At 70.5% G+C, this 57671-nt stretch carries 50 protein-coding genes and 1 riboswitch (2 of these 51 cut by a window edge); of the genes, 31 read left to right on the top strand and 19 right to left on the bottom strand.

The window, feature by feature from the left end; genetic code table 11:
- A protein-coding gene (locus tag E9228_RS06185; protein ID WP_166779704.1) for a DNA recombination protein RmuC crosses the window boundary here: on the bottom strand, positions 1-541 show its start. The gene continues 719 nt to the left of window position 1, outside the view; only the first 541 of its 1260 coding nucleotides appear in the window; it begins with the start codon at positions 539-541; its stop codon lies off the left edge, out of view.
- A gap of 173 nt (positions 542-714) precedes the next feature.
- Here E9228_RS06185 and iolC point away from each other — a divergent pair, with 173 nt between their 5' ends.
- From iolC to E9228_RS06130, 11 genes are all read left to right on the top strand, one after another.
- Positions 715-1752 (top strand): 5-dehydro-2-deoxygluconokinase, encoded by a 1038-nt coding sequence (gene iolC, locus E9228_RS06180; RefSeq protein WP_166779703.1) that lies wholly within the window; start codon positions 715-717, stop codon positions 1750-1752.
- Positions 1745-2734, top strand: coding sequence for a class I fructose-bisphosphate aldolase (locus tag E9228_RS06175; RefSeq protein ID WP_166779702.1), 990 nt, complete (start codon positions 1745-1747; stop codon positions 2732-2734). The genes iolC and E9228_RS06175 overlap by 8 nt, the downstream gene beginning before the upstream one ends.
- The gene (locus E9228_RS06170; protein ID WP_166779701.1) at positions 2731-4266 is read left to right on the top strand and encodes a CoA-acylating methylmalonate-semialdehyde dehydrogenase; all 1536 of its coding nucleotides are present in this window, start codon (positions 2731-2733) and stop codon (positions 4264-4266) included. Before E9228_RS06175 ends, E9228_RS06170 begins: the two co-directional genes overlap by 4 nt.
- Before the next feature lie 7 nt (positions 4267-4273).
- Entirely contained in the window at positions 4274-5167 is an 894-nt protein-coding gene (gene iolB, locus E9228_RS06165; protein ID WP_166779700.1) for a 5-deoxy-glucuronate isomerase, read from the top strand.
- A 17-nt stretch (positions 5168-5184) separates the two neighbouring features.
- Positions 5185-7074, top strand: coding sequence for a 3D-(3,5/4)-trihydroxycyclohexane-1,2-dione acylhydrolase (decyclizing) (gene iolD / locus E9228_RS06160; RefSeq protein ID WP_208385678.1), 1890 nt, complete (start codon positions 5185-5187; stop codon positions 7072-7074).
- 33 nt (positions 7075-7107) lie between these two features.
- Positions 7108-8061, top strand: a complete 954-nt coding sequence (locus E9228_RS06155; protein WP_166779698.1) for a sugar phosphate isomerase/epimerase family protein — start codon at positions 7108-7110, stop codon at positions 8059-8061.
- A 43-nt stretch (positions 8062-8104) separates the two neighbouring features.
- Entirely contained in the window at positions 8105-9175 is a 1071-nt protein-coding gene (locus tag E9228_RS06150) for a Gfo/Idh/MocA family protein (protein WP_166779697.1), read from the top strand.
- A gap of 3 nt (positions 9176-9178) precedes the next feature.
- Positions 9179-10048, top strand: coding sequence for a TIM barrel protein (locus E9228_RS06145; protein ID WP_166779696.1), 870 nt, complete (start codon positions 9179-9181; stop codon positions 10046-10048).
- Positions 10045-11157, top strand: coding sequence for a transaldolase family protein (locus tag E9228_RS06140; RefSeq protein ID WP_166779695.1), 1113 nt, complete (start codon positions 10045-10047; stop codon positions 11155-11157). The genes E9228_RS06145 and E9228_RS06140 overlap by 4 nt, the downstream gene beginning before the upstream one ends.
- A gap of 16 nt (positions 11158-11173) precedes the next feature.
- Complete coding sequence (locus E9228_RS06135) at positions 11174-12367, top strand: Gfo/Idh/MocA family protein (protein WP_208385676.1); 1194 nt, start codon at positions 11174-11176, stop codon at positions 12365-12367.
- Positions 12368-12543: 176 nt separating this feature from the next.
- The gene (locus E9228_RS06130) at positions 12544-12951 is read left to right on the top strand and encodes a tautomerase family protein (protein ID WP_166779693.1); all 408 of its coding nucleotides are present in this window, start codon (positions 12544-12546) and stop codon (positions 12949-12951) included.
- A 15-nt stretch (positions 12952-12966) separates the two neighbouring features.
- On the opposite strand, the gene E9228_RS06125 is transcribed toward E9228_RS06130, so the two are convergent.
- Both E9228_RS06125 and E9228_RS06120 read right to left on the bottom strand, forming a co-directional pair.
- Entirely contained in the window at positions 12967-13725 is a 759-nt protein-coding gene (locus tag E9228_RS06125; protein ID WP_166779692.1) for a GntR family transcriptional regulator, read from the bottom strand.
- A gap of 125 nt (positions 13726-13850) precedes the next feature.
- A complete protein-coding gene (locus tag E9228_RS06120; RefSeq protein WP_166779691.1) occupies positions 13851-14513 on the bottom strand; it encodes an exonuclease domain-containing protein in 663 nt (220 codons plus the stop codon).
- A gap of 47 nt (positions 14514-14560) precedes the next feature.
- Here E9228_RS06120 and E9228_RS06115 point away from each other — a divergent pair, with 47 nt between their 5' ends.
- From E9228_RS06115 to E9228_RS06095, 5 genes are all read left to right on the top strand, one after another.
- A complete protein-coding gene (locus E9228_RS06115) occupies positions 14561-15097 on the top strand; it encodes a hypothetical protein (protein WP_166779690.1) in 537 nt (178 codons plus the stop codon).
- Between the two features lie 61 nt (positions 15098-15158).
- Positions 15159-16232, top strand: a complete 1074-nt coding sequence (ychF, locus tag E9228_RS06110) for a redox-regulated ATPase YchF (protein ID WP_166779689.1) — start codon at positions 15159-15161, stop codon at positions 16230-16232.
- A 132-nt stretch (positions 16233-16364) separates the two neighbouring features.
- Positions 16365-21848 carry a DUF6531 domain-containing protein gene (locus tag E9228_RS06105; RefSeq protein ID WP_166779688.1) on the top strand — a complete coding sequence of 1828 codons (5484 nt, stop codon included), beginning with the start codon at positions 16365-16367 and terminating at the stop codon, positions 21846-21848.
- Positions 21845-22159, top strand: a complete 315-nt coding sequence (locus E9228_RS06100; RefSeq protein ID WP_166779687.1) for a hypothetical protein — start codon at positions 21845-21847, stop codon at positions 22157-22159. The genes E9228_RS06105 and E9228_RS06100 overlap by 4 nt, the downstream gene beginning before the upstream one ends.
- A gap of 132 nt (positions 22160-22291) precedes the next feature.
- Complete coding sequence (locus E9228_RS06095; protein ID WP_166779686.1) at positions 22292-22633, top strand: hypothetical protein; 342 nt, start codon at positions 22292-22294, stop codon at positions 22631-22633.
- A gap of 61 nt (positions 22634-22694) precedes the next feature.
- Here the strand turns inward: E9228_RS06095 and E9228_RS06090 are convergent, their stop codons facing one another.
- Entirely contained in the window at positions 22695-22982 is a 288-nt protein-coding gene (locus tag E9228_RS06090; protein ID WP_166779685.1) for a hypothetical protein, read from the bottom strand.
- A gap of 394 nt (positions 22983-23376) precedes the next feature.
- Here E9228_RS06090 and E9228_RS06085 point away from each other — a divergent pair, with 394 nt between their 5' ends.
- Positions 23377-24294, top strand: coding sequence for a cohesin domain-containing protein (locus E9228_RS06085; RefSeq protein WP_208385608.1), 918 nt, complete (start codon positions 23377-23379; stop codon positions 24292-24294).
- A gap of 59 nt (positions 24295-24353) precedes the next feature.
- The gene (locus tag E9228_RS06080) at positions 24354-26195 is read left to right on the top strand and encodes an amidase family protein (protein WP_341849798.1); all 1842 of its coding nucleotides are present in this window, start codon (positions 24354-24356) and stop codon (positions 26193-26195) included.
- Between the two features lie 105 nt (positions 26196-26300).
- On the opposite strand, the gene E9228_RS06075 is transcribed toward E9228_RS06080, so the two are convergent.
- Positions 26301-27077, bottom strand: coding sequence for an isocitrate lyase/PEP mutase family protein (locus E9228_RS06075; protein ID WP_166779683.1), 777 nt, complete (start codon positions 27075-27077; stop codon positions 26301-26303).
- A gap of 190 nt (positions 27078-27267) precedes the next feature.
- Between E9228_RS06075 and E9228_RS06070 the strand changes: the two genes are divergently transcribed.
- Positions 27268-28455 (top strand): MalY/PatB family protein, encoded by a 1188-nt coding sequence (locus tag E9228_RS06070; RefSeq protein WP_252727778.1) that lies wholly within the window; start codon positions 27268-27270, stop codon positions 28453-28455.
- Between the two features lie 53 nt (positions 28456-28508).
- Here E9228_RS06070 and E9228_RS06065 read toward each other — a convergent pair whose 3' ends face one another.
- The 3 genes from E9228_RS06065 to E9228_RS06055 form a co-directional block, all read right to left on the bottom strand.
- Positions 28509-28715, bottom strand: coding sequence for a hypothetical protein (locus tag E9228_RS06065; protein WP_110823655.1), 207 nt, complete (start codon positions 28713-28715; stop codon positions 28509-28511).
- A gap of 44 nt (positions 28716-28759) precedes the next feature.
- Positions 28760-29659: an SDR family oxidoreductase gene (locus E9228_RS06060; RefSeq protein ID WP_166779681.1), complete on the bottom strand. Its 900-nt coding sequence runs from the start codon at positions 29657-29659 to the stop codon at positions 28760-28762.
- Positions 29660-29757: 98 nt separating this feature from the next.
- The gene (locus E9228_RS06055) at positions 29758-30249 is read right to left on the bottom strand and encodes a GNAT family N-acetyltransferase (RefSeq protein ID WP_166779680.1); all 492 of its coding nucleotides are present in this window, start codon (positions 30247-30249) and stop codon (positions 29758-29760) included.
- 85 nt (positions 30250-30334) lie between these two features.
- Here E9228_RS06055 and E9228_RS06050 point away from each other — a divergent pair, with 85 nt between their 5' ends.
- Positions 30335-31219, top strand: coding sequence for a LysR substrate-binding domain-containing protein (locus tag E9228_RS06050; protein WP_166779679.1), 885 nt, complete (start codon positions 30335-30337; stop codon positions 31217-31219).
- 54 nt (positions 31220-31273) lie between these two features.
- On the opposite strand, the gene E9228_RS06045 is transcribed toward E9228_RS06050, so the two are convergent.
- The 4 genes from E9228_RS06045 to E9228_RS06030 all read right to left on the bottom strand — a co-directional run bounded on the left by E9228_RS06045 (position 31274) and on the right by E9228_RS06030 (position 33228).
- Positions 31274-31543, bottom strand: a complete 270-nt coding sequence (locus tag E9228_RS06045) for a hypothetical protein (RefSeq protein WP_166779678.1) — start codon at positions 31541-31543, stop codon at positions 31274-31276.
- Complete coding sequence (locus E9228_RS06040; RefSeq protein WP_111075686.1) at positions 31540-32022, bottom strand: FBP domain-containing protein; 483 nt, start codon at positions 32020-32022, stop codon at positions 31540-31542. The genes E9228_RS06045 and E9228_RS06040 overlap by 4 nt, the downstream gene beginning before the upstream one ends.
- A gap of 80 nt (positions 32023-32102) precedes the next feature.
- Complete coding sequence (locus E9228_RS06035) at positions 32103-32840, bottom strand: M48 family metalloprotease (protein WP_166779677.1); 738 nt, start codon at positions 32838-32840, stop codon at positions 32103-32105.
- Positions 32841-32853: 13 nt separating this feature from the next.
- Entirely contained in the window at positions 32854-33228 is a 375-nt protein-coding gene (locus E9228_RS06030) for a BlaI/MecI/CopY family transcriptional regulator (protein ID WP_166779676.1), read from the bottom strand.
- Positions 33229-33341: 113 nt separating this feature from the next.
- Positions 33342-33449: riboswitch (glycine riboswitch) on the top strand.
- Between the two features lie 176 nt (positions 33450-33625).
- Here E9228_RS06030 and gcvT point away from each other — a divergent pair.
- From gcvT to E9228_RS05995, 7 genes are all read left to right on the top strand, one after another.
- A complete protein-coding gene (gene gcvT / locus E9228_RS06025) occupies positions 33626-34741 on the top strand; it encodes a glycine cleavage system aminomethyltransferase GcvT (RefSeq protein ID WP_166779675.1) in 1116 nt (371 codons plus the stop codon).
- A gap of 5 nt (positions 34742-34746) precedes the next feature.
- Positions 34747-35124: a glycine cleavage system protein GcvH gene (gene gcvH / locus E9228_RS06020; RefSeq protein WP_166779674.1), complete on the top strand. Its 378-nt coding sequence runs from the start codon at positions 34747-34749 to the stop codon at positions 35122-35124.
- Complete coding sequence (gene gcvP / locus E9228_RS06015) at positions 35121-38054, top strand: aminomethyl-transferring glycine dehydrogenase (protein WP_166779673.1); 2934 nt, start codon at positions 35121-35123, stop codon at positions 38052-38054. The genes gcvH and gcvP overlap by 4 nt, the downstream gene beginning before the upstream one ends.
- Positions 38055-38463: 409 nt before the next feature.
- Positions 38464-40092 (top strand): peptide ABC transporter substrate-binding protein, encoded by a 1629-nt coding sequence (locus tag E9228_RS06010; protein ID WP_208385607.1) that lies wholly within the window; start codon positions 38464-38466, stop codon positions 40090-40092.
- A 228-nt stretch (positions 40093-40320) separates the two neighbouring features.
- A complete protein-coding gene (locus tag E9228_RS06005; RefSeq protein WP_110903293.1) occupies positions 40321-41250 on the top strand; it encodes an ABC transporter permease in 930 nt (309 codons plus the stop codon).
- Positions 41240-42190 (top strand): ABC transporter permease, encoded by a 951-nt coding sequence (locus tag E9228_RS06000; protein ID WP_166779671.1) that lies wholly within the window; start codon positions 41240-41242, stop codon positions 42188-42190. Before E9228_RS06005 ends, E9228_RS06000 begins: the two co-directional genes overlap by 11 nt.
- Positions 42187-43929 carry a dipeptide ABC transporter ATP-binding protein gene (locus E9228_RS05995; protein ID WP_166779670.1) on the top strand — a complete coding sequence of 581 codons (1743 nt, stop codon included), beginning with the start codon at positions 42187-42189 and terminating at the stop codon, positions 43927-43929. Before E9228_RS06000 ends, E9228_RS05995 begins: the two co-directional genes overlap by 4 nt.
- Before the next feature lie 177 nt (positions 43930-44106).
- On the opposite strand, the gene E9228_RS05990 is transcribed toward E9228_RS05995, so the two are convergent.
- From E9228_RS05990 to E9228_RS05980, 3 genes are all read right to left on the bottom strand, one after another.
- A complete protein-coding gene (locus E9228_RS05990; protein ID WP_166779669.1) occupies positions 44107-44670 on the bottom strand; it encodes a PH domain-containing protein in 564 nt (187 codons plus the stop codon).
- 179 nt (positions 44671-44849) lie between these two features.
- The gene (locus E9228_RS05985) at positions 44850-45329 is read right to left on the bottom strand and encodes a peroxiredoxin (protein WP_166779668.1); all 480 of its coding nucleotides are present in this window, start codon (positions 45327-45329) and stop codon (positions 44850-44852) included.
- A 143-nt stretch (positions 45330-45472) separates the two neighbouring features.
- Complete coding sequence (locus E9228_RS05980) at positions 45473-47155, bottom strand: ABC transporter family substrate-binding protein (RefSeq protein WP_166779667.1); 1683 nt, start codon at positions 47153-47155, stop codon at positions 45473-45475.
- Between the two features lie 144 nt (positions 47156-47299).
- Between E9228_RS05980 and E9228_RS05975 the strand changes: the two genes are divergently transcribed.
- From E9228_RS05975 to E9228_RS05965, 3 genes are read left to right on the top strand one after another with little or no spacing between them, the layout of a single operon-like run.
- Positions 47300-48283, top strand: a complete 984-nt coding sequence (locus tag E9228_RS05975; protein WP_166779666.1) for an ABC transporter permease — start codon at positions 47300-47302, stop codon at positions 48281-48283.
- Position 48284: 1 nt separating this feature from the next.
- Positions 48285-49295: an ABC transporter permease gene (locus E9228_RS05970; protein WP_166779665.1), complete on the top strand. Its 1011-nt coding sequence runs from the start codon at positions 48285-48287 to the stop codon at positions 49293-49295.
- A 28-nt stretch (positions 49296-49323) separates the two neighbouring features.
- Positions 49324-51561, top strand: coding sequence for a dipeptide ABC transporter ATP-binding protein (locus E9228_RS05965; protein WP_166779664.1), 2238 nt, complete (start codon positions 49324-49326; stop codon positions 51559-51561).
- 66 nt (positions 51562-51627) lie between these two features.
- On the opposite strand, the gene E9228_RS05960 is transcribed toward E9228_RS05965, so the two are convergent.
- The 4 genes from E9228_RS05960 to E9228_RS05945 form a co-directional block, all read right to left on the bottom strand.
- Positions 51628-52215 carry a hypothetical protein gene (locus E9228_RS05960; RefSeq protein WP_166779663.1) on the bottom strand — a complete coding sequence of 196 codons (588 nt, stop codon included), beginning with the start codon at positions 52213-52215 and terminating at the stop codon, positions 51628-51630.
- A 79-nt stretch (positions 52216-52294) separates the two neighbouring features.
- Positions 52295-52972 carry a hypothetical protein gene (locus E9228_RS05955; protein ID WP_166779662.1) on the bottom strand — a complete coding sequence of 226 codons (678 nt, stop codon included), beginning with the start codon at positions 52970-52972 and terminating at the stop codon, positions 52295-52297.
- Positions 52969-54822 (bottom strand): alpha/beta hydrolase, encoded by a 1854-nt coding sequence (locus E9228_RS05950; protein ID WP_166779661.1) that lies wholly within the window; start codon positions 54820-54822, stop codon positions 52969-52971. Before E9228_RS05950 ends, E9228_RS05955 begins: the two co-directional genes overlap by 4 nt.
- Before the next feature lie 98 nt (positions 54823-54920).
- The gene (locus E9228_RS05945; protein ID WP_166779660.1) at positions 54921-55670 is read right to left on the bottom strand and encodes a CPBP family intramembrane glutamic endopeptidase; all 750 of its coding nucleotides are present in this window, start codon (positions 55668-55670) and stop codon (positions 54921-54923) included.
- A 193-nt stretch (positions 55671-55863) separates the two neighbouring features.
- Here E9228_RS05945 and typA point away from each other — a divergent pair, with 193 nt between their 5' ends.
- Positions 55864-57671 carry the 5' portion of a translational GTPase TypA gene (gene typA / locus E9228_RS05940; RefSeq protein ID WP_111075669.1) on the top strand. 115 nt of this gene lie beyond the right edge of the window, so the window shows 1808 of its 1923 coding nt (coding positions 1-1808); its start codon is at positions 55864-55866; its stop codon lies off the right edge, out of view.

Genomic DNA, 57671 nt, shown 5'->3' with positions numbered 1-57671 from the left:
GCAGTCCGGCTGCTTCCACCACGTTGCGGAGCTGTGTCTCACCCCAGACTCCGCGGGTGCTGTTCGACGACAGGGCGCCGGCGAGTGTCTCGGCCGTGGCGCGGAGGCGTTCCTCGGACTCCGCGGCGGACCGGAGCTGCGCCGAGATCGCCCCGTACTGCTCACTGCGGGACCGTTCGAGTTCCGCGATCTTCTCGCGCATCACCTGCAGGGTGTCGGCGACCGGGCTCAGCGCCGTCAGCACCTTCGACTCGTCCTGGGCTCGAGCGGACTCGGCGCCGTGCAGCCGCTGCACCAGGTGCTCGAGTTCGGCCGCCCGGCGTTCGAGGGAGTCCACCTGCCGTCGGTACTGCGTGTCCTGGGCGTCGAGCCGGTCGTCGGCGTCGTTCCGGGACTCCTCGAGCTGGGACCGCATCGCCTCTGCGGTGGCACGAGCGACCGCCGCGTCGACGCCGGCACGGGACTTGGCGAGCGTCCACGCGACGAGTGCACCGACGAGGGCGCCGAGCACGAGGCCGATGACCAGGGCGAGGATCTGCATGACGCGACCCTGGCAGGACCCACCGACACCGTGCCTCCCGTCCGGGCCCGCACCGAGCGGCGTCCGCTCGCCGCGCCGAGCAGGGTCGGAAACCATGTCATGACATTAGGCCAAGCGTCGTGTACAGTCGTGCTCGTCCGACGATGAAGCCGCACGGAAGGTCCTGCTGTCGCATGACGATCGAAGCACCGCACGCCTACGACGTGATCACGATGGGACGCGTCAGCGTCGACATCTACCCCCAGCAGACCGGCCCCCTCGAAGACGTCGAGACGTTCTCGAAGTCCGTCGGCGGCAGCGCCACGAACGTCGCGATCGCAGCGGCACGACACGGTGCCGACACCGCCGTCATCACCCGCACCGGCAACGACCCGTTCGGCCGGTACATCGCCCGGACCCTGCCCGAGTTCGGCGTCGCCAACGACTTCGTCGGCACGGTCGACGGGCTGAACACGCCGGTCGCGTTCTGCGAGGTGTTCCCGCCGGACGACTTCCCGCTCTACTTCTACCGCGCTCCGAAGGCGCCGGACCTGATGATCACGGCGAAGAGCCTGCCGCTGCACGAGATCGAGCGGGCGCGGGTGTTCTGGACCACCGTCACCGGACTCAGCGAAGAACCGAGCCGGACCGCCCACCACGTCGCGTACGCGGCACGGAGCGCGTCCGAGCACAGCACGAAGGTGCACACGGTCCTGGACCTCGACTACCGGTCGATGTTCTGGTCGACACCCGCCGCCGCCACGCGGGAGGTCGCCGTCGCCCTCGAGCACGCCACCGTCGCCGTGGGCAACCGCGAAGAGTGCGAGGTCGCCGTGGGGGAGACCGACCCGGTCCGTGCGGCCGACGCACTGCTGGAGCGCGGGGTCGAGATCGCCATCGTCAAGCAGGGACCGAAGGGCGTCCTGGCGAAGACCCGCGACGAGTTCGTCGAGGTCCGTCCGCACCACGTCGACGTCGTCAACGGCCTCGGTTCCGGCGACGGCTTCGGCGGTGCGCTGACGCACGGGCTGCTGCAGGGCTGGGGGCTCGAGCGCGTCCTGTCGTTCGCGAACGCCGCCGGCGCGATCGTCGCCACCCGGTTCGAGTGCTCGACGGCGATGCCGACGAGCGACGAGATCGACGCCTTCCTGCGGAGCAACCCGACGCAGGGATCGGCGACCGGGCCGGGCACCACCGAGGGAACCGACACCGAGGAGGCTCTCCATGCCTGAGCTGACCAGTTCCGACTTCGACCGCCTGCGTGACACCCGCGCCGGTCACCCCGAGCGGATCGCCTCGGTGCTCGCATCGCGACGGAGGCGCCCCCTCCTCGGCGAGGACGGCAAGCTCTTCATCGTGGCTGCGGACCACCCCGCCCGTGGCGCACTCGCCGTGCGGGACGACCCCGCCGCGATGGCCAACCGCTACGACCTGCTCGAACGGCTGGTCGTCGCCCTCGCTCGGCCCGGTGTCGACGGGGTGCTCGGGACGCCGGACATCCTCGAGGACCTGGCGCTCCTCGGCGCCCTCGACGACAAGGTGGTCGTCGGCTCGATGAACCGTGGTGGACTCCGCGGCGCGACGTTCGAGATGGACGACCGCTACACCGCGTACTCGGCGGGGTCGATCGCGGACTCCGGGTTCGACTTCGCGAAGCTGCTCATCCGCGTGGCCCTGTCCGACGCCGGCACCGCCCCGACGCTCGAGGCCACCGCGAAGGCCGTGACCGAGGCCGCAGCACGCCGTCTGCCGATCATGCTCGAGCCGTTCATGTCGGAGCGCCGCGACGGCAGCGTCGTGAACGACCTGTCCGCCGAGGCCGTGATCACCTCGATGGCGATCGCAGCGGGCCTCGGGGAGTCCAGCGCCTACAGCTGGCTGAAGATCCCGGTCGTCGACGACATGGAACGTGTGATGGCCGCGACGACCCTGCCGACGCTCCTGCTCGGCGGTGACCCGGCGTCCCGTCCGCTCGAGACCTACGCGAAGTGGGCGGACGCCCTCGCGCTGCCGGGTGTCCGGGGCCTCGTCGTCGGCCGGACGCTCCTCTACCCGTCCGACGGCGACGTGGCCGGAGCGGTCGACGTGGCCGCCGGGCTCGTCCACAGCGGGACGCCGACCCCCGATCTGTCCACAGACCCACACGAGGCTGACCGGGGAACCGTCGGCTCCGCGAGCATGAACGAGCCCGTCTCGGAAGGAAGCAACGCATGACCACCACGAGCGCCCCCGCCACCACCGGCGACGCGACCGACGGCGCGACCGTCGGACACTGGATCGACGGCGCCCACGTCCCCTCGACCTCCGGCCGGACCGCGCCCGTGTACGACCCGGCCCGGGGCGTGGTGACCAAGCAGGTCGCGCTCGCCGACGAGCGCGAGGTACAGGCCGCGATCGCGAGCGCCAAGGCGGCCTTCCCCGCGTGGAGCGAGCTCTCCCTGTCCAAGCGGCAGCAGATCATGTTCTCGTTCCGCGAGATCCTGAACCGCGACAAGGCCGAGCTCGCCGAGATCATCACGAGCGAGCACGGCAAGGTCGTCTCCGACGCGCTCGGTGAGATCGCCCGTGGGCAAGAGGTCGTCGAGCTGGCCACGAGCATCCCGCAGCTGCTCAAGGGCGAGTTCTCCGACCAGGTGTCGACCGGCATCGACGTCTACTCGATCCGGCAGCCGCTCGGTGTCGTGGGCATCATCAGCCCCTTCAACTTCCCGGCGATGGTGCCGCTGTGGTTCCTGCCGATCGCCATCGCCGCCGGCAACACCGTCGTGCTGAAGCCGAGTGAGAAGGACCCGTCCGCGGCCATCTGGCTGGCGTCGAAGTTCACCGAGGCGGGACTTCCGGCCGGGGTCTTCACGGTGCTCAACGGCGACAAGGTCGCGGTCGACGGGCTGTTGACGAGCCCGGACGTCGAGTCCATCTCGTTCGTCGGTTCCACCCCGATCGCGCAGTACGTCTACGAGACCGGTACGAAGCACGGCAAGCGCGTGCAGGCCCTCGGCGGCGCCAAGAACCACATGCTCGTGCTGCCGGACGCCGACCTGGACCTCGTCGCGGACAACGCGATCAACGCGGGCTTCGGCTCCGCCGGTGAACGCTGCATGGCGATCTCGGTCGTCGTCGCGGTCGAGCCGGTCGCCGACGAGCTCATCGCGAAGATCGCCGAACGCGCCGCCACGCTGCGCATCGGTGACGGTCGCCGCGGCTGCGACATGGGACCGCTCGTCACTGAGCAGCACCGGGACAAGGTCGCCTCGTACATCGAGGTCGCAGAGCAGGACGGTGCGGTCATCGTGGTGGACGGCCGCACCGTCCGTCCCGACGGCGACGAGAACGGCTTCTGGCTCGGCCCGACGCTGATCGACCGGGTGCCGACGTCGAGCCGCGTCTACACCGAGGAGATCTTCGGTCCGGTGCTGTCCGTGGTGCGCGTCGAGTCCTACGAAGAAGGACTGGCGCTGATCAACGGCGGCGCGTACGGCAACGGCACGGCGATCTTCACGAACGACGGTGGGGCCGCTCGGCGGTTCCAGCGCGACGTCCAGGTCGGCATGATCGGCATCAACGTGCCGATCCCGGTACCCGTGGCTTACTACTCGTTCGGCGGGTGGAAGAACTCGCTGTTCGGCGACCACAAGGCGTACGGCGCCGACGGCGTCAGCTTCTTCACGCGGCAGAAGGCCATCACCTCCCGGTGGCTCGACCCCTCGCACGGTGGCATCAACCTCGGCTTCCCGTCGAACGGCTGACCCGACGATGACCGACAACTGGTTCAACCCGCGGGGCACCCGGCCGGAGGACGGCTGGACCGACGTCATCGACGGCCGCGTGCCGGGGTGGGCGCACACCGGCCTCCGGACCGGCACGCTGACGGACGGCGGGTCGCTCCGCCTCGACGCGGGTGCCGTCGAACGGATCGTCGTGCCGCTCGCCGGCAGCTTCACCGTGACCCACGGCGACGCGGTGCAGCAGCTCGAAGGTCGCACGAGCGTCTTCGAGGGCCCCACCGACGTGCTCTACCTCGGCCCGGGGACCGCCGCGGTGGTCACCGGCACCGGCCGCCTCGCGGTTGCCGAGGCTCCCACCGACGTGGTCAAGCCGACGGTCCACATCCCGCGGCAGGACGTCCCCGTCGAACTCCGTGGTGCCGGGCAGTCGAGCCGTCAGGTCCACAACTTCGGCACGCCGGCCGCACTCGATGCCGCACGGTTGATCGTGTGCGAGGTGATCACGCCCGCGGGCAACTGGTCCTCGTGGCCGGCGCACAAGCACGACACCGAGCGGCCCGGGCAGGAGTCCGAGCTCGAGGAGATCTACTACTACGAGTCCGCCGTCGCCCGCGGTGCCGAGCACGTGGCGCCGGATTGCGCCGACCCGTTCGCGCTGCACCGGACCTCGGCCTCGGACGACCGGCCGATCGACGAGTTCCGGCAGGTCCGCACCGGTGACGTGGCCCTCGTGCCGTACGGCTGGCACGGCCCGGCCGTCGCCGCCCCCGGCTACGACATGTACTACCTCAACGTGATGGCCGGCCCCGGACCGGAACGCGTCTGGAACATCACCGACGACCCCGCCCACGGGTGGGTCCGACAGCTCTGGGAGTCCGAGCCCCTCGACCCCCGCCTTCCCTACCTCAAGGAGGACGTGTGACCACCACGACCCGTCGCATGACCGTCGGCCAGGCGCTCGTCGAGTTCCTGGCCAACCAGTGGACGGTGGACGGCGACGTCCGCGAGCGCACGGTCCCCGGGATCTTCGGCATCTTCGGCCACGGCAACGTCGCCGGGCTCGGCCAGGCGATCAAGCAGCTCCACGTCGAGCAGCCGGGGTTGCTGCCCTACCACCAGGCCCGCAACGAGCAGGCGATGGTGCACGAGGCCGTCGGCTTCGCCCGGATGCACCGCCGACGTGCGACCTTCGCCGCCACGGCGTCGGTCGGACCCGGTGCAGCGAACATGCTCACCGCGGCGGCCCTCGCCACGACCAACCGGCTGCCGGCACTGCTGCTGCCCTCGGACACCTTCGCGACACGCACCACGGACCCGGTCCTGCAGCAGATCGAGATGCCGCACGACACCTCGATCCAGGTGACCGACGCGTTCCGGCCGCTCTCGCGCTTCTTCGACCGCGTGGTCCGTCCGGAGCAGCTGTTCTCGATCGCGCTCCAGGCGATGCGGGTGCTGACCGACCCGGCGGAGACCGGTGCGGTGACGATCGCCCTGCCGGAGGACGTCCAGGCGGAACAGCTCGACGTCCCAGTCGCGTTCCTGCAGCCCCGCGAGTGGCACATCCGGCGCCCGCTGCCGGAGACCGGTCCGCTCGAGCGTGCCGTCACCGCGATCCGACAGGCGAAGCGTCCGGTCGTCGTCGCCGGTGGTGGCGTCCTCTACTCCGGCGCCGAGGACCAGCTCCGCCGCTTCGTCGAGGCCACCGGGATCCCGGTCGGCACGTCCCAAGCCGGCGGCGGCTCCCTGCTCTGGGACCACCCGCAGTACCTCGGGGGCATCGGGGCGACCGGCACGGCTGCGGCCAACGCGGTCGCCGCGCAGGCCGACGTCGTCATCGGGATCGGCACGCGGTACAGCGACTTCACGACAGCCTCCCGCACGGCCTTCCAGGATCCCGACGTCACCTTCGTCAACGTGAACGTGGCGTCCTTCGACGCCTACAAGCACGGCACGCAGCTGCCGGTGATCGCCGACGCGCGGGAGGCCCTCATCGCCCTGACCGCGGCCCTCACCGCCGACGCGTCGTACGCCGTGGACGCCGGCTACGCCGCCGAGGTCCGGGACCGGAAGCGGGAGTGGGACGCCGTCGTCGACGAGGCGTTCACCCCGTCGGGCGCCGACCTGCCGGGTCAGGCCGAGATCATCGGAGCCGTGCAGGCCGCCAGCGATCCGCGCGACGTCGTCATCCAGGCCGCGGGATCCCTGCCGGGTGACCTGCACAAGCTCTGGCGGGTCCGGGACGCACTCGGGTACCACGTCGAGTACGCCTTCTCGTGCATGGGCTACGAGATCGCCGGCGGCATCGGTGTGCGTCGTGGGGCCCCCGACCGCGACGCCATCGTGATGATCGGGGACGGCTCGTACTTGATGCTGCACACCGAGCTCGTGACCGCCGTCGCCGAGGGCATCAAGATCATCGTGGTGCTCATCCAGAACCACGGGTACGCCTCGATCGGCCACCTGTCGGAGACCGTCGGCTCGGAGCGGTACGGCACCAAGTACCGCTACCTGGACGAGACCCGGTCGTTCGAGAACGGCGAACCGCTGCCCGTCGACCTGGCCGCCAACGCCCGGTCGTACGGCGTCGACGTCATCGAGGTGCAGCCCGGGCCGGACAGCATCGCGGACCTCAGCGCGGCGGTCCGCCAGGCGAAGGCGAACGACCACACGACCCTCGTCCACATCAACTCCGACCCGCTGGTCTACGCGCCGGACGGCGACGGCTGGTGGGACGTACCGGTGGCGCAGACCTCCACCCTCCCCAGCACCCAGGCCGCCCGCGCCGAGTACGAGCAGCGGGTCGCCGCGCAGCGTCCGCTGCTCGGCTGAACCCGATCCGACACAGAAAGCGACAGCGACGTCATGACCGACACCGCCACCCCCATCGGCACCCCCGCCACCGACGCGGCGCCCGCCTCGATCCGCATCGGCACCGCGCCCGACTCGTGGGGCGTCTGGTTCCCCGACGACCCGGGGCAGGTCCCGTGGCAGCGCTTCCTCGACGAAGCCTCCGCGGCCGGGTACGAGTGGATCGAACTCGGACCCTACGGGTACCTGCCGACCGACCCGTCGCAACTGTCCGACGAGCTCGAGTCCCGCGGGCTGAAGCTCTCGGCGGGCACCGTGTTCACCGGGTTCCACAAGGGTGACGACCAGTTCCAGCGTGCGTGGGACCAGGCGGTCGCCGTCGCGGGTCTGGCCGCGGCGCTCGGCGCCGAGCACCTGGTGACGATCCCGGACCTCTGGCGTTCCGACGCCACCGAAGAGGTACTGGAGGCCCGGACGCTCAGCGACGAACAGTGGGAGCGACTCGGTAGGGGCCACGACCAGCTCGGCAAGGCGCTGCTCGAGGAGTTCGGTGTCCACCAGCAGTTCCACACCCACGCGGACAGCCACGTCGGGACCTACAAGGAGACCGTGCGGTTCCTCGAGGTCACGGACCCCGAGTACACGAACCTCTGCCTCGACACCGGCCACTTCGCGTACTACGGCGGCGACAACCTGAAGCTGATCGCCGCCCACCCGGACCGCATCGGCTACCTGCACCTCAAGCAGGTCGACACCGACCTGCTGTTCGACGTCCTGAAGAACGACGTGCCGTTCGCGACCGCCGTCTCGCAGGGCATCATGACCGAGCCCCCGTACGGCACGCCCGCCCTGGCGCCGATCATCGAGGCGGTCGCCGCGATCAACCCGGACGTCTTCGGCATCGTCGAGCAGGACATGTACGGCTGCTCGGTCGACGCACCCGGCCCGATCGCCGAGCGCACCTTCCAGCACATCTTCGGCTCCACCTCCGCCGCCCGCGCCTCCTGACGTGCCGCCAACGCACCGTCACCGACCCCAGGGGAAGAACACCATGACCACCACGCAGAACCTCCGCGTCGCCGTCGTCGGCGCCGGCATGATGGGCGCCGACCACGTCCGACGCATCACCGCGAAGATCTCGAACGCCGACGTCGTCGCCGTCGTCGAACCGGACGCCGGCCGCGCCGCCGCCGCAGCCGCACTCGCGCCGGGAGCGATCACCGCCGCTTCGTTCGACGAGGCGCTCGCCGCCACCGAGATCGACGGCGTCATCATCGCGACCCCCGGGTTCCTGCACGAGCCGATCCTGGTGACCGCGCTCGAACGCGGCCTCGCCGTCCTCTGCGAGAAGCCCCTGACGACGAGCGCCGCGGACAGCCTGCGCATCGTGGAGCTCGAGCAGGAGCACGCCAGCCGTCCGACGATCCAGGTCGGGTTCATGCGCCGCTTCGACACCGGGTACCAGGAGCTGAAGGCGCTGCGGGAGTCCGGCGCGAACGGCGCGCTGCTCGCACTGCACCACGCGCACCGGAACCCGACGACGCCGCCGAACTTCAGCGAGTCGATGCTCATCCACGACTCGGTGATCCACGAGATCGACATCATCCCGTTCCTCACGGGCGAAGCGATCACGAGCGTCGAGGTCAAGAAGCCGCGGAAGAACTCCCTGGCACCGGCCGACCTGCCCGAGCCGCAGTTCGTGTTGTTCACCACCGAGTCGGGGACGATGGCGATCGTCGAGATCAACGTGAACGCCCAGTTCGGCTACCAGGTCACCACCGACGCCGTGTTCGAGTCCGGCGTCGCCTACATCGGTCGCGACACCTCGCAGACGATCGTGTCCGCCGGTGTCTCGGGCCAGGGCGTCACGCCGTCCTTCAAGGAGCGGTTCGCGGCGGCCTACGACGAGGAGGTCCAGCGCTGGGTGGACGCCGCCCGCGACGGGGGCATCGACGGCCCGAGCGCCTGGGACGGCTACACGGCGTCCGTCGTCGCCGAGGTCGCGGTCCGTGCGCAGCAGTCCGGCGCGACCGAGCACGTCGAGTACGCGGTGACCAAGCCGGCCTTCTACGACGCGACGGCACCGGCCGACGCGACGGCCGACGCGCTGACCGGGGTGTAGTCCGTGCCGAAGATCGCGCTCGACCCGACCCCGTTCCACCACGACCTGGATCTGCTGGAGTTCCCGCGGAAGGTCGCCGACCTGGGGTACGAGTACCTGCAACTCACCCCGCACCGGGACTTCATCCCGTTCCACCGGCACCCGAAGGCGGACGACGACCTCGTCGACGCGTTCGCGGCTGCCTGTGTCGACGCCGGGGTCCAGGTGGCGTCCGTCCTGCCGGTACTGCGCTGGTCCGGGCCCGACCGTGAGACCCGTGAGACCGCGGTCAAGCAGTGGAAGCGGGTCGTCGAGATCACCAAGCGGCTCGGCGTCGACACCATCAACACCGAGTTCTCCGGGCGTCCCGAGCGTGCCGAGGAGTCGGAAGCGCAGTTCTACTGGGCGATGGAGGAACTCCTGCCGATCATCGAGGACGCGGACCTCCGGGTCCTCATCGACCCACACCCGGACGACTTCGTCGAGGACGGGCTCGAGGCGCTCCGGGTGATCCGCGGGCTCAACTCGAAGAACATCGGGTTCGTCTACGTCGCCTGCCACACCTTCCACTACGGCGGGGACATGGACGCGGTCATCGACGCGGCCGGTGACTCACTGCAGCTGGTCCACGTCGCCGACGCGTACGACCACCGCCGCTCGCACGGACTCCGCTACATCACGAACCCGCCCGGCAACCCGGTGCGCGTGCACCAGCACCTGCCGGTCGGGCAGGGGGACGTCGACTTCGACGCGTTCTGGCGTGCGCTCGACCGCGTCGGGTTCTCGGGCCGGGACGACACCGTCGCCGTCTCGAGCGTCTTCGCCGAGGACGAGAACGCCGACGCGGTGTCGCGGTTCCAGCTCGACCAGATCACGAAGGGACTCCACCGATGACGAGCACACTCGAGAGCCAGCACACGGTCGTGGTCGACGACCGCCCGGTCACCCTGCAGGCGACGGAGCAGACGCCCACCGCGCTGTGGAACGACTCCGCTGACCCGCACGAACTGGCGACCGCGATCTCGGAGTACGGCGCCGTCGGGGCGACCTGCAACCCGGTCATCGCCTACACGTGCATCCAGCAGGACCCCGAGGTGTGGGTGCCGCGCATCCGTCAGCTCGCCGAGGCGCACCCGACCGCGGGGGAGTCCGCACTCGGGTGGATGGCCGTCGAGGAACTCTCCGTCAACGCCGCCGCGCAGCTGCTGCCGGCCTTCGAGGCGTCGGGCGGCAGGAACGGCCGCCTGTCGATGCAGACGGACCCGCGCCTGCACCGCGACCGTGACGCCCTCGTCGAGCAGGCCGTGCGCTTCGCGGGCCTCGCGCCGAACATCATCGTGAAGATCCCCGCGACGAAGACCGGCATCGCCGCCATCGAGGAAGCCGCGTACCGCGGTGTCTCGATCAACGCGACCGTCTCGTTCACGGTGGCGCAGGTCGTCGCCGTCGGAGAGGCCATCGAGCGCGCCCTCGACCGTCGCGCCGCCGACGGTCTGCCCGAGCAGGAGTTCGGACACGTCGTCACGCTGATGGCCGGTCGGCTCGACGACTGGCTCAAGGCCGTCGTCGCCCGCGATCACGTGATGATCGACCCCGGGTACCTGGAGTGGGCGGGGGTCGCCGCGGTGAAGAACGCGTACCGGGTGTTCCAGGAGCGGGGCTTCCGCTCACGGGTCCTCGTCGCGGCCTTCCGCAACGCGCTGCAGTGGTCCGAGTTCCAGGGCGGTGACCTCGTCGTGTCGCCGCCGTTCCAGTGGACGAAGGACATCAACGACAACGCGTTCCCGTTCCGCCCCGACGCGATCGACGACGAGGTCCCGGCGCACATCGTGGACGCCCTCCGCCGGGCGACGCCGGAGTTCGCCCGCGGCCACGACGTCGACGGCATGACCATCGACGAGTTCGACCGCTTCGGTGCCACGGTGAAGACGTTGCGGCAGTTCCTGGACGCCGACGCGAAGCTCGACGCCCTCGTCCGCGACATCATCGTCCCGGCCGAGTAGGACGACGGCGATGGTCATGGACACGATCGGCGTCGGCCTCATCTCGGTGGGGTGGATGGGACGCCTGCACTCCCGCGCGTACCGGGCACTGCCGGACCACTTCCCGGAACTCGGGCTCCGCCCACGTCTGGTGGTCGCAGCCGATCCGGTCCCCGGAGCCCGGGAGCAGGCGACCGAACGGCTCGGCTACGAGCGAGCTGTCGCCGACTGGCACGAGGTCCTGGCGGACCCCGAGGTCGACGTCGTCTCGATCTGCTCCCCGAACTTCCTGCACCGCGAGATGGCGGTCGCCGCAGCCCGGGCCGGCAAACCGTTCTGGATCGAGAAGCCGATGGGCCGGTACGCCAGCGACTCCCGCGACATCCACGACGCCGTCCAGCGCGCAGGCGTCATCACGAGCGTCGGGTTCAACTACCGGCACGCACCCGCGGTCGAACGGGCCCGCGAGCTCATCCGCAGCGGGCGGCTCGGGCGCATCACGAACGTCCGCGGGTCGCTGCTCGCCGACTACTCGTCCGACCCGGCCGCCCCGCTCACCTGGCGGTTCGAACGCGACCGTGCCGGTTCGGGCGTCCTCGGCGACCTCCTGTCGCACGGCCTCGACCTGGCGCAGTACCTCGTCGGCCGGATCGCGAGCGTGACCGCGCTCGCCGAGACGGTCATCACCGAGCGGCCGCGGCCCGGTGCCGGGATCGTCGACCGCAGCGCCGCGGCGACCGGTGACCTGCAGCCCGTCGAGAACGAGGACTACGCCGCCCTGCTCTTCCGCTTCGACGGCGGAGCGGTCGGCACGATGGACTCCAGCCGGGTCATGCACGGCCCGCACGCCGAGTACACGATCGAGGTCTACGGCACCTCGGGCTCGATCCGCTGGGACTTCCAACGGATGAACGAACTGCAGGTCTGCCTCGACGGGCAGGAGGCCGCCGGCTACACGACCGTGTACGTCGCTCCCGGCGACGGTGAGTTCGCCCGGTTCCAACCGGGGGCGGGGACCGCGATGGGCTACGACGACCTCAAGACGATCGAGGCAGCGCAGTTCCTGGCGAGCGTCCGGAGTGGGCGGCAGTTCGCGCCGTCGGTGGCGGACGGGCTCGCCGCGGCATCGATCGTGGAGGCGGCGGAAGCATCACTCGCCGACGGGGCGTGGCACGACGTGCCGCGCGTGGACGGGCCGCTCACGGCGGACGCCCCGACACCGACGATCTGACCGGACGGACCGGACCGAACCACCGGCCACCGACCACGGTCGAGACGGGAGGCGCGTCACCAGCTGGTGACGCGCCTCCCGTCCGTCATCCGGCGACGCACGACGTCCCGACCCACCACGGTCGCCGTCTGGCGCGATAGTATGTCCTGACAAAGTCACCACCAGTAGGAGGCACCATGCCGCTCGTCCGATTCGACCTCGCCACCGGCCGCACCCCCGAGACGGTCCGCGCCATCGCCGACGCCACGCACCGGGCGATCGTCGACGTCTACGGGATCCCGGAGCGCGACCGCTTCCAGATCATCACCGAACACCCGGCGACCCAGATCATCGCGCAGGACGCCGGCCTGGGCTTCGAGCGCACCGAGGGCGTCGTCATGATCCAGGTCTTCACCCAGCGCGGCCGTTCCGACGAGGCGAAGCAGGCGCTCTACGCCGCGATCCACGACGCGCTCGCCGGGGTGGGCGTCGCCTCCGAGGACGTCTTCATCGGGTACGTCGAGAACGGCCCGCAGGACTGGTCGTTCGGCTTCGGCCGCGCCCAGTACCTGACCGGCGAACTCGGCGTCCCCTCCGCCAGCTGATGCGGCTGCCGGGCCCTACTTGTCGACCAGCGTGACCTCGAACGAGTACCGGTCCGGCCGGTAGCAGTGCACGCCGTACTCGACCGCTCGACCCGAGGCGTCGTACGCGGTGCGACTCATCGTCAGCACCGGGTCGCCGTCCTCGATCTCGAGCAGACCGGCTTCGTCGTCGGTCGCCGCGCGGGCACCGATCCGCTGCTTCGCGACCCGCATCGTCACCCCGCGCGACCGCAGCAGCTGGTAGAGCCCGTGCGCGCGGAGGTCCTCGTCGGTGATGTCCGTGAACTCCGGCGGCAGGTAGTTCTCGAGCACCGCCATCGGCACGTCCTCGGCGAACCGGACGCGGAGGACGTGCACCACGGTGGCTCCGACCTCGACCCCGAGTGCCTCGGCCACGGCCTGGGGCGCGGGGACGTCGGTGCGGTCGAGGAGCTTCGTCGTCGGTTGCTGTGACCCCTGGGCCAGGTCGTCGTACAGGCTCGTCAGTTCGACCTTGCGCGTGACCGGCCCGTGCACCACCTGGGTGCCGATGCCACGACGACGGACGAGCAACCCCTTGTCGACGAGGTCCTGGATGGCACGTCGGATCGTCGGGCGGGACAGACCGAGGCGCTCACCGAGGGCGATCTCGTTCTCGAGACGGGCGCCGGGCGGCATCGCGCCGGAGCGGATCGACTCCTCGATGCGCGAGGCGACCTGGTGGTAGAGGGGCATCGGCCCCGACCGGTCCAGGTCCATGAACAGGTCGGACGGCAGCTGGCCATCGTTGGTCATCACGGTCCTTCGCAGGGAGTACGAACCCGGGCACCGGTGCCGGGCAGGTTGTCGTGACAATACCACCGGGCCTGGCGGCGTCCGGGAGCGGCCTGCAGGGATCGCGTCGGCCGCCGGGGACCGCGTCAGTCGGAGAAGACCATCGGACGTCGGGACAGCCGGGGCTGCGCTGCCGCCTTCGGCTTCTCGACGCGGGCACGCACCGGGTTGATCGTCACCCGCGTCACGGCGCCGAGGGCCTCGACCGTCGGTACCCCGTGGAACCCGGCGGCGTGCACGACGATCGCGGCGCAGGCCTCGGCGTCGGCGGCGGCGTCGTGGTGCTGGAAGCCCGAGAACCCGGCAGCCATCGCGGCCATCGGCAGGCGGTACGAGTCGAGCGTGTAGGTCTTGCGGGCGACCTGGAGCGAGCACATCGAGTGGTGCTCGGCGATCTCGATGCCCGTCGCCGCGCATCCGCCGGCGATCACACCCATGTCGAACCGGGCGTTGTGCGCGACGAGCACGTCACCCTCTGCGAACGCCACCAGGTCGGGGTACTGCTGCTCCCACGACTTCGCGTGCGTGACGTCCGACTGGACGATGCCGTGGATGCGGGTGTTCCACTCCAGGAAGTCGTCGTGGCCGGCCGGCGGGCGGATGAACCACGACGCCCGGTCCACGACGCGACCGCCGCGCACCTTGACGAGTCCGACCGAACACGCGCTGGCGGGCGAGTTGTTCGCGGTCTCGAAGTCGATGGCGGTGAAGTTCAGCACGCCGTCGATCGTTGCACGGAGAACCGACATCACCGGAACCGGGCGCGGCGTGGTGCTGTCGCTCCTACCCTGGAGCGATGGACAAGGTCTCGTCGCGCAGCCCGCTCGTCCTGGTCCTCGCGGGTGCCGGGTACGGCCAGCAGGCGCCCTTGCTCTGGTGGACGGACACCCTCGTCCGGCAGGCCGGGTGCGCGGTCGTCGCACCGCGGTGGACGGTCGACCACACCGCCGAGGCTGACCCGGTCCGCTTCGTCGAGCAGGCGCTGACCACGGCACTCGCCGGACGACGGCCGGACCTCGTGGTCGCCAAGTCGTTCGGGTGCGCCGCCCTGCCGTGGGCGCTCGCCGAGGGGGTGCCCGGTGTCTGGTTGACGCCGGTCCTCACCGACGCCGCCGTCCGGGAAGCGCTCGCCGCGGCCGGCGAGGTCCACACCGCGCTGGGCGGTTCGGCCGACCCCGTCTGGCGGCCGGAACTGGTGCGCGGCACGCGGGCGCGCCTCCAGACCGTCGACCGGGCCGACCACCGGCTCGAGGTGCCGGGCGACTGGCGGGCGTCGCAGCGCCTCCAAGCCGACGTCCTGGCCGTCGTCGAGGAGCGCGTCGCGGCCCTCTGACGGTGCCGGACTGGAGGCCCGGGTCGGCCCCGGCGAGCCGCCGCCGGTAGGCTGTCCTCCCGTGGCTCTCACCATCGGAATCGTCGGTCTCCCGAACGTCGGCAAGTCGACCCTGTTCAACGCCCTGACCAAGAACCAGGTGCTCGCGGCCAACTACCCGTTCGCCACCATCGAGCCCAACGTCGGCGTGGTGAACCTGCCCGACCCTCGTCTCGACCAGCTCGCCGAGCTGTTCCACTCCGAGAAGACCGTGCCCGCGCCGGTGTCGTTCGTCGACATCGCCGGCATCGTCAAGGGTGCGAGCGAGGGTGAGGGGCTCGGCAACAAGTTCCTCGCCAACATCCGCGAGGCCGACGCCATCGCGCAGGTCGTCCGCGGGTTCACCGACGACGACGTCGTGCACGTGGCGAACAAGGTGTCCCCGAAGGACGACCTCGAGGTCATCAACACGGAGTTGATCCTCGCCGACCTCGAGACCATCGAGAAGGCGCTGCCCCGCTACGAGAAGATGCTCAAGCTGAAGCAGGCCGAGCCCGCCGTCCTGGAGGCGGCGAACGCCGCGAAGGCCGAGCTCGAGAAGGGCGTCCTGCTCTCGGCGAGCAAGGTCGACCTCGAGCCGATCAAGGAGCTCGGGCTGCTCAGCGCCAAGCCCTTCATCTTCGTGTTCAACGTCGACGAGGCGATCCTGACCGACGAGTCGCGCAAGGCCGAGCTCGCCGCGCTCGTCGCACCGGCGCAGGCCGTGTTCCTCGACGCGCAGGTCGAGTCCGAGCTCATCGACCTCGACCCGGCGGACGCCGCGGAGCTCCTCGAGTCGACCGGTCAGACCGAGTCCGGCCTCGACCAGCTCGCCCGCATCGGGTTCGAGACGCTCGGGCTGCAGACCTACCTGACGGCGGGGCCGAAGGAGTCCCGCGCCTGGACGATCGGCAAGGGCTGGAAGGCCCCGCAGGCCGCCGGTGTGATCCACACGGACTTCGAGAAGGGCTTCATCAAGGCCGAGGTCATCTCGTTCGACGACCTCATCGCCACCGGCTCCATCGCCGAAGCCCGGTCGCAGGGCAAGGCCCGCATCGAGGGCAAGGAGTACGTCATGCAGGACGGCGACGTGGTGGAGTTCCGCTTCAACAACTGAGCGGTTCCTCCGCACGCCGTGGTCCCCGCCGTGGCGCTCACGGTGTTCGATCGGTAGCGTGGACGCGTCGCGCCAGAGGCGCGGTGGGTCGGTCGTTCCGGCCCGGGGTGCACGCACGGGGGAGTGTCGGACATGACCGATTTCGTCGAGATTCCGCTGCTGCCGCAGTCCGATGCGTCGAACGGTGGCAGGTTCACCTACTCGACCGCGTCGGACCTGCGGTCGAAGCTCGAAGCGGAGGCGGACCGCCTCGACGGGCAGGCCGGTTCGCGGGCGTCGTACGTCTCGACCGGCCAGCGGGACTTCGCCGGGCACTTCTCGGAGTTGTTCGCGACGAATGCGACGACGGCGTCGCAGGACGCGTCGAAGCTCGCGCAGGCCCTCCGGACGGTCGCGGGCTACGTCAGCACGATGATCACGGCCGCCCACGACGAGGATGCTCGGCGCAAGGAGAACAACGAGTGGGTGCGCCGCCACAACGACAAGGACTTCGGCGACGAGGTCCACGACTTCTTCTTCGGTGAGGACGCTCGGCCGAACGCTGATCCCGGCGCCGCGCCGGCGTTCCCGGTCGCGGACCCGTCCACCGGCACCCGCGAGACCCCCGCTCCCGTCGGCGGGGGCGGCGCCTCGGGCGGTACCTCCTCGGCTCGACCGGAGGACCTCCGCTCCTTCGCGGTCGGTTCCCGTGGTCTCGACGACGCCCTCGCCGCCGCCCCCGGCGCCCTCGACTCGGCGCTCGAGGGCTTCGCCGAGGACTGCTCCTGGGGACACATCGATGCGGCGGGGGTCGTCCGGGCGTACCGCCGGTACCTCACGGCGAACGCCGAGGACGCGACATGGGCGGACACGGTCGCCGCGGCCTTCGAAGCCGCCGGTGGCTCGGGGACGGTCTCGACACTGAGCGATGCGGCTCTGGGTGAGGCGCTGCGGGCCGCAGGGGTCTCGGCGAGCCGTTCGAGCCTCCAGATCGACCCGCCCACCGCGGCCGGCGCGATGCCGACCAGCGGGTACGCGAACGACCCGGTGAACACCTCGACCGGCAACTTCCTCGAGCCGGAGACGGACCTGGCGTTCGTGGGAGCGTCCGGCCTCGCGATGACCCGGATGTACAACTCGTTGCCGTCCGCCTTGACGGTCCCCGGCGTGTTCGGGCCGGGCTGGGCGTCGGTGCTCGACCAGGCGCTCCTGCTGTCCGAGACGGGAGCCCGCTGGGTGCGGGCGGACGGGCGCGCGACGGACTTCCCCCGGTCCGCGGACGGCTTCGACCGCGCCGTCGGCGAGAACGCGTGGTTGGACCGCGTGTCCGGCGTGGACGGTGAGCGACTCGTGGTCCGCGACCACCAGGGCAGCTGGTGGTCGTTCGACCCGTCCGGTCAGTGGCTCGCCGCCGGCTGCGGCGAGGGCCAGACGGTCACCGTCACGCGGGACGCGAGCGGCGCGGTCGTCCGTCTCGAGCACGAGTTCGGCCGGGCCCTCGACGTCGAGCACCTCGACGGACGCGTCGCCGTGGTGCGCACGTCCGACGGACGTCGGATCGAGTACGAGTACGAGCGCGGCCTGCTGACCGGCGTGACCGGCCCGCTCGGCACACGGAGCTACCGCTGGGACGCGGAGGGCCGCATCGCGGCCGTCGTGTCGGCCAGCGGCGTGGTCGAGGCCGAGAACACCTACGACGAGCAGGGGCGCGTCGTCCTCCAGGTCTCCCAGTACGGGCGACGGACGCGCTTCGCCTACCTCCCCGGCCGTGTCACCGCCGTCTCCGACGAGGACGGCACCCGGTCGAACTCGTGGATCGCCGACGCGAAGGGGCGTCTGGTCGCCGTCCTCGACGCCGATGACCAGCGCCAGTCGATGGCGTACGACGCGTTCGGCAACCTGGTGTCGTCGACCGGACGCGACGGCGCGGTCACGGTGCACGGCCACGACGACCGAGGCCGGCGCGTCCGGACCGTCACACCCGAGGGCGCCGACCTGACCTGGGCCTACGACGAGCAGGACCGGGTGACGACGTTCGTCACGGCCTCGGGCTCGGTGATCGCCTACGAGTACGCCGACGACGTCTCGCGGAACCCGTCCGTGGTCGTGGACGCCCTGGGCGGCCGGACCGAGATGCAGTGGGACCGTGGACGCCTCCTCCGCGTCGTGGACCCGGTGGGTGTGACGCTGGACTTCGCGTACGACGGTTTCGGCGACCTCGTCGCGATCACCAACGCCCTCGGCGAGACGTCGCGGACGGAGCGGGACGCGGCGGGGCGTCCGACGGCCGCCGTCAGCCCGTCCGGTGCACGGACCGGCTTCCGGTACGACGCCGCCGGTCTGCTCGTGCAGCGCACCGAACCGGACGGAGCCGAGTGGCGCTTCGAGCACGACGACGCTGGGCGGCTCACGGGGATCGTGGACCCGACGGGTGCGCGGACGCGGTTCGAGCACGCCGCGAACGGTGAACTCGTGCGGACGACCGATGCGCTCGGCAGGACGGTCGAGCGCGAGTTCGACGACCTCGGCAACGTGGCCGCGGTCGAGCTGCCCGACGGCGCTCGGTGGACCTTCACGCACGACGCGTCGTCGCGGCTCGCCATGGTGACCGACCCGACGGGAGGCGCGTGGCTGCGTGAGTACGACGTGGCCGGCAACCTGACGGCGAACGTCGACCCCACCGGTTCGCGGACGTCGGCGACGACGGATCGGACGACCGGGACCGTCACGATCGCCGACGCCTTCGCCCGGACGACGGTCCGCCTCGACGAGTTCGGTCGTCCGCTCCGGGTCGAGGCAGAGGACGGTTCCGCCGAACTCGTCGCGTACGACGCCGCCGGCAACCCGGTGGAGCTCGTCGACGGCGAAGGCGGCCTGACGAAGCTGGAGCGGGACGTGGGCGGCCGGGTCGTGGCCGTCGTGAAGCCGTCCGGCGCGACCACCCGCTACGAGTACGACGCATGTGGCCGTCCCTGGCGGACCACGGACGCACTCGGGGCGGTCACCGAGCTGACCTGGGACGCGGACCAGCGTCTCGTCGCCCGTCGGTTCCCCACCGGCGAGACGGAACGCTTCGAGTACGACCTCGCCGGGCGCATGACGGTGCTCCGGGTGCCGGGGGTCGGGACGACGCGGTTCGAGTACGACGCCGTCGGACGCGTCATCGTCACGCGCGGGCCGGCCTTCGGGACGCGTCGCTTCCGCTACGACGCGGTCGGCCAGCTCGTCAGCACCACGAACGGTGTCGGCGGTGTCACGGCGTTCGAGTACGACCGTCTCGGACGGGTCGTCCGCGTGACCGGGCCGACCGGCGCCGTCACCGAGTACCAGCACGACGCGGTCGGGCAGCTGACGGGGGTCACGGACGCGCTGGGGCGGCCGACCGTGCTCCGGTACGACGCGGCAGGGCGACCGGTGTCGCGGACCGACCCCGACGGCCGGACCACCACCTGGACGCACGACGCGGCCGGTCGGCCGGCGAGCACCTCGGTGGACGGCCGGTTGGTGTCTGTCGTCGAGCACGACGCCGCCGGACGCCGCGTGGTCGTGCGCGACCACACCCGTCCGGACGGCCGGGTCGTCGAGCACGAACTGCGCTTCGACGGCCGCGGTCTGCTCACGTCCCGCACCCGGGACGGCTGGGGTCTGCGCTGGGAGTACGGGCCGGACGGGGAGCGCGTCGCCTCCATCGACACGAACGGTGTCCGCACGACCTGGACCCGTGACGGCGCAGGCCGACCGGTCGTCGTCGCCGACCCGCGTCACGGTCGCGCCGAGTTCGACCGTGACGCGAGCGGCCGGTGCACCGCGGCGCGCGTCGACGGGCAGGTCCGCACGCGGGTGTTCACCGACGGGTTCCTCACCGAGCACACCGACGACTCCGGGACGACGCGCATCGAGCGCGACGTGCACGGACGCATCGCCCGGATCAGCCAGCAGGACGCGGTGGACGCACCGGCGCGGGTGACGACGGTCGAGTACGACCGCGCCGGACAGCTCGTCGCGATGGTGACCGACGGCGGTGGAACCACCTGGGAGTACGACGCCGGCGGACGCCTGGTGGCCGAGAGGACCGCCGGAGGGACGACCCTGCACGAGTACGACGTCGCGGGGCAACTCCTCGTGACCGTCCATCCCGACGGATCCCGCACCGAGTACCTGCACGACGCACTCGGGCGTCGGGTCGCGGTCACCGCACCGGACGGATCGCGGACCGAGTACAGCTGGGGGTCCATCGGCCGGCTCGCCGGGGTCGAGTGGCACGACGCTCCGGACGCCGCTGGGCACCCGGCCAGCGCACACCGTCTCTGGGTCGACGCGCTCGGGGAACTCGCCGAGGTCGACGGAGTCTCCGTCTGGTGGGACACCGCGGCCGCCGTACCGTCGCTGGTCGCGGTCGGCGGTGCCCCGGTGTCGGCGCTGGCCGGCGGCGTCACCGGGGTCGGGGGAGCGTGGACGACCGGTACCTGGCGCGACGTGCGGACGACCGACTCCGCCGATCCCTGGTCCGTCGCCGTGGCGATGCCCGACGGCGGTCCCGGCGCCACCGGTCTGCCGGACGGCATCGGCGTCACGACGACCGGCGGGCTCGTCGTCGCCGGTCTCGAGTGGCTCGGCGCGCGTGCGTACGACCCGGTCGCGAGGGGGTTCCTCTCGGCGGACCCGCTGCCCCCGGTCCTCGGATCGGGCTGGGGCGGGAACCCCTACGCCTACGCGGGGAACGACCCGCTCGGGGCCGTCGACCCCACCGGCCTCCGACCGCTCACCGACCAGGAGCTGACGGCGTACGACGACTCCGTCTCGCGGGGTGCGTTCGCAGCGGCCGGTGACTTCATGGCCGACAACTGGGAGTACTTCGCCGGCGGCGCCATGGTCGTCGCCGGTGGTGTGCTCATGGCGACCGGCGTCGGCGGTCCCGTGGGCATGATGCTCATCAGCGCCGGTGCCGACACGATCATCCAGAAGGCCACGACGGGCGAGGTCAACTGGGGTGAGGTCGCGGTGAGCGGTGCCCTCGGTGGGTTCAGCGGCGCGGGCATCGCGGCGCGGGCCGGCCTGACCGGGATGAAGGCATCGGTCGTGGCAGGTGCGAGTTCCGGCGGGATCGGCGGTGGGATCCAGGGCGCGTACGGCTACTACACCGGACCGGGCCCCCACTCGGTCACCGGGGCGTTGGCGGCCACCGGGCAGGGCACCCTCGCCGGGACCGTCACGGGTGGTGCCGGCGGTGCGGTGGGCCAGAAGATCAGCGAGGGCATCATGGGGAGCGTGACGCGGAACGCCTCCGCTGACACCGCCGTGATGGGACGCAGCATGGACTACCGCGTCCACCCCTACGGCGCCGCGCACGGGTACTCCTCGTACGAGGCGCTCCCGTCGGGCGTCTACGACTGGACGGAGAGCCACCTGCCGACGTCGGTCCACGAGCGGGTGCACCTCTGGGCGAACGAGAAGTGGGTGGACTACCAGAAGATGCAGGGCAAGGGCATCGTCGACATCGGCGCTCCGGACGAGGCGCTCCGCCCCGCCGGGGTCAAGCCCCTGGGGCCGAGCTCGTACTACGACATGGAGCAGAGTCGCGTGGCCGGGTACGCCGGGTACTCGCAGGACCCCCAGCCGGAGTGGGACCTGCGATGACGACGTCCTCACCCCACCCGTCGGACACGCGGTACCTCCGCGTGGTGCGACGACCGGAACGGCGGTTCCTGTTCGCGGTCGGCGGGTTCACCTGGGAGGTCTCGAGCGGCGCCGGGGAGTCGGTGGTCGTCGACACGGCGGGACTGCGCGCGGCGCTCGGTATCGCGCCCGACGGCCCACGGAACGACGAGCAGCACTGCCGTTCCCGCGCGATCGAGCTGTTCGACGCGGGCGACCGCGAGCACTGGGTGCAGTACCCGTTCGGCGGCACGGCGACGACCGACGAGGTGCTGGGCGACCCAGGCCGCTGACGAGTAGGCGCTGACGAGTGGGCGCCGGAGGGCACGCGGAGCCCCGGGTTGTCCGTTGCCCGCGCCTCCTGCCCGATCCTGAGCCGGGAGCGGAACGGGGGTGCCTACCGTCGGGACGAGGGAGGTCACACCGTGAAGTTCATCCACTACGACAGCAGCGACATCCTGACGGGGGACCTGATCGCGGACGCGGTCGCGGACTACGCGGCGGTCCTCGGGGCGAACACCCGGACGGACACGATCGCGGTACCGACGGTCGGCGAGGACGGCGCCGTGCAACGGACGACGATGCTCATCGGCCCCGCGAGCGAGATCGTGGTCCGCGAGGCACCGGACGACGAGCTCGAGCCGGAGGACCCGGCGTTCATCCGCCGACTGCGGGACGCTGCGGCGACGTGCGGTGGGCAGCAGCCCGTGAACGCCGACGGGGGCAGACGGTTCGTCGGCGCCGCCGAGGGCGACCAGGCGAGTTAGGCCGGCCCGGGAACGACGGAACGCCGCCCCCGGAGGGACGGCGTTCCGGTGTGCGCGGGTGTCAGGCGGCCAGGGCCAGCTCCGGTGCCTGCACGGCGCGAGCCTGCAGGATGGTGCGGCTGGCCTCGCCCCGCCAGGAGCGGCCGGGCACGACCCAGCCCGCTTCGCCGTCGACGGCGACACGGACACCGGGTGTCAGGAACAGCCCGAGGTCGTCGGCCGGCATGCGCACGAGGTACTCGCGCTGCGAGCGGTCCTCGCGGACGGGGAACTCGGCGATGCGGTCGGGGGAGACGGTGGGAGCCGCGATGGCGGTCCCGGTGATGATGGTGTGTTCGTTCGTGGTCATGGTGCTGTCTTTCTTCAGTCGTTCGGCGTCGCGCGGGGCCGGACGGACTCGATGGTCTCGTCGGCCGCAGGAGCGCGGTCGCGCACGTCGGCATTCGACGTGCAGTGCTCGCCAGTCGGGGAGCGGTGGTCTCGCTGGAATGCGACCCAGGGGGATCGGTTCGAGACGGTCGGTGTGCGCGAGTCAGATGGGTTCGCTGCAATGCACCAACAATGAACAGTACGCCATCTGTGCCGTTCTGTCCACTCGGGCACGGGACCGGGCCCGAGCGGGCTCCGCTGCGTGAGGCGTAACACGTGGGAAACCGACCGGGTCCGAGCGCGAAACACCCCGTCGTTACGGTTCGAGCACTGAGCAAGCGTTCAGCCCGAACCCTGACGAAGGACCCGCACGGATGCAGCACCGCACTCGGCTCCGCTCCCGCACCACGACCTCCCGCACCACGACCTCCCGTACCGCGTCCTCCCGCCCCACGACCTCCGGCATCACGACGTCCGCCACCGCGACCGCCGCCCTCCGCACTGCCGTGATCGCCGCCGGCGGCCTCGGCCTCGCCCTCTTCGCAGCCTCCCCGGCGGCCGCGGCCCCCGTCGCGACCACGGCGACGATCACCGCCCCCGCATCCGTGACGGTCGGGGACACCGTCGACGTCGACGTCACCCTCCCCGCGACCTCGGACGTGTTCGCCTACCAGATCGACATCACCGCCGACGCGGACTCCCTCGACGTCGTCGACGGCAGTGCGACCGGCCCGGACGGCGGCTTCGACTCGGTCGAGCAGGACGGCGACACGATCTCGCTCCTGCACACCCGACTGGGGACCTCGCCTGCGGTGTCCGGTGACCTCGCAGCATCGGTCGAGCTGACGGCGACGAGCCCCGCGACGGTGGACCTGACCGTGACGCGGGTGACCCTGGTCGCCGCCGACGGCAGCACCACGACCCTCGCCGACCCGGCCTCGACGACCGTCACGATCGCCGCAGCCCCGACGCCCACACCCACACCCACCCCGACCCCGACGGCAGCTCCGACCGCGACGCCCACGGCCACCCCGAGCGCCACCCCGAGCGCCACGCCGACCGCCGCCCCGGGCGGAGCCGGCGGCGGGAGCGGAGCCGGCACCGGAGCAGGAACCGGCACCCCCGCCGGCACCGACCCCGTCCGCACCCCCGCCGGCGGCGCCCTCGCCTGGACCGGCGCGGACCTCGCCCCGTGGATCGCCGCCAGCGCGGCTCTGCTGCTCGCCGGAGCCGGCCTCGTCACCGTCCGTCGTCGCGCCCGTCGCGCGAGCACGACGGAGGACGCCCGATGAGCGCGTCCCCGAAGCGCAGCGACCTGCCCACCGCACCCCGATCCTCCGGAGGAACCCCCGTGACGACCCGCCGTCGCCGCACCACCGTCGCCGGAGCCGCGCTCCTGGCCCTCGTCGGCACCGCTGTCGTCGCGACCCCGTCCCTCGCCGCGAACGCCGCCCCCGTCGCGGTCGACGCAAGCCCCGCCGCGATGCTCGCCCCGTACTACACGGCACTCGACCTGACCGGCGACGACCAGGTGACCCGGGCGGACCTCACGGTCCTGTCCGACCACCTCGGCGCGACCGCCACCGACGCGGACTGGTCGACGGTCTCGTCGGCCGACACGGACGGCGACGGGACGATCACGCTCACGGACGTCGCCGGCCTGTCGCAGCGGATGATCTACGACGACGGTCCCTTCCAGCTCGTCGAGGCCTCGACGCTCGACATGCAGGCCGCGATGAACGCCGGCGTGACGACCTCGGCCGACATCACGCAGGACTACCTCGACCGGATCGCCGCGTACGACCGGACGACGACCGACACGTCCACCGGCGGGCGCCCGTTGAACGCGATCGTCACGACCAACGCCGGGGCGATCGCCGCCGCGAAGGCCGCCGACACCGAGCGCGCCGAGCACGGGATGACGAGCATGCTCCTCGGCGTCCCGATCGCGCTGAAGGACAACTACGACACGAAGGACATGCCGACCACCGGTGGCTGCGGCTGCTGGGACGGCAACCAGACGGACACGGACGCCGCGATGGTCTCGGGTCTCCGCAAGGCCGGCGCCGTCGTCCTCGCCAAGGCCAGCTTGGACGAGTTCGCCTACGGCTTCGTCTCCGAGTTCTCCTCGAACCAGCCGGCCGGCTCGTCGCTCCTCGTCGCGAGCCCCTACGTCACGAGCCAGACCGCGGGCGGCTCGAGCGGCGGCACCGGAGCCGCGATCTCCGCCAACCTGGCGGGCATCGGGTTCGGCACCGACACCGGCGGCTCGATCCGGGTCCCGTCGTCGTACGACCAGCTGGTCGGCATCCGTCCCACGGTCGGTCTCACCAGCCGAGACGGCATCATCCCGCTCGCGCTGAGCCAGGACACCGGCGGCCCGATCGCCCGGTCCGTCACGGACGCGGCCGTCGCCCTCGACGCCGTCACCGGTGTCGACGCCGCGGACCCGCTCACCGACGGGCAGACCGGCAAGGTCCCGACCTCGTACACGCAGTACCTCGACCCGACCGCTCTCCAGGGCAAGCGGATCGGCTACGTCACGTCGATGGTCGGCACGAACCGCACCACGGCACGTCTCTTCGCCCAGGCGCAGGCGACCCTCCAGGCCCAGGGCGCCACCGTCGTCCCGATCACCGCGACGACCGAGTTCAACCGGGTGCTCAGCGAGGGCAGCGGCAGCACGAACGAGTTCAAGCACGACCTGGACCAGTACGTCGCGAAGCACCTCGACCCGGACGTCGCCGCCCGCTCGCTGCGGGGCATCCTCGACTCGGGCAAGTACGTGCCGAGCCGGAAGAGCACCTACCAGCAGCGTGACGCGATCACCGACGCGCAGTACCAGGCGTGGGCCGGTCCGAACGGGTCGCACACCACGCAGATCGCGACCGGCAAGCAGGTCGTCACCGGGATGATGGACGCGCAGGACCTCGACGCGCTCGTCTACCCGTCGGGCACGCCGTACGGCACGCAGGGCACGAACATGCGCCTCAGCCCGAACACCGGCATGCCGGCCGTGACCGTCCCGATGGGGCAGGCGACCGCAGCGGACGCCACGATCACCGGCGCCGGGGTCAACCTGGAGTTCCTCGGGCGCTCGTACGACGAGGGGACCGTCATCGGCCTCGGCTACGGGTTCGAGCAGGCGACCCACGCCCGCACCAGCCCCGCGCTCTACCCGGCGCTCGGCTGAGTCCCGGAGGCGCGGTCACGATGGTGACCGCCTGACGGACGGGAGGCCCGGTACCAGCTGGTACCGGGCCTCCCGTCCGTCAGATGGCGATGTCGCCACCGCCGCTCAGTTGAGCGTCGGGGTGTCCTCCGGCACGACACCACCGAGGTACAGGTCCGCGGCGAGGTCGCGGAGCGCGCGCAGGGCGACGCGCTGGGTGAGCGGGCCGTACGAGATGCGGGCGACGCCGAGCGCCTCGTACTCGGACGCGGGCAGGGCGCCCGGCAGACCGATGACGCTGAGCTTGCCGCGGCCGAGGCCCTCGACGAGCTGCTCGACGACCTCGCGCTGGTGGCCACCCGGCACGAACACGAGCGGAGCACCGGCGTCGAGGAACGCCCTGCCGCGGGCGATGGCGTCCGCGATGCTCTCCTGGATCGGACGGTCTCCGCCGCGGGCGATCGCGTCGGTGCGGGCGTTCAGCTGGAACGGCACGCCCTCCTGCTCGGCAGCGCGCATGATCGCGGCGACACGGGCGACGGACTCGTCGAACGGACGCAGGCGGTCCTCCACGTTCGCGCCGACGACACCGATGCCGATCGCACGGCGGATCGTCTCGGCCGGGTCCTCGTAGCCGTCGTCGAGGTCCGCGGTCACCGGCAGGTCCACGGCGTCGACGACGGTCTTCGCGCCGGCGAGGGCGAGGTCGAGCGACATGCCGCCGTCCTCGTAGCCGTACATCGCGGCGATCGAGTGCCCGGCGGTCGCGATCGCCCGGGTCTCGGGCAGCGCGGCGACGGTCTTCGCGCTGATCGCGTCCCACACGTTCACGACGCGGAGGATCTCGGGGGCGGTGTGCAGGGACTGGAGGGTCGTCGCCTTCTCGGCGGTGCTCGTGGTCATGTCGCCGACAGTAGGCGGGTGCGCGCTGCCCGGTCCGCAGCCGGTCGGCCGAGGCTCGGCTGCGCGGACATCCTGCGCCATGTGGCGGGCGGAGAGTGTCCGCCCGGGCGAGGCTCGGCGGCGGGCGCAGACGACGCAGGATGACGCGCGGACTCGCACCGTGCCTCCTGTCAGGAGCATGCTGGGACGCATGGCGAGCGACGAACAGGACCCGGTCGGCACGCTCCGCGGGGTCCGGACGAGCATCAAGTGGACGCGGTACGCGCCCGACGTGCTGCCCCTGTTCGTCGCCGAGATGGACCACGAGGTCGCGCCGGAGATCCGACAGGCCCTGGTCGAGCGGGTGCAGCAGTCCGACCTCGGGTACCTCGACGGGCCCGGGCCGCTCGCCCCCGCGTTCGCCGGGTTCGCCCGCGACCGCTGGGGCTGGGACGTCGATCCGGGTCGGGTGTACCTGGCGACGGACGTCAGCGTGGGGATCGTGGAGACGCTCCGGCTCGCCCTGCCCGACGGTGGACGCGTCGCGATCACGCCGCCGGTCTACCCGCCGTTCTTCGAACTGGTGGAAGAGGCCCGATGTCAGGTCGAGGAGGTCCCGCTCCGCGAGCAGTGGGGCGTCTACCGGCTGGACCTCGACGGCCTCGAGCGGGCCTTCGCCGATGGTGTCCGTGTCTTCCTGCTCTGCAACCCGCACAACCCGATCGGCCTGGTGCACGACCGTGCCGACCTCACGGCGCTGGCGGAACTCGCGGCCCGGTACGACGTCCTGGTCATCAGCGACGAGATCCACGCGCCGCTGACGCACCCCGGTGTGCAGTTCACCCCGTTCGCGATGATCGCCGAGCCGGCCGGTGCGCGGAGTGTGTGCGTGACGTCGGCGAGCAAGGGCTGGAACCTGGCCGGTGTGAAGTGCTCGGTCATCGTCGCCGGTGACGCCCGGACGGCTCAGCTCCTCGACACCCTGTGGGAGGAGGTCGCCTGTCGGACGAGCATCCTCGGGCTGCACGCCAACCTGGCCGCGTTCTCCCTGGCCGTCGGGTGGCTCGACGACGTCATCGACCGGATCGTCGCCAACGACCGGCTCCTCGCGAAGCTCCTGGCCGAGCACCTGCCCGGCGTCGTGTACGCACGGCCCCGTGCGGGCTACCTGGCGTGGCTCGACTTCCGCGGGCTCGGACTCGGTGACGACCCGGCCGTGCCGCTCCGTGAGCACGCGTTCGTCGCGCTGAACTCAGGGCTGCCGTTCGGTGGCGAGGGCAAGGGGTTCGCCCGCATCAACCTGGCGTGCTCGCCGGAGACCCTGCGCGAGGCGGTGTTCCGCATCGCGGCCGCCTACCCGTCGAGTGCGCAGGAGGCGGTTGTCTGGCACGTGGCCTGACACCGGCCGAGCCCGCTGGCGGGATGAGTACCGGCCCCGGACCCCGTTCTGCCTCAGGCGACCGGGGCGAAGTGGTTGCGACCGATGACCGTCACGTGCAGGTCGACCTCACGCGAGGGCACCTGGTCGGTCAACGAGATCCACTCCCGTGCCACGAACGCGACCGACGGCCACCGTCGGACCTCGGTCACGGGGAACCCGTCGATGAACACCTGCCACATGCCCTGTTCGCGGACGGCCTGGACCTCGTGCGTCGCCATGCCGTGAGCGTAGCAACGTGACGCACGAGGGACACCCGCACCGGTCAGGGTGTGACCATGCCGCCGTTCACGTTGAGGGTCTCGCCGGCGACGAAGCTGGACTCGTGCGACGCCAGGAAGACGTACGCGGGCGCGAGCTCGGCGGGCTGCCCCGGTCGGCCCATCGGCGACTCGCTCGACCCGAAGCCGGGCAGGGTCTCGGGGTCCACCCCCGCGGACACCTGCAGCACCGACCAGGTCGGGCCGGGAGCGACGACGTTGACACGGATGCCACGGCCGATCAGCTGCTGGGCCAGACCCTTCGAGAAGTTGTTGATCGCGGCCTTCGACGCGGCGTAGTCCAGGCGGTCGGGAGCCGGCTGGTACGCCTCCATCGACGCGGTTGTGATGATCGTCGACCCGGGCTCCAGGTGGGGGAGCGCGGCCTGGACGAGGCGGAAGAGCGACAGGACGTTGACCGTGAAGGTGTCGACGAGCTGGTCGTCGCTGATGTCCGTGATCTCGGCCTGCCAGTGCTGCTTGCCGGCGCAGGCGACGATCGCGTCGAGGCCGCCGAGTTCCGCGACGGCCCGTTCGACGAGCGCGGCCGGGTAGTTCCGGGCGGTCAGGTCGCCCGGGATGGTCACGGCCTTCCGGCCCTCGGCCTCGATGAGGGCGACGATCCGTTGTGCGTCCTCTTCCTCGTCGGGCAGGTAGGCGAGCGCGATGTCCGCACCTTCACGGGCGTAGGCGATGGCGACGGCCGCACCGATGCCGGAGTCCGCTCCGGTGATCAGCGCTCGGCGCCCGGTGAGCCGTCCGGTGCCGCGGTACGAGTCCTCGCCGTGGTCCGGCTTCGGGTCCATCCGTGACTCCAGGCCCGGTTCGGGCTGCTGCTGCGGCTCGGGGCTGGTGTTCGGGTACCGGGTGGTCGGGTCGCTGAACTCGTACTGGTCGCGGGGCATAGGTCGGACCGTACGCGGACCGGCCGGGAGGCCCGTCAACCGTTGCGCGCTCCGGCCTGCCCCGGACAGGCGGTCGGGTCCCGAGCCTCCCGGCCGGTTCAGAGGTCGAGCGCCATCGCCACGTCCGCCCGGACGTAGGGGCTCGGCGGGTGCTCGTCGGCGCCGAGGTGCCGGAAGCCGGTCGTCTCGTAGAGGTGGATCGCGCTCGTGAGGGTGCTGTTCGTCTCGAGCAGCACCCGGCGCGCACCGAGGTCCCGCGCCCGGTCGATCGCGGCCCGGATGAGCTGTCGGCCGGTGCCGTGGCCCTGGTGGTCGGGGTCGACGGCCATCTTCACGAGCTCGAACTCGTCGACCGCGTGCGGGGCGAGTCCGACGCAACCGATCACCTCGCTGCCCAGGCGGGCGACGAGGACAACGCCGCCGGGCTCGACGATGTGCTGCACCGGGTCGCCGAGGAGCCGGCGGTCCTCGTCCTCGAGGGTGAAGAACGTCGTGATCCACCGCTCGTTGAGGGACTGGAACGCAGCGGCGTCGGCGGTGGAGGACATGTCGTCGATGACGACCGGGTTGCTGGTGGCGGTGTCGGGCATGGGTCCATCCTCGGCAGCAGGATGCAGTGCTGTCCAATACTCGTTCGGACGGATCGATAGGCCATGGGCATGGAATGCTGGGGGCATGGACCGCGCACCCCAGGTCGACCTCCGGCAGATGCGAGCGTTCCTGGCGCTCGCCGACGAGCTGCACTTCGGCCGGGCGGCAGCGGAGCTCGGCATCGCGCAGCCGGCTCTGTCGCAGCTCATCCGGCGGGTCGAGGTCGCGCTGGGTGTCGACCTGTTCGCCCGGACCTCGCGGAGCGTCGCCCTCACGCCAGCCGGTCGGGTGCTGCAGGGACGGGCCCGGTCGCTGCTCGCCCAGGCACGGCGGGACCTCGACGAGACCGTCCGCGTCGGCAGGGGCGAGGCCGGGCGGCTCGACGTCGGGTTCGTCGTGTCGGCGCTGCCGCTCGGGCCGATCGAGCGGGTGCAGCGGTTCCGGCAGCGCTACCCGCTGGTCCGGGTGGAACTGACGGAGGGGTTTTCCTCCCGACTCGTCGCGGCCGTGCAGCGCGGCGAGCTCGACCTCGCGGTGGTCCGCGACCCGGACCCGGTCGAGGGGGTGCGCTTCGCGCGCTTCCGCAGTGAACCGTTCGTCGCCGCCGTGCCGCGGGACCACCGGTTCGCCGGGCGCGCGTCCGTGCGGGGGGCGGAGCTGCTCGACGACCCGTTCGTGTTCTTCCCCGCCGAGGCCGGCACGCTCGCCACCGAACGGAACACCGCACCCGTGGCCGAGGGCGGTCGACGGCCGCGCATCGTGCAGGAGGCGACGACCTGGGCCACGGTGCTGCACCTGGTGGGCGTCGGCCTCGGCGTGACGGTGTTGCCGGAGAGTGCGGCGCTCGCGGCCCCGGACACGGTGGTGCTCCTGCCGCTCGAGGGCAGCGCACACCGGAGCGAACTGGTGTGGGCGTCGCGGGCGGACGACGACCGGGAGGTCCTCCGCAACTTCGCAGCGGCGGACTGAACGTCGACTGGCTGTCAACGCACGAGCGCCGCGGTCAGAGCACGACCGCCGCCGTCAGAGCGCGAGCGCCAGTGGCAGCACCGGCGCCCGCTGGTCACCGAGCTCGTCCTCGCGCCACGGCCGCGCGCCGGTCAGCGCCAGCCCGATCTGCGTGAGCACGAAGCCCACGTGTGGTTCGACGTCCGGGTCCCACGGCCCCTCGACGCCCAGCCCGAAGGAGCCGAGTTCGTCGTCCGACTCGTCGCGGATCGTCAGACGCCAGCGGCCGTCACCGAGTTCCTCGACGACGGCCCAGCGCGCAGATCGGAAACGGTCCGAGCTCACGCCGTCTTCATGATGTCGGCCGTGAAGTTGTGCAGCCGTGCCAGCAGCGACTCGGAACGCATGGCGATCGTCGCCGGGGGGTTGAGGTGCGGCGGTGCGGTGCGGATGAGCATCGGGCACCCGAGGTCCTCGCAGATGTAGGAGCCGATGGTGTTGCCGTTCCGGCCGGCTTCACCGGCGCGGGCGGCCGAGAACAACCGCACCTGCGTGGCCGGTTGCGGCGAGTGGCAGAAGGAGCACATCGCGGCGATGCCGGGGCGGAGCGAACCGCCGGCAGCACGGACGACGATGCCGACCGGCTTGTCGTCCATCCACGACACCATGTAGCCGCGGCGGGCGGCCTGCGGGTCACGCCAGCCCAGGAACTCGCGTTCGTTCCACAGGGTCTCGTGCAACCCCGGGATCGGGAGTTGGGCGAGTTCGTCGGGCATCGCGTTGACGAAGGACGATCGGATGTCGGATTCAGTGAGCGGCTGCACGGTTCCCCTCGCGGTGGCGGACCGGACCAGGCTAGTCCCGTGCACCGACAGGCGGGCGCAGGGCGTGCCTCCCGGCCGGTTCAGGACAGCCGGGAGGCACGCACCGCGCCGAGCGCACCCGTCCCGTCCGCCACCAGGACCGCCCGGCGCAACGCGTCGCGGCCGACCCGCCGCGCGGCGGCGTCGTCCGCGGCGAACTCGACGAGGACCCGGGTCGACCGGGCCATCGCCCGCGCTCCCGGGACCCACGGGACGGCGCGTTCGACGGACTCGGCGAAGCCGACGACGGCAGCGTGGTGCTGGCGCAGGTGCGCGCGCTCGTGGGCGACCACGGCCTCCAGCTCGTCGGTCTGCAGCTGTTCCGCGAGCCCGGTGCTGACGAGGACCCCGCCGGACCGGCCGGGGACCGCGCAGGCCAGTGCGGTGTCCGCCTGCAGGACGGCGACGAGGGTGCCGTCGACCTCGCGGTGCGGTGCGGCGCCGGTGCGGATCGCCTCACGGACGGCCTCGTGCTCCGGGCCCGGTCGGACGCGGACGGCGACGGCGAACGCGACGACGGCGAGGACGGCGACGCCGACGTTCAAGCCGTGGCTCGGGGACTCCCCGATGCCGAACGGGTCGGTCAGCGGCCGGCCGGCGAGGACCACCAGGGCGATCCCGGCCACGAACCCGGCGACCCCGACGACGACGGCTGCCTGCCAGGCGGCGATCGCGGTCAGCGGGCGGCCGATGGTCCAGCCGGCTCGGGTCAGCACCCGCGGGGCGAACGCCACGACGGCGAGGGCGAGGACGACGAGGCAGACGCCGGTGACGACCACGGGAGCGGACCGTTCAGGGACGCGTTCGGGAGTCGATCGCGCGCCGGAGGACCTCGAGGTCACCGGATGCGAGCGAGCCGGTGAACTGCAGCAGCGCAGCCTCGCGGTCGGACGACGCGGCCAGCGCGTTCGCCATGAGGGAGGCCGTGTGGTCCTCTCGCGAGTGCGCGGCGTGGAAGGTGAGCGGGGCGTCGTCGTGCTGCTCGCGGACCACGGTGCCCTTGCGACCGAGCCGGTCGAGCACGGTGAGGACCGTCGTCAGGGCGGGGCGCGGTTCGTCGAAGACCTCGAGGACCTGGCGAGCGGTGAGCCCGGCGTCGGCGGTCCAGAGCGCCTCGAGCACCGCCTGCTCGAGCTGCCCACGGGGGCGCGATCGCTGTCCTGCCACGGCGTCACTCTACGTGATGTCGAAGGCCCGCCTGTGGTCGATGCCCGCGACCGCGACACATGCCCGTAACGCGGGCTCGGTATGCTCACCGGACAACAGAACACGACGGCCGACCACCCGCCGCGGGAGAGCCCTGTGACCCGGACGCAGTCCATCCGGGTCCGGGCACCGAAGGAGCAAGCTCCCCGCCAATCTCTCAGGTCCAACACCGCAGCGGGCAGGCCACTCTGAAAAGCAGACGACGGCCGTGGGCACATCCCACGGAGCCCTCGTCTCGCCCACGGTGAAAGCCGACGGACCTCACGGGCCGCGGTGAAACTCTCAGGCCCATGACAGAGGGGGAGTTCCCACCCGACGATCGTCGTCGGGCCCTGCCGATGCCAGGAGAACTCCGTCCATGTCAGAACCGCTGCGTTCGTCGCCGCTCGAAGCCGCGCACGAAGCCGCCGGTGCCACGTTCACCGACTTCGCCGGCCACCGTATGCCGGTCCGGTACTCGTCCGACCTCGCCGAGCACCACGCGGTGCGTGACGCGGCCGGTGTGTTCGACCTCTCGCACATGGCCGAGATCGGCGTACAGGGTCCGGACGCCGTCGCGTACCTCGACGCCGCGCTCGCCGGGTCCTTCGGCGCGATGCCGGTCGGCCGGGCCAAGTACTCGCTCCTCCTGACCCCCGACGGCGGGATCCTCGACGACCTCGTCGTGTACCGCACCGGCGACGACGTCTTCCTCGTCGTGGCGAACGCCGGCAACCGGGACGTCGCCGTGCAGGTCATGCAGGAGCGGGCCGCCGGACACGACGTCACCGTCACGGACGACTCCGACCGGACCGCCCTCGTCGCGATCCAGGGTCCGGCGGCCGCCGGCACGCTCGACGACCTGGTCGTCACGGACCGCCTGCAGCCGGAGACCCCGCTCGACGAACTCCGCTACTACCGGGTGCTGCACGCGCTCTTCGACGGCAGCGAGGTCCTGATCGCCCGCACCGGGTACACCGGCGAGGACGGCTTCGAGCTGTACAGCGACACCGACACCGCGCCGGCGATCTGGGACGCCCTGCTCGCCGCCGGTGCCGAGCGCGGGGTCGTGCCCGCGGGGCTCGCCGCACGTGACACCCTCCGGCTCGAGGCCGGCATGCCGCTCTACGGGCACGAGCTCGACACCTCGGTGCGCCCGGCCCAGGCCGGACTCGGCCGGGTCGTCGCGACCTCGGGCTCCTTCGTCGGGGACGCCGGCGTCGAGCCCGCACCGGATGCCCGCGTGCTCGTCGGCATCACGATGGACGGCCGACGTGCCGCCCGCGCCGGGTACGCCGTGCTCCGTGACGGTGTCGTCGTCGGCACCGTGACCTCCGGTGCCCTGTCGCCCACGCTCGGGCACCCCGTCGCGATGGCCTTCGTCGACCCGGACTGCGCCGACGGGGGACAGGTCCTCCACATCGACGTCCGCGGTACCGCCATCCCCGGAACCGTCACCGCTCTCCCCTTCTACCGTCGCGCTTCGAGAGGCTGATCCCCATGACCGACCAGACCGCACTGCAGTACACCAAGGACCACGAGTGGATCCTCGTCGAGGGCGACGTCGTCACCGTCGGGATCACCGACCACGCGGCCGAACAGCTCGGTGACGTCGTCTACGTCGAGCTCCCCGCCGTGGGCACCACCACGACCGCGGGCGAGCAGCTCGGCGAGATCGAGTCCACCAAGAGCGTCGGCGAGCTCTTCGCGCCGATCGAGGGCGAGGTCGTCGAGGTCAACGAGGCCGTCGTCGCCACGCCGGACACCGTCAACCAGGACCCGTTCGGCGCGGGCTGGCTCGTCAAGCTCCGCGTCGAGGGCACCTCGTTCCCCGAGGACCTCATGGACCACGACACCTACCGGGCGTCCATCGCATGACCAGCATCCTGCGGCAGGACGACAACCTGCAGACCACGTTCGCCGACCGGCACATCGGGACCACCCCGGCCGACCAGCGCGCCATGCTCGACGTCGTCGGGCAGCCCTCGCTCGACGCCCTCGTCCGTGCGGCCATCCCGGAGTCCATCCACGCCGCCCCGGTGACCGACTCGTCGATCCCGACCGCGGTGGGGGAGACCGAGGCGCTCGCCGAACTCCGTGCCGTCGCCGGACGCAACACGGTCCGCCGCGCGATGATCGGCCTCGGCTACGCGGACACCCACACGCCCGCCGTCATCCAGCGGAACGTGCTCGAGAACCCGAGCTGGTACACCGCCTACACGCCGTACCAGCCCGAGATCTCGCAGGGCCGGCTCGAGGCGCTCATCAACTTCCAGACGATGGTCTCCGACCTGACCGGGATGGCCACCGCAGGAGCATCGATGCTCGACGAGGGCACCGCCGTGGTCGAGGGCATGCTCCTGGCGCGCCGTGCGTCGAAGGTCAAGGGTGACGCGTTCCTGGTCGACGCCGACCTGCTGCCCCAGACGGCGGCGATCCTCGGTCACCGGGCCGAGGCCGTCGGCATCACCCTGCGCGGCTTCGACGCCGCCGACGGCCCCACCGACGCGCAGCTCGACGGCGCGTTCGGCGTCGTCCTGCAGTACCCCGGGGCCTCCGGTCGGGTCGTCGACCCGAGCCGCACCATCGAACGCGTCCACGCCGGGGGCGGCATCGCGGTCGTCGCGGCCGACCTGCTCGCGATGACCCTGCTCGCCAGCCCCGGCGACCTGGGCGCCGACGTCGCGGTGGGCACCAGCCAGCGCTTCGGCGTCCCACTCGGCTTCGGTGGCCCGCACGCCGGGTACCTCGCCGTCCGTGCCGGACTCGAGCGCCAGCTGCCCGGTCGTCTCGTCGGGGTGTCCTTCGACGCCGACGGCAGCATGGCCTACCGCCTCAGCCTGCAGACCCGCGAGCAGCACATCCGCCGCGAGAAGGCGACGAGCAACATCTGCACCGCGCAGGTGCTCCTCGCCGTGATGGCCTCGATGTACGCGGTCTACCACGGTCCCGAGGGCCTGCGCTTCATCGCGCACCGGGTCGCCCGGACGACGACCGTGCTCGCCGACGTCGCCCGTGCCGCCGGCGCCGAGGTCGTGCACGACGGCTTCTTCGACACGCTGACGCTCCGGTTCGCCGGCCGCGCCGAGTCGGTCGTCACCGCCGCACACGAGGCCGGGTACCTGCTCCACCTCGTCGACGCCGACACCCTGCAGGTCTCCGTCGACGAGACCACCGTGCCGGAGGACGTCGTCGCCCTGGCCGCCGTGTTCGGCGCCGCGGACGTCACCGTCCCGGGCACCGAGACGGCTGTGCGCGACGCCGGGACGGGCGTCCCATCCGCCCTCGACCGCGAGAGCGCGTTCCTGACCCACCCCGTCTTCTCCGCGCACCGCAGCGAGACCCGGATGATGCGGTACCTCAAGCACCTCTCCGACAAGGACTACGCGCTCGACCGCGGCATGATCCCGCTCGGCAGCTGCACGATGAAGCTCAACGCGGCGACGGAGATGGCTGCCGTGACCTGGCCGGAGTTCGCGCGTCTGCACCCGTTCGCCCCGCGCGAGGACGTGCAGGGGTACCTCGACATGATCGGCGACCTCGAGACCTGGCTCGCCGAGGTCACCGGGTACGACACCGTCTCGGTCCAGCCGAACGCCGGTAGCCAGGGCGAGCTCGCCGGTCTCCTCGCGATCCGTGGGTACCACCGCTCCCGCGGGGACGAGTCCCGCACGGTCTGCCTCATCCCGTCGAGCGCGCACGGCACGAACGCGGCGTCCGCGGTCCTCGCCGGCATGCGGGTCGTCGTCGTCGCCTGCGACGAGGACGGCAACGTGGACCTCGACGACCTCCGTGCGAAGACCACCGAGCACGCCGAGCAGCTCGCCGCGCTGATGATCACGTACCCGTCGACGCACGGCGTCTACGAGCACGACATCACCGAGATCTGCGGCGCCGTGCACGACGCCGGCGGGCAGGTCTACGTCGACGGCGCCAACCTCAACGCGCTCCTCGGGCACGCCCGCTTCGGGGACTTCGGCGGCGACGTCTCGCACCTCAACCTGCACAAGACCTTCTGCATCCCGCACGGCGGTGGCGGTCCGGGCGTCGGCCCGGTCGCGGCCAAGGCCCACCTCGCACCGTTCCTGCCCGGGCACCCGATGGCGCAGGACGCCGACCGCCGCACCGGCGCGGACGCGAGCGCCGACGGCGACCGTCCAGCGCACGCCGGCGGGCCCGTCTCGGCGGCGCCGTACGGCAGCCCGAGCATCCTGCCGATCACCTGGACCTACGTCCGGATGATGGGCGTCGAGGGGCTCACCCGCGCGACCGAGGTCGCCGTGCTCGGCGCGAACTACCTGGCGGCACGTCTCCGCGAGGCGTTCCCGGTCCTGTACACGGGCGAGTCCGGTCTGGTCGCACACGAGTGCATCCTCGACCTGCGCCCGCTGCGCGAGGCGACCGGCATCACCGTGGACGACGTCGCGAAGCGGCTCATCGACCACGGGTTCCACGCCCCGACGATGTCGTTCCCGGTCGCGGGCACGCTCATGGTCGAGCCGACCGAGAGCGAGGACCTCGCCGAGCTCGACCGCTTCGTCGACGCGATGCTCGCCATCCGCGCCGAGGCGGACGCCGTCGCCCGTGGTGCGTGGCCGGCCGAGGACAACCCGCTCGTCAACGCGCCGCACACGGCCGCGTCGGTGATCACGGGGGAGTGGCAGCACGCCTACACGCGCGAGCAGGCGGTGTACCCGGCGGCCGGACAGGCCGGGCGGAAGTACTGGCCGCCGGTGCGCCGGATCGACCAGGCGTACGGGGACCGCAACCTCGTGTGCGCCTGCCCGCCGGTGGAGGCCTTCGCGTAGGACGACGAGCGGCGTTCGCGTCAGGACGACGAGCGGACCGACGGACGGGAGGCGCGTGGCGGGATCGCTGCGCGCCTCCCGTCCGTCTGTCCGGCGGCCCGCCCGTGGATCGCGCATCATCGGGGGTGGAGCGCTCCGAATGCAAGCGGTTGCGAACGACACCTGTGGTTCACCCGCACGTCACCTCCGCGCTGCACGGACCTCGATGCAAACGCAACGGATCGGCGGTGCTCCCGCCCAGACGCGCGGATGTTGCACAATGCCGCAACGATCCTGCAACTTGGTTTCAGGCGTGTAACCGATGCGCCCAGGGTTTGGTCGGTCCTCTCCGCACTGCCTACAGTTCAGGAGTCAAACGTGCCGGGAGGGACCTCTGTGCCCGGCGCGTCCCATGCACCAGGAGGAACTCTTGATCAAGAAGCGCGCTGGGCTCACTGCCCTCGCCGTGCTCGGGGCCACAGCAATTGCCCTGACCGGCTGCTCCGGCAACGGTGGCGGAAGCGGCTCGGGCTCCGGCTCCGCCAACGCCGCTGGCATCGTCACCACGAACGGCAGCGAACCGCAGAACCCGCTCATCCCGTCGAACACCACCGAGACCGGTGGCGGCAAGATCATCACGTCGCTGTTCGATGGTCTGTTCACGTACGACGCCGACGGCAAGCCGGTGAAGGAACTCGCCAAGAGCGTCGAGACCGACGACTCGAAGACCTTCGACATCACGATCAACTCGGGGTGGAAGTTCACCAACGGTGAGGCGATCACCGCCGAGTCGTTCACGAAGGCGTGGAACTGGGCAGCCCAGAAGTCGAACGCGCAGGGCGCGAGCTACTTCTTCGAGAACATCGAGGGCTACGACGCCGACAAGGACTCCGAGCTCACCGGCCTCAAGGTCAAGAGCGACGACGAGTTCACGGTGACGCTGAAGTCGGCGCAGTCGGACTTCCCGCTGTCCCTCGGCTACAACGCCTTCGTGCCGCTCCCCTCGGTCTTCTACAAGGACACCAAGGCCTTCGGTGAGAACCCGATCGGCAACGGTCCGTACAAGCTCGACGGCAAGAGCGCCTGGACGCACAACCAGGACATCAAGCTCGTCACGAACAAGGACTACCAGGGCAAGCGCAAGCCGAAGAACGGTGGTCTGACGATCACGTTCTACACGTCCCAGGACACCGCGTACTCCGACGCCCAGGGTGGCAACCTCGACGTCCTCGACGCCGTGCCGGACGCCGCGTTCTCGACCTACAAGTCGGACTTCCCGGACTCGAACGTCAACCAGGCCGCCGCGATCTTCCAGGCGATCTACCTGCCGTACTACCTCGACCACTGGAAGGGCGAAGAGGGCCAGCTCCGTCGCCAGGCGATCTCGCTGTCGATCAACCGCAAGCAGATCACCGACAAGATCTTCCAGGGCACCCGCACCCCGGCCAAGGACTTCACCTCCCCGGTGATCGACGGCTGGACCGGCGACCTCAAGGGCTCCGACGTCCTGCAGTACGACAAGGCCGAGGCCAAGAAGCTCTGGGCGCAGGCGGACGACATCTCGCCGTACAACGACACGCTCACCATCGCGTACAACGCTGACGGTGGACACGAGGCCTGGGTCACCGCGGTGACCAACTCGATCTCCAGCACGCTGGGCATCAAGGCCGAGGGCAAGGCCCTCCCGACGTTCGCCGAGGCGCTCGCGCTGCAGACGGACGACAAGCTCAAGGGCGGCAGCCGCACCGGTTGGCAGGCCGACTACCCGTCGCTGTACAACTTCCTCGGCCCGACCATGGGCAAGGGCTCCTCGAACAACTACTCGCGCTACGACTCGGCCGAGTACAACGAGCTGCTCGCCAAGGGCCGTTCGGCCTCCTCGGTGGAAGAGGGCAACAAGTCCTTCGACCAGGCTCAGGAGCTGCTGCTCAAGGACCTGCCCGAGATCCCGCTCTGGTACTCCAACGTGACCGGTGTCTGGTCTGCAGACAACGTCAAGAACGTCAAGTTCGGTTGGGACTCCGTCCCGCTGTACTACGACATCGAGGTCACCAAGTAACACCGGTCTCCTCGGAGACACATCGCGGACAGGTATCCTGCTCCGCGGCCAACCGGACGGGGGTTCGGGGACCACGGTCCCCGAGCCCCCGTACCACGGCGGTCACACCTTCCCCCACGAACGCGGGCGCCGCCGCCCGCACCGGACACCCGTGCCGACCCTCGGACCGTCCACCCCTCACGACATGAACCTGAACGACATGCGCAATGCGAACCAGGCAGGGATCTGATGCTCTGGTACCTCGGCAAGCGCCTCCTGCAGCTCATCCCCGTCTTCTTCGGGGCCACGTTCCTCATCTACTTCATGGTGTTCTCGCTGCCCGGGGACCCGGTCGCCGCACTGTTCGGTGACCGCCAGCCGTCACCGCAGGTGATCGAAGCGATCCGGCAGCAGTACAACCTCGACAAGCCCTTCTTCGTCCAGTACCTGCTCTGGGTCGGCGGCCTGTTCCGCGGTGACCTCGGCACGACGTTCTCGGGCCTGCCGGTCAGCCAGCAGCTCGCCGCGGCGTTCCCGATCACCGCGCGCCTGGCGATCCTGTCGCTCGTCTTCGAGGCCGTCGCCGGCATCGTCGTCGGCGTCGTCGCGGGTCTCCGCAAGGGCAAGCTGTTCGACGCGACGGCCCTGGTCGTCTCGCTGCTGCTCATCTCGGTGCCGACCTTCGTCGTCGGGTTCCTGCTGCAGTACGTCCTCGGCATCAACCTCGGACTGTTCCGCGTGACGGTCTCCGGCCAGGCCCCCTGGTCCGAACTGGTGCTGCCGGCGATCGTGCTGGCGTCGGTGTCCTTCGCCTACATCGTGCGACTCACCCGCGCGAGCGTGGCCGAGAACATGAGCGCCGACTTCGTGCGCACCGCGACCGCGAAGGGCCTGTCCCGCCGTCGTGTCGTCGGCGTGCACATCTTCCGGAACTCGCTCATCCCGGTGGTGACCTACCTGGGTGTCGACATCGGCAACCTGATGGTCGGCGCGATCGTGACCGAGGGCATCTTCAACATCCACGGTGTGGGTGGCACGGTGTTCCAGGCCGTCAAGCTCGGCGAGGGCCCGACGGTGGTCTCCTTCGTCGCCGTGATGGTCATCATCTTCATGCTCGCCAACCTCCTGGTCGACCTGCTCTACGCCGTCCTGGACCCGAGGATCCGTTATGCCAAGTAACACCGAACCCCGCTCGGCGACGCACTACGTCGCGCCGATCGAGGAGACTCCGCTCCTGGCGGTCGACCAGGTCAACGAGGACGAGAAGACCCGTTCGCTGTGGACCGACGCGTGGGAGTCCATGCGCCGCCGTCCCACGTTCTGGATCTCGTCCATCCTGATCCTGCTGATCATCGTCGTGGCGATCGCACCGGGGCTCTTCACGCACCTGGACCCGCGCGCCGCGAACCTCGACGACAGCAACGAGGGCCCGCGTGCGGGCCACCTGCTCGGCTTCACGCGCCAGGGCTACGACGTGTACGCCCGTGTCATCTGGGGTGCGCAGAACTCGCTCATCGTCGGTCTGCTCGCGACCGTGCTCGTCACGATCGTCGGCGTCGTCATCGGCGCCCTCGCCGGGTTCTACGGCGGCTGGCTCGACACGATCGTCTCCCGCATCGGTGACGTCTTCTTCTCGATCCCGACCGTCCTCGGCGCGATCGTGATCATGTCGGTGGTGCCGGCGCGGAACGCCGTGACGGTGTCACTCGTGCTCGCCGTCTTCGCCTGGCCGCAGATCGCACGCATCATGCGCGGTGCCGTGCTCAGCGCCAAGCAGGCCGACTACGTGACGGCGTCCGCCGCGCTCGGCGTCAGCCGCTTCACGACGCTCGTGCGCCACGTGATCCCGAACTCGCTCGCACCGGTCATCGTCGTCGCGACGGTGTCGCTCGGCACGTTCATCGTCGCCGAGGCCACCCTGTCGTTCCTCGGTATCGGTCTGCCGCCGTCGGCGCTCAGCTGGGGACTGGACATCGGCGCCGCGCAGTCGTCGATCCGCACCAGCCCGTCGACCATCTTCTGGCCGTCCGCCGCCCTTTCCATCACCGTGCTCGCGTTCCTCCTCCTCGGTGACGTGGTCCGCGACGCGCTCGACCCGAAGGCGAGGGCCCGCCGATGAGCGAGACACTCACCTCGCCGAACGCCAAGGCGTCCGGCACCTCCGGCGCCCCGCTGCTGGAGATCACCGACCTGCACGTCGGCTTCAAGACGCAGTCCGGTCTCGTGCAGGCCGTCCGCGGCGTGAACATGACGCTCGAGCAGGGCGAGCGCCTGGCGATCGTGGGGGAGTCCGGTTCGGGCAAGTCCACCAGTGCCCAGGCGATCATCAAGCTCCTCCCCGGCACGGGCCAGATCACGGGCGGCTCGATCAAGCTGAACGGGCGCGAGCTCGTCGGCCTGAACGAGAAGCAGATGGCCGAGATCCGCGGCACCGAGATCGGGTACGTCCCCCAGGACCCGATGTCGAACCTCAACCCGCTCTGGAAGATCGGGTTCCAGGTCGAAGAGGCCATCAAGGCGAACGGCATGGCGACCGGCAAGGCCGCGATCCGCGCCCGTGCCATCGAGGTCCTGCAGGAGGCCGGGCTCGGTGACGCCGAGAGCCGCCTCAAGCAGTACCCGCACGAGTTCTCCGGCGGCATGCGCCAGCGTGTGCTCATCGGCATCGGTCTGTCCAGCCGCCCGAAGCTGCTCATCGCGGACGAGCCGACCTCGGCCCTCGACGTCACCGTGCAGCGCGTCATCCTCGACCACCTCGAGAGCCTGACGCGCGACTTCGGCACCTCGGTCCTGTTCATCACCCACGACCTCGGTCTCGCTGCCGAGCGTGCCGAGAAGCTCGTGGTGATGTACAAGGGCCAGGTCGTCGAGGCCGGTCCGTCCAAGGAGATCCTGGCGAACCCGCAGCACCCGTACACGCAGCGCCTCGTCGCCGCGGCACCCTCGCTCGCGAGCCGCCGCATCCAGTCGAAGGTGCAGCACCAGACGGTCGCGATCGCCGACACCGGCAGCGAGGACGACGAGCTCCTGGCCCGTGCCCACGCCCGGGAGAGCAAGCCCACCGAGGACCTCATCGTGGTCAAGGACCTGCAGAAGGTCTACAAGCTGCGCGGTCAGGGCGTCGCGACCCGCGAGTTGAAGGCCGTCGACGGCGTCTCGTTCGCGATCCCGAAGGGCACCACCACGGCGCTCGTCGGCGAGTCCGGTTCGGGCAAGTCGACCGTCGCGAAGCTGGTCCTGCAGCTCGAGTCGATCACGTCCGGTTCGGTGCAGTTCGACGGCATCGACATCGGCGCGCTCAAGGGCAAGGACCTGTTCGACTTCCGTCGTCGCGTGCAGCCCGTGTTCCAGGACCCGTACGGCTCGCTGGACCCGATGTACAACGTCGGGAACACGATCGCGGAGCCGCTCAGCACGCACAAGGTCGGAGACAAGGCCTCGCGTCGCGCGCGGGTCCTCGAGTTGCTCGACCAGGTGGCCCTGCCGAAGTCGATGGTCAACCGGTACCCGAGCGAACTGTCCGGCGGACAGCGGCAGCGCATCGCCGTCGCCCGGGCGCTGGCACTCAAGCCCGAGGTGATCGTCCTCGACGAGGCGGTCTCGGCACTCGACGTGCTCGTCCAGGGCCAGATCCTGGACCTGCTCACCGAGCTGCAGTCGGAGCTCGGTCTGACCTACCTGTTCATCACCCACGACCTCGCGGTCGTCCGCCTCGTGGCGGACAACGTGTGCGTGATGCGCAAGGGCCAGATCGTCGAGAAGGCGACGACCGACGAGGTCTTCGCCAATCCGCGCGAGCAGTACACGAAGGACCTGCTGGCCGCCATCCCCGGCGCCGGCTTCGAGTTCGGTCGCTGACCCCGACCCGTTCCACCCACGGAACGCGCTGCCCCGGCTCCGGGACGGCGCGTTCCGTCGTTCCGGGCGTCTGACGGGAGGCTCGCGCCACCTCGCGCAGGTCGGGCCCGGAACGGCGCGGGCCAGGCCCGGTACGGCGTGGGCCAGGCCTGGTAGCGGGCCTCGGTCAGTGCGGGCTCAGAGGTGTGCGCCGGCCATGCTGCCGGCGATCCCGAGCACGACGAGGGCGACGATCGCCCAGCCATGCGCGCGGTGCACGATCGGCGCGGCCGTCACGGTCGCCGGAGGAGCGCCGTCGTACGAGACCGGGGCGGGCACCCGCGCACGCATCTCGTCGGCCGCAGTGGCGACGGTGACCGGCACCGAGCCTCCTGGCCGTTCGACCGCGAGGCGTGCCGTCGGACGCGGGGCGATCCAGACTCGCTGGTCACCCTGGTCGGTCACGATCTCGAGGCCGTACTTGGACCGCACGTCCTGCACGCGCCGCCACGCGAAGCGGGTGGTGCGGCGGACGTCGACGACGACCAACTCGTCCTCGGTGAGCTCGATGTGTGGACGCCAGAGCACGACCCAGGCGAACCAGGCGATGAACAGGGACGGCACCGGGACCAGCCAGGCGGCGCGGAGGCCGTTCGTGGCGAGTCCGATGACGACCAGGGCGACGGCGACGACCCAGAGGGCGACGGCGAAGCGACGCATGTGCGTGGCGACGATCCGGACGGGCACGCTCGGTTCGGGCATGGGGGCAAGCCTAGGAGACGGCGGATCGGCGAGCGACGAGAGCGCCTCCCCGGGACCACCCACCGAGCGGACCAGACAGGCCGAGCGCGTACCGGCAGGAGACCCGATGTCCCGGGGAGGCGAGCCCGGAGGTCTACTGGGCATCCATGGTCACCCCGTCGGTCCGGCCTGTCAACGCCTCATTCGACGAGTTGCTCGATCTGGTCACGGATGACCTCGGCACGCGGGAACCGGAGCCCGACCAGGCCGACGTGTCGCCAACGGACCAGGCCGTCCGGACCGATGACGAACACCGAGCGGCGGAGGCCCAGACCCGGCACGTGCACGCCGTAGGCGCGGATGACGTCGCCGCCGACGTCGGAGAGGAGCGGGAAGGCGAGCGACGCGTCGCGGGCGAAGCCCTCGTGTGAGTCGAGGCCCTGCGGACTGATGCCCCACACGACGGCACCGAGATCGCGGAAGTCGTCGAGCTCCTGCTGGTAGGAGCACAGCTGCGCGGTGCAGACCGGTGTGGCGTCACCGGGGTAGAAGGCGAGGACCACCGGTCGACCGACCTCGGCCGCCAGTGAGTACTCGGCGTCGGTGCGGACACCGTCGCGCACGATCATGCCGGGGAGGGTGAAGCCCGGTGCCGCGGAACCGGTCTCGGGGATGGCCATGGGGCAACAGTACGGTCCGGGCAGCGGAGGTGACGGGGACCGCACCGAGGATGTGCTGCGAGAGCGCACACCGGATCGAGCGCGGACGAGAGAAGGGGCCGGACGCACTGCGCCCGGCCCCGCTCCCGACCCTCAGACGGTGGCTACTTGGTGAAGCCGACCTTCGTCCAGTCGATGTTCTGCGCACCCGCGAACGCGCCGTAGTTGGCGAGCTTCGGGTTCTGCGCGACCAGCGCGGGCTTCGCGGTGATCGGCATCGAGTGCCCGATCGACCAGACCTGCTCGTCGATCTTGTTCCAGATGGCGTTCGCCTTGTCCGAGTCCGGCTCGGAGAGCGCCTGCTTCGTCAGCTTGTCGATCGCGCCCGAGCTGACACGGCCGTAGTTCTGGCCGGTGGCACCCGAGGTGTAGATCGTCGCCGAGCTGGAGTGGAAGCCCGTGCCGCCCCAGACGAAGATCGTCATGTCGTAGTTGCCCGGGGTGACGTACTGCTCGAAGAAGTCGTCGGTGGCGACCGACTTCAGGGTGAGCTTCACGCCGATCTCCTTCAGCTGCTGCTGCATGACCTGGGCGAGCTGCTGCGAGACCGGGGCACCCGACGGGATCGTGATGGCGATCGCCAGCTGCTTGCCGCCCTTCGAGCGGTAGGTGCCGTCGGTCTTCCAGCCGTCGTCGTCCAACAGCTTCTTCGCCTTCTCGACGTCGAAGGTCGCGTTCGGCTTGATGTTCGACTTGTAGCCCTTGTCGGTGGACAGGAACAGGTGGTTGTCGAGCGTGCCGAGCTTGTAGGGCAGGGTCCCGCCGATGACCTGGGCCAGGGCGTCACGGTTCACGGCGTGCTGGATCGCCAGCCGGAGCTGCTTGTCCTTGAGCAGGCCGTTCGTCGAGAAGTCGACGTGCGTGTACTGCGCCGAGGTCGAAGCGAGGATCTTCGTGCTCTTCGCCTTCTTCACCCGGTCGAAGCGCTCCGACGTCGTCGTCAGGACGGAGTCGATCTCCTTGTTGAGGTACGCGTCCACATCGGCGTTGCCGTCGAGGGACCGGAAGATCACCTGGTCGAGCTTCGGCTTGTCGCCCCACCAGTTCGTGTCCGGCTTCATCGTGACGGTGCCGGCGGTCTCGTTGAGGTCGGTGATCTCGTACGGGCCGGACGACACGGGCACCTTGCCCTTGTAGCCGTTGTTGAACTGGTCCGGCGTGCTGGTCTGGCTGGCCGGGTAGAGCGGGCTGAACAGCGACTTCCAGTCCGAGAACGGCGTGCCGAACTTGACCACGACGTCCTTGTCGGTCGCACCCTTGGTGACGGAGTCGATGTCCTCGTAGCCGGTGGACCCGGCGATGAGGTAGTCCTTGTCCGTGCCGTTGGTGGTCTTCCACTCGTTCTCGAAGTCACGCCAGGTGATCTCCGAGCCGTCGTTCCACTTGGCCTGGTCGTTGATCGTGTACGAGATCGTGAGCGGGTCGTCGCTCGTGACCTCGGCCTTCGAGACGTAGTCGGTGTTCAGGGTGGGTGCACCCTTGCCGTCGATCGTGTAGATGAACGGCATCGTCGCCTGTTCGATCGTCGATGCGTCGACCAGCGGGCCGTCCACCTCGTTGTAGTTCCACTGCGAGACCCACTGCGAGATCGGGAGACGCAGCGTGCCGCCGTCCTCCAGGTCCGAGACGGGCTTCGGGTTGATCTGCGCCGAGGTCGGCAGCGTCTTCTTACCGGAGTCGTTCGACGACGATCCGCCGGATCCACCCGATCCGCCGGAGCAGCCGGTCACGGCGAGTGCGATGCCGGCGAGGGCCGCCGTCACCACGAGGACTTTCCTGTGCTTCATTTGGTTCCCCTCTGGAAGTTGACGTTGAGCCTAGGGCCCCCCAGCGGGGGTAGAGGGCGTTTTCTGCATCCGACGTACTTTCGTTACGAGCCCGGGCGGGGCGCGACATGTACCGGAAACAAACGAGGCTCTATGGTGGCCTCCATGATCCGCTTCCTGGCGCGTCGATTCGTGTACTACGTCGTGCTCGTGTTCCTCGCGACCTCGCTGACCTACTTCCTCGCGTCAGCGACGTTCAGCCCCCGCTCCGTCTACGCGCAGCGGAACCCCGCGCCGTCAGCGCAGGTCATCGACGCCAAGCTCGACGACATCGGCGTGAACGACAAGACCCCGGTGGTGATCCGGTACACGCACTGGCTCGACGGGGTCGTGCACGGGGACCTCGGGCAGACGATCCAGGACCGTCCGGTGAACGAGCAGTTCTTCCCGCGGCTCGGGGTGAGCCTCCGGCTGCTGCTCGTCGGCTCGGTCGCGGGCATCGTGCTCGGCGTGCTCGTCGGCGTCTGGAACGCGATCCGGCAGTACCGGATCTCGGACCGGGTGAGTGCGGCAATCTCGATCCTCCTGTTCTCGACGCCCGTGTTCCTGACCGCGGTGTTCCTGAAGATCAGTGCGACCAAGCTCAACCAGGACGCCGGCAGTCAACTCATCAACTTCACCGGTGAGGCCACGCCGGGACTCGACGGGTCATCGTGGACCCTGCTGGTGGACCGCGGCGCGCACCTGCTGCTGCCGACGATCTCCATCGCCCTCGGCCTCATCGCGATCTACAGCCGGTACCAGCGGGCGACGATGCTCGACGTCCTCGGCTCGGACTTCCTCCGGACGGCGCGGGCGAAGGGGCTCACGCGGGGCCGCGCCACCTTCAAGCACGGCCTGCGGACCGCACTCATCCCGATGACCACCCTGTTCGCCTACGGGTTCCTCGGGATCCTGACCGGGGCCACCCTGACCGAGAAGATCTTCGCGTGGAACGGGCTCGGCTCGTGGTTCATCGACGCGGTGAACGGCAACGACGTCAACGTCGTGACGGCGTACACGCTGTTCGCCGCGGTGGTGGTGCTCATCGCCGGCTTCCTCGCCGACGTCGCGACCGCCGCGCTGGACCCGCGCGTCAGGAGGGCATGACATGACCGACACCAGGATCGAACCCGTCGACCCGACGCTCGTCGCGCGGAGCGACACCCCGGCCCGCCCGAAGCGGCAGGGCAACCGGTTCCTGCAGACCACGCGTCGGCTGTTCATGAACCGTGGTGCCGGCATCGGCGTCGTCGTCATCGTGCTCCTCTTCGCCTTCGCGTTCCTCGGCCCGCTGCTGAGCCCCTGGCAGTACTCGGAGATCGACTACACGTCGTTCACCCGGCCGCCGAGCGCCGCGCACTGGTTCGGCACGAACGGCATCGGCCAGGACGTCTTCGCCCAGACCGCCCGCGGCATGCAGAAGAGCCTGCTGATCGGCCTGCTCGTCGCGGTGTTCTCGACCGCCATCGCCGCGATCACGGGGGCCGCTGCCGGGTACTTCGGCGGCTGGGTCGACCGCATCGTGATGTTCTTCGTCGACATGCTGCTCGTGCTGCCGTCGTTCCTCATCATCGCGATCATCAGCCCGCGCATCCAGAACGCCGGGTGGCTCGTGCTGGTCGTGCTCATCACGCTGTTCGGCTGGATGATCACCGCTCGCGTGGTGCGGGCGATGACGCTGTCCGTCAAGGAGCGCGAGTTCGTGCGAGCTGCCCGCTACATGGGGATCGGCCCGTTCCGGATCATCTTCCGGCACATCCTGCCGAACGTCGCCTCGTTCCTCATCATCGACGGCACGATCCAGGTCGCGACCGCGGTGCTCGGCGAGACGACCCTGAGCTACTTCGGCTTCGGCGTGCAGGCGCCCGACGTCTCACTCGGGACGCTCATCGCGCAGAACCAGGACAACGCGCTCACCAGCCCGTGGCTGTTCTACTTCGCGGCGAGTGCGCTCGTCGTCTTCGCGATCGCGGCGAACCTGATCGGTGACGGCCTGCGCGACGCACTCGACCCGACCTCGACGACCGGCAAGCGCGAGAAGCGCAACCGCCGTCGGGACCAGAACCAGGCGGCCGTGGACGTGGCCGCGTTGAACACACAGGCCGGCTCCGGCGTATGACCGCCGCACTGACGACCGGGGAAGCAGCATGAGCACCATCACGAACGGGTCGGCCGCGACGCCGACGACCACCACCGAGCCGATCCTGCGCGTCCGCGACCTGCACGTGCGCTTCCCGACACCGCGGGGGACCGTGCACGCCGTCCGGGGTGTCGACCTCGAGCTCCGACGTGGCGAGGTGCTCGGCATCGTCGGGGAGTCCGGGTCCGGCAAGTCGGTGACGAGCATGGCCGTCCTCGGACTGCTGCCCGACACCACCAAGGTCACCGGCTCCGTCGAACTCGACGGCGAGGAGCTCCTCGGCCGTTCGGACAAGCAGATGAGTCGACTGCGCGGTGACAAGGTGGCGATGGTCTTCCAGGACCCGCTGTCCGCGTTCACGCCGGTGTACACGATCGGTGACCAGATCGCGGAGACCGTCCGACTGCACCGCGGCGCCTCGAAGGCCGAGGCACGGGCCCGCGCGATCGAGCTCCTCGAGCTCGTCGGGATCCCCGAGCCCGCGCGTCGTGTCGACGCCTTCCCCCACGAGTTCTCCGGCGGCATGCGGCAGCGCGCGATGATCGCGATGGCGATGGCCAACGACCCCGACGTGATCCTGGCCGACGAGCCCACCACCGCACTCGACGTCACGATCCAGGCCCAGATCATCGAGGTGCTCCGGACGGCCCAGCGCGAGACCGGTGCCGCCCTGGTGTTCGTCAGCCACGACCTCGGCGTCATCGCGGGCATCGCCGACCGGATCGCGGTCATGTACGCCGGCCGCATCGTCGAGACGGCGACCGCCGAGGAACTGTTCGCTCGCCCGCGGATGCCGTACACGATCGGCCTCATCGGGGCCCTCCCGCGACTCGACGCCACCGACCGGTCGCCGCTCGTGCCGATCCCCGGCTCGCCGCCGTCGCTCATCGACCTGCCGGACGCCTGCCCCTTCGCGGCTCGTTGCCCGCTGGTCAGCGAGGTCTGCCGTTCGACCGAACCGGTCCTGGCACCGCCGGTGGGGATCGGCGTCGCAGCCGTCGACGCGGCCGCCGGCATCGCCACCGACACGGACACGGACACCGGGAGCGGCGCCGTCACCGCCGGCACCTCGCTCCCGCTGCGGGCGGCCGGGCACACCGCCGCCTGCCACCGCACCGCCGAGGTCGCCGCCGCACACGCGGACGCCGGCCGGATCTTCGCGCTGCCGGTCATCCCCGACCACGCAGCCGCTGTCGAGGCCGCGCGCACCGACCGGGAGCCCGTCGTCCACGTCGAGGGCCTCACCAAGACGTTCCCGCTCGTCAAGGGCGCCGTCTTCCGTCGGAAGGTCGGCGACGTCTACGCCGTCGACGGGGTCGACCTCGACATCCGTCGCGGTGAGACCCTCGGCCTGGTCGGCGAATCCGGGTCCGGCAAGTCGACCACGCTGCACCAGCTGATGGACCTCGAACGACCCGAAGCGGGCACCGTCGAGCTGTTCGGGGAGTCGCTCGCCGATGCCACCGCGCACGGAGCGGCGGGCACGCGAGCCCTGCGCCAGCGCATCTCGATGGTGTTCCAGGACCCGTCCGCCAGCCTCGACCCGCGCATGTCCGTCTTCGACGTCATCGCCGAGCCCCTCCGTGCGATCGGCGCCCCGGCCTCCCGGATCGACGAGCGCGTGCCGGAACTGCTCGGCCTGGTCGGGCTGCAGGCCGCCGAGGCCGACCGCTACCCCCACGAGTTCTCCGGCGGGCAGCGGCAGCGCATCTCGATCGCCCGTGCCCTCGCGGTGGAGCCCGACCTCGTCGTCCTCGACGAACCGGTCTCGGCCCTCGACGTGTCGATCCAGGCCGGCGTGCTCAACCTGCTCGCCGAGCTCAAGGCGCGCCTGGGACTGTCGTACCTGTTCGTCTCGCACGACCTGTCCGTCATCCGGCACGTCGCCGACCGGGTCAGCGTCATGTACCTCGGCCGCACGGTCGAGGAGGGTGCCGTCGACGAGGTCTTCGAACGGCCGATGCACCCCTACACGGCAGCACTCATGTCCGCCGTTCCGGTGCCCGATCCCGTCATCGAGCGCTCGCGGACGACGATCCTGCTGCCGGGGGACCCGCCCAGCCCGACCGATCGACCGACCGGCTGCCGGTTCCGGTCACGCTGCCCGCTCTACGCGATCCTGCCCGAGGCGGAACGGCGTCGCTGCGAGACGGAAGAACCGGAGAAGGCGCCCCGCCGGGGCGAGGACGTGGACCACCGCGCGGCCTGCCACTACCCGGAGAAGGTCGCGTCGATCGCGGCGTGACCGGGGACGGACGGGAGGCGGTGCGCATGACATGCGGAGCGCCTCCCGTCCGTCTCGCGGTGCGGCTCAGATCTTCGGAGGGCTGATGATCGGGGAGTCCCATGTCGGCGGATCGGGGTACTCGCCGGGCCTCGAACTCCGGGGGTGCAGTCCGGCGGCACGGCTCCCGACTGCTTCCGAGAGGGCATCGTCGTCGTTGGTCCAGAACAGGTCGCTGGAGACCGTCAGCGAGTGATGACCACTCCGTCGGACGAGGTACTCGACACGCCAGCCGTCGCTGGTGAAACCGTCGAGGTAGGAGGTAGGCCCGACCCGTTCGACGTGGGAGCTCCAGTTGTTCGCGGCGAAGGAGTCGAGCATCGGATCGAGATCTGACTTGGCTCCCTCTGCGCCTTCGGGGTCGTACGAGCGACTCGAGGTCAGTGCGGAGGTGTTGTGCGTGTCCGCGCCGGGCAACGGTGCCATGCCGTCGCCGCCGATCTGGGGGATGTCGTCTCCGCCGTTCCAGTGCCACTCGCCGCCGTGGACAGCGAGCTGCGCCCCCGCAAGCAGTCGCTGCATGTGGTCGTAGCGGTCGCGGTACCGATCGAACTCCTCATGGAGTGTCATCGCGTGGACCTGTTCTTGGGAGAGTCCGGCGGCGTCCTTCGGCATCTCTGGCCCCTTGCCGCGCAACCGGCCAACCCGAGGGCGGTCAGAGCGACGGCTACGAGCGCCGATCGGTGGCGCATCGTCAGATCTCGGGCTGGTTGATGATGGGCGACTTCCATGATGGCGGGACAGGGTGTTCGCCCGGGACGGAGTCGTCCGGCCACTGCAGCGCAGACCTTCCGTACACAGCCGTCGACAGGTCGAGCGCGTCGTTGGTCCAGAACAATTCGCTGTAGACGTCGAGGGAGTACCGCCCGTTGGTGCGGAGACTGTAGTTGATCTGCCATCCGTCGCCTGTGTTGGCCCAGACTTCGTAGCTGTCGGAGATCGCGCGTTGGTCGATCGCCCACCCCTGGTGTTCGAAGTACTCGATCATGGGGTCGAGGTCGCGCTCGGCGCCGGTGGCGCCGGGCGGCATCCAGATACGGCCAGAAGTGAGGAAGTAGCTGTTCTTTGTGTCTGCTCCGGGCAGGGGCGCGACCCCGTCGCCGCCGATCCCAGGGATTCCGTCGCCGGCGACCCATTCCCATTCGCCATCGTGGACGGCGAGCTGCGCTCCCTCGAGCAGCCGTTGCATGTGTTGGTAGTGGTCGCGGTAGCGGTCGTACTCCTGGTGGAGTGTCAGCTCTCGGACCTGTTCCTGGGTGAGTCCGGCGGCGTCCTTCTGCATCTCTGGTCCTCCTGGCGCGCAACCGGTCGCCAGCCCCACGACGAGGAGAGCGGTGACGATCGCGCGGTGCATCGTGGTGGTGCGGTTCATCTGGGACTCCCGATGGCGATGATCTCGGCGATGTGGCGCTGTGACGTGGCATCCGGCGACAAGTACCCGACGCCGCGATCCGGGTACATGTCGTGGCCGGTGACCGCTTTCGTGCCCGGACCGGCGTCAGCGGAGAAGACCTCGACGCCCGTGATGTCGCGAGGATCGGTCCGGCCGATCCGGCCGAACGCTGCTGTGTGATCGGCGCTGCCTTCCGTCGCGAAGACATGACCGACGTTGAGGTGTTCGGGCCATGTGGTCGTGGTGAACCCGACCGAGCCGTACGTGACGAAGGAGTCGATCCGGTGCCGTGTCTGCGCGAGGCCTTCCGCTGCCGTGGCCGAGCCGTAGGAGTGGCCCAGGACGGTCATCGCATGCGGTGGCTTGCCGGCTCGGCTCTCGTGGATGCCGTCGAGGAACGACGCGAGGTCCGCGCCGCCCGAAGAAGCTCGGCTCTGGGAGGGGACCTCGGATGCGACCGGGGCGCGGTAGCCGAACCACGACACGACGGCGAATGACGCCTGGCGGTCTTCCCTGCGGGTGGCAGCGATCAGACTGTTCGCGGCGCGGACCTTCTCATCCGCGCTGTCGAGCGTGGTCGTCGCACCCGGTACGTTCACCGTGACGTTCGATGCCGTGTCCAGGTCTCCGAGCGCGATGGCGGCCACGAGCGCTCCGTTCGAGGCACCGAACCCGATCAGTTGGCCGACTTGGGTTGTCGGCCGTCGCAGTGTCCGCGCCAGTTCGTCCGCGCGCCTGAGCCCATCTCGCAACGCCGCCACCTGCCGACGGAACTCGTCCATCCCCACCGCCCCGTAGGTGTACGGCAGCCCGAGCATCCGGTACACCCGCTCCGGGTTCGCCAGCGCGGTGGTCAGGACCGCGCGCGAGGCGATGTCCCGCGCCGCAGCCGGGACACCGTCGAGGTTCGCGATCTGCAGCTTCGTCGCCAGGGGGAGCGCGCGGAGGTCGTGTTCCGACAGCCCGAGTCCCCGCCAGGCCGCTGCGACCTCGGCCGGCGTCGCCGACGGGTCCAGTGCTCCTCGGAGTGCCGCTGGCAGGGTCGACGTGCCGGCGACGTCGAGGGTCCCGTTCGCCAGGCACACGCGACCACCCGCGGCGGCGAACGCGTCTGCGATACGTGCCGCCCATGCGGCGTCCTCGGCGTTCTCGGCCAGGTAGTCCCCGAACCCGAGGAGCAGGGTGGCCTCGTCGACCGGGACCCAACTGCACCGACTGGTGAAGCCCGCCCACGCGTTCCGGACCCGTGTCAGGTCCTGTTCGGTGGCCGCGTCCTGCACATGAGCCGAGTCGCTGAACTCGCGGAGGCGCCGAGGGTCGGCACCGCTCCGGCCGCCCGCACCGCTCGGACCACCCGCGCCACTCCCGCCGCCGCCGCTGCTCCGCGGCCGGGTCCGCGCACGGAACGACGCCGTCAGCGGTGTCGGACGGACCGGGGTCTCTGCCGGCTCCGGGTCCCAGAGACAGCTGGACCAGTCCAGTGTCGGCCGCAGCGGGGCTCCGACGGTGAGGAGGGCCCGGTCCCGTTCCCGTTCGCGCTCCTGCCACGTGGCACGAGCCTCCTGTCGCCGGCGCTCCTCGTCCGCCTGACGGTTGACGACGTGCAGCTGGACGGCGAGGTCCTCGAGCGCCCTCGTCAGCCGGACCCGGTCCTCGGACTCGACCGTCCGCGCCGCCGCGAACAGGCGTGCGTACGCGCCGTGGAAGTCGTGCAGTGCGGTCTCCGCGCTCGCCCGTCGGCCGGCACCGCTCGCGCGGAGGTGCAGCGCCACCTCGGTCAGGCAGGTGACCAGCCGTGACGCGGCCGCCTCGTCGAACTCGATCCCCATCGTTCCCCACATCGCTCGGAGCAGTGTGTGGAACGTAGCATTTCAGCAGGTCGGATCGGAAGCTCTCGGGATGCCTGTGGAGAAGTGGGCCCGGTGCGTCACGAGAACAGCCCGGGGAAGGCCCGTGCGACGAAGGGGTAGCCGACGAACACCGTGGCGTCGAGGAGCACGTGCGTGATCACGAGGGGGAGCAGTCGTCCCCACCTGGTGTAGATCCACCCGAACACGACGCCCATCACCGCGTTGCCGATGAACGCGCCGAACCCCTGGTAGAGGTGGTAACTGCCGCGGAGGAGCGCCGTGGACAGGATGACCTGCCACCGCCCCCACCCGAGCTCTCCGAGTCGCGCGTACAGGTAGCCGACGACGATCACCTCCTCCTGCAACCCCGAGCGGACGGCCGACAGCAGGAGCACCGGGACCGTCCACCAGTACGACCCGAGGGCTGCCGGGTCGACGGCCACCGTGATGCCGAGCGCCCGTCCGGTGAAGTAGAGCGCGAGCCCGGGGATCCCGATGCCGAGCGCGATGAGGGCGGCGCCGCCGAGGTCCGGGCGGACCCGGAAGCGGTCGATGCCGAGTCGGCCGAGGTGCGGCCGCGAACTGCTCCACAGCAGCATGCAGACCAGCGCGACCGGGGCGAGGTCGACCGCGATCCCCAGCAGCTGGCGCGCGAGGTCGACGTACTGCACGGTCGTCGTCGAGGTGTTCAGTGCCGTCGACTGCTGCCCGAGCGGCGTGGTCTGTGACAGGTCGTCGATGATCTGCAGCACCGAGTAGAGCGCGCTGGAACCCAGCGAGAGCATGAGGACGACGGTGATCTCGGTCCACGTTCGCCGACGGCTCATGCGCTGTACTCCCTCTGCTTGCGAACTACCGGTAGACTGGCGAGTCGGGCATGGTCCCGAAAACCGTCGGGCACGGTCCCGCACCCTCGGGCTGGTCCCGAGAACCCCTCTGGACCGGCCCGGGAACCCTCGGGAACGGCCCGAACCCCGGGCACTCGCCCGATCATCTTCCGAACACAAAAGGATGTCCTGTATGGCGCTCGCCACTCGGTCCGACCTGCGCAACGTCGCCATCGTGGCACACGTCGACCACGGCAAGACCACCCTCGTCGACGCGATGCTGACGCAGACCAACTCGTTCGACGCCCACTTCGAGGGCGAAGACCGGATGATGGACTCGAACGACCTCGAGCGCGAGAAGGGCATCACCATCCTCGCGAAGAACACGTCGGTCCTCTACAACGGCAAGCACGCCGCTGAGTTCGGCGCGGGCGGTCCCATCACGATCAACGTGATCGACACCCCGGGCCACGCCGACTTCGGTGGTGAGGTCGAGCGCGGCCTCTCCATGGTCGACGGTGTCGTCCTGCTCGTCGACGCGTCGGAGGGCCCGCTGCCCCAGACGCGCTTCGTGCTCCGCAAGGCGCTCGCCGCCAAGCTCCCGGTGATCCTGCTCGTCAACAAGACGGACCGCCCGGACTCCCGCATCGACGAGGTCGTCTCGGAGAGCCAGGACCTGCTCCTCGGTCTCGCCTCCGACATGTCGGACGAGGTCGACGACCTCGACCTCGACGCGATCCTCGACGTGCCGGTGGTCTACGCCTCCGGCCGCAACGGTGCCGCGTCGCGCAACAAGCCCGAAGACGGCACGCTGCCCGACAACGACGACCTCGAGCCGCTCTTCGAAGCGATCCTCCAGCACGTCCCGGCCCCGACGTACGACGACGAGCACCCGCTGCAGGCGCACGTCACGAACCTCGACGCCTCGCCGTTCCTCGGCCGCCTCGCCCTGCTCCGCATCTTCCACGGCGAGATGAAGAAGGGTCAGACGGTCGCCTGGGTCAAGCACGACGGCACCGTCGTCAACGCCCGGATCACCGAGCTCCTCATCACCAAGGCACTCAACCGCTTCCCGGCCGAGTCCGCGGGCCCCGGTGACATCGTCGCCGTCGCCGGCTTCGACACGATCACCATCGGTGAGACGCTGAGCGACCCCGAGGACGTCCGTCCGCTGCCGACCATCACGGTCGACGCGCCGGCGATCTCGATGACGATCGGTACCAACACCTCGCCGCTGGTCGGCAAGGTCAAGGGCCACAAGCTCACGGCCCGCATGGTCAAGGAGCGCCTGGACCGCGAGCTGGTCGGCAACGTCTCGCTCAAGGTCGTCGACATCGGCCGTCCGGACGCCTGGGAGGTCCAGGGTCGTGGTGAGCTCGCACTCGCCATCCTGGTCGAGCAGATGCGTCGCGAGGGCTTCGAGCTCACCGTCGGCAAGCCGCAGGTCGTCACCAAGCGTGACGAGAACGGCAAGCTGCAGGAGCCGTACGAGCACATGACCATCGACACGCCGGAGGAGCACCTCGGCGCCATCACCCAGCTCATGGCCGCCCGCAAGGGCCGCATGGAGAACATGGTGAACCACGGCACCGGGTGGATCCGCATGGAGTTCATCGTGCCGTCGCGCGGCCTCATCGGCTTCCGCACGTCCTTCCTCACGGAGACCCGCGGCACCGGCATCGCCAACGCGATCTTCCACGGCTACGACGAGTGGGCCGGCGCGATCCAGACCCGCATCAACGGCTCGATCGTCTCCGACCGCTCCGGTGTGGTCACCCCGTTCGCCATCACGAACCTCCAGGAGCGCATGTCGTTCTTCGTCCAGCCGACGGAAGAGGTCTACGAGGGCATGGTCATCGGCGAGAACTCGCGCGCCGACGACATGGACGTGAACATCACCAAGGAGAAGAAGCTCACCAACATGCGGTCGGCCAACGCCGACACGTTCGAGTCGATGACGCCGTCCCGGCAGCTGTCGCTCGAGGAGTGCCTCGAGTTCGC

The organism is Curtobacterium salicis (genome assembly GCF_011759505.1).
GTDB classification, from domain to species: domain Bacteria; phylum Actinomycetota; class Actinomycetes; order Actinomycetales; family Microbacteriaceae; genus Curtobacterium; species Curtobacterium salicis.
Note: the sequence above shows the minus strand (reverse complement) of the source record. Positions and strands in the feature narration are given on the sequence as shown.

Bases quoted from the DNA above. Each gene is read 5' to 3' on its own strand.
- E9228_RS06175 (WP_166779702.1), top strand. From the start codon at position 1,745: ATGCCTGAGCTGACCAGTTCCGACTTCGACCGCCTGCGTGACACCCGC.
- E9228_RS05960 (WP_166779663.1), bottom strand. From the start codon at position 52,215: ATGCCGAAGGACGCCGCCGGACTCTCCCAAGAACAGGTCCACGCGATG.
- E9228_RS05990 (WP_166779669.1), bottom strand. From the start codon at position 44,670: ATGCCCGAACCGAGCGTGCCCGTCCGGATCGTCGCCACGCACATGCGT.
- E9228_RS06005 (WP_110903293.1), top strand. From the start codon at position 40,321: ATGCTCTGGTACCTCGGCAAGCGCCTCCTGCAGCTCATCCCCGTCTTC.
- E9228_RS06125 (WP_166779692.1), bottom strand. From the start codon at position 13,725: ATGACCAACGATGGCCAGCTGCCGTCCGACCTGTTCATGGACCTGGAC.
- E9228_RS06055 (WP_166779680.1), bottom strand. From the start codon at position 30,249: ATGCCCGACACCGCCACCAGCAACCCGGTCGTCATCGACGACATGTCC.
- E9228_RS05975 (WP_166779666.1), top strand. From the start codon at position 47,300: ATGATCCGCTTCCTGGCGCGTCGATTCGTGTACTACGTCGTGCTCGTG.
- E9228_RS06135 (WP_208385676.1), top strand. From the start codon at position 11,174: ATGGACACGATCGGCGTCGGCCTCATCTCGGTGGGGTGGATGGGACGC.
- E9228_RS06070 (WP_252727778.1), top strand. From the start codon at position 27,268: ATGGCGAGCGACGAACAGGACCCGGTCGGCACGCTCCGCGGGGTCCGG.
- E9228_RS05950 (WP_166779661.1), bottom strand. From the start codon at position 54,822: ATGGGGATCGAGTTCGACGAGGCGGCCGCGTCACGGCTGGTCACCTGC.
- E9228_RS06150 (WP_166779697.1), top strand. From the start codon at position 8,105: ATGACCACCACGCAGAACCTCCGCGTCGCCGTCGTCGGCGCCGGCATG.
- E9228_RS05945 (WP_166779660.1), bottom strand. From the start codon at position 55,670: ATGAGCCGTCGGCGAACGTGGACCGAGATCACCGTCGTCCTCATGCTC.
- iolC (WP_166779703.1), top strand. From the start codon at position 715: ATGACGATCGAAGCACCGCACGCCTACGACGTGATCACGATGGGACGC.
- gcvH (WP_166779674.1), top strand. From the start codon at position 34,747: ATGACCGACCAGACCGCACTGCAGTACACCAAGGACCACGAGTGGATC.
- E9228_RS06100 (WP_166779687.1), top strand. From the start codon at position 21,845: ATGACGACGTCCTCACCCCACCCGTCGGACACGCGGTACCTCCGCGTG.
- E9228_RS05995 (WP_166779670.1), top strand. From the start codon at position 42,187: ATGAGCGAGACACTCACCTCGCCGAACGCCAAGGCGTCCGGCACCTCC.
- E9228_RS06085 (WP_208385608.1), top strand. From the start codon at position 23,377: ATGCAGCACCGCACTCGGCTCCGCTCCCGCACCACGACCTCCCGCACC.
- E9228_RS05980 (WP_166779667.1), bottom strand. From the start codon at position 47,155: ATGAAGCACAGGAAAGTCCTCGTGGTGACGGCGGCCCTCGCCGGCATC.
- iolD (WP_208385678.1), top strand. From the start codon at position 5,185: ATGACCGTCGGCCAGGCGCTCGTCGAGTTCCTGGCCAACCAGTGGACG.
- E9228_RS06050 (WP_166779679.1), top strand. From the start codon at position 30,335: ATGGACCGCGCACCCCAGGTCGACCTCCGGCAGATGCGAGCGTTCCTG.
- iolB (WP_166779700.1), top strand. From the start codon at position 4,274: ATGACCGACAACTGGTTCAACCCGCGGGGCACCCGGCCGGAGGACGGC.
- E9228_RS06155 (WP_166779698.1), top strand. From the start codon at position 7,108: ATGACCGACACCGCCACCCCCATCGGCACCCCCGCCACCGACGCGGCG.
- gcvP (WP_166779673.1), top strand. From the start codon at position 35,121: ATGACCAGCATCCTGCGGCAGGACGACAACCTGCAGACCACGTTCGCC.
- E9228_RS06115 (WP_166779690.1), top strand. From the start codon at position 14,561: ATGGACAAGGTCTCGTCGCGCAGCCCGCTCGTCCTGGTCCTCGCGGGT.
- E9228_RS06140 (WP_166779695.1), top strand. From the start codon at position 10,045: ATGACGAGCACACTCGAGAGCCAGCACACGGTCGTGGTCGACGACCGC.
- E9228_RS05970 (WP_166779665.1), top strand. From the start codon at position 48,285: ATGACCGACACCAGGATCGAACCCGTCGACCCGACGCTCGTCGCGCGG.
- E9228_RS06130 (WP_166779693.1), top strand. From the start codon at position 12,544: ATGCCGCTCGTCCGATTCGACCTCGCCACCGGCCGCACCCCCGAGACG.
- E9228_RS05955 (WP_166779662.1), bottom strand. From the start codon at position 52,972: ATGAACCGCACCACCACGATGCACCGCGCGATCGTCACCGCTCTCCTC.
- gcvT (WP_166779675.1), top strand. From the start codon at position 33,626: ATGTCAGAACCGCTGCGTTCGTCGCCGCTCGAAGCCGCGCACGAAGCC.
- E9228_RS06075 (WP_166779683.1), bottom strand. From the start codon at position 27,077: ATGACCACGAGCACCGCCGAGAAGGCGACGACCCTCCAGTCCCTGCAC.
- E9228_RS05985 (WP_166779668.1), bottom strand. From the start codon at position 45,329: ATGGCCATCCCCGAGACCGGTTCCGCGGCACCGGGCTTCACCCTCCCC.
- E9228_RS06060 (WP_166779681.1), bottom strand. From the start codon at position 29,659: ATGCCCCGCGACCAGTACGAGTTCAGCGACCCGACCACCCGGTACCCG.
- E9228_RS06000 (WP_166779671.1), top strand. From the start codon at position 41,240: ATGCCAAGTAACACCGAACCCCGCTCGGCGACGCACTACGTCGCGCCG.
- E9228_RS06090 (WP_166779685.1), bottom strand. From the start codon at position 22,982: ATGACCACGAACGAACACACCATCATCACCGGGACCGCCATCGCGGCT.
- E9228_RS05965 (WP_166779664.1), top strand. From the start codon at position 49,324: ATGAGCACCATCACGAACGGGTCGGCCGCGACGCCGACGACCACCACC.
- E9228_RS06065 (WP_110823655.1), bottom strand. From the start codon at position 28,715: ATGGCGACGCACGAGGTCCAGGCCGTCCGCGAACAGGGCATGTGGCAG.
- E9228_RS06105 (WP_166779688.1), top strand. From the start codon at position 16,365: ATGACCGATTTCGTCGAGATTCCGCTGCTGCCGCAGTCCGATGCGTCG.
- E9228_RS06170 (WP_166779701.1), top strand. From the start codon at position 2,731: ATGACCACCACGAGCGCCCCCGCCACCACCGGCGACGCGACCGACGGC.
- E9228_RS06120 (WP_166779691.1), bottom strand. From the start codon at position 14,513: ATGTCGGTTCTCCGTGCAACGATCGACGGCGTGCTGAACTTCACCGCC.